This is a genomic window from Pseudarthrobacter sp. CC12, from assembly GCF_039907755.1.
Lineage (GTDB): Bacteria > Actinomycetota > Actinomycetes > Actinomycetales > Micrococcaceae > Arthrobacter > Arthrobacter niigatensis.
The window spans coordinates 1-52,035 of sequence record NZ_JARDJH010000035.1; the positions used below are offsets into that span (position 1 = coordinate 1).

Annotated in this window: 42 protein-coding genes; 27 read left to right on the forward strand and 15 right to left on the reverse strand. The window is 62.5% G+C overall.

The annotated features are described in order from the left end of the window. Positions 1-263, reverse strand: a 263-nt coding sequence (locus tag PV772_RS18785) for a hypothetical protein (RefSeq protein ID WP_347887144.1), incomplete at its 3' end; no start/stop codon positions are given. 857 nt (positions 264-1,120) lie between these two features. On the opposite strand from PV772_RS18785, the gene PV772_RS18790 reads away from it, so the two are divergent. Genes PV772_RS18790 through PV772_RS18800 form a run of 3 tightly spaced genes read left to right on the forward strand, consistent with a single transcriptional unit; the run spans position 1,121 to position 5,276 of the window. Continuing rightward, on the forward strand, positions 1,121-2,164 hold the full coding sequence (locus PV772_RS18790) for a tyrosine-type recombinase/integrase (RefSeq protein WP_347887172.1): 1,044 nt from the start codon (positions 1,121-1,123) through the stop codon (positions 2,162-2,164). Continuing rightward, positions 2,161-4,668, forward strand: a complete 2,508-nt coding sequence (locus PV772_RS18795) for a hypothetical protein (protein WP_347887145.1) — start codon at positions 2,161-2,163, stop codon at positions 4,666-4,668. Before PV772_RS18790 ends, PV772_RS18795 begins: the two co-directional genes overlap by 4 nt. Beyond that, positions 4,665-5,276 carry a DUF6262 family protein gene (locus PV772_RS18800; protein WP_141159971.1) on the forward strand — a complete coding sequence of 204 codons (612 nt, stop codon included), beginning with the start codon at positions 4,665-4,667 and terminating at the stop codon, positions 5,274-5,276. The genes PV772_RS18795 and PV772_RS18800 overlap by 4 nt, the downstream gene beginning before the upstream one ends. Here the strand turns inward: PV772_RS18800 and PV772_RS18805 are convergent. Further along, positions 5,273-5,512 carry a helix-turn-helix domain-containing protein gene (locus tag PV772_RS18805; RefSeq protein ID WP_109045392.1) on the reverse strand — a complete coding sequence of 80 codons (240 nt, stop codon included), beginning with the start codon at positions 5,510-5,512 and terminating at the stop codon, positions 5,273-5,275. The genes PV772_RS18800 and PV772_RS18805 overlap by 4 nt on opposite strands. Before the next feature lie 75 nt (positions 5,513-5,587). Next, on the reverse strand, positions 5,588-5,767 hold the full coding sequence (locus tag PV772_RS18810; RefSeq protein WP_246839651.1) for a helix-turn-helix domain-containing protein: 180 nt from the start codon (positions 5,765-5,767) through the stop codon (positions 5,588-5,590). Between the two features lie 151 nt (positions 5,768-5,918). On the opposite strand from PV772_RS18810, the gene PV772_RS18815 reads away from it, so the two are divergent. From PV772_RS18815 to PV772_RS18830, 4 genes are read left to right on the forward strand one after another with little or no spacing between them, the layout of a single operon-like run. Next, positions 5,919-6,560, forward strand: a complete 642-nt coding sequence (locus PV772_RS18815) for a hypothetical protein (protein ID WP_141159972.1) — start codon at positions 5,919-5,921, stop codon at positions 6,558-6,560. Continuing rightward, positions 6,557-7,861 carry a P-loop NTPase gene (locus PV772_RS18820; RefSeq protein WP_347887146.1) on the forward strand — a complete coding sequence of 435 codons (1,305 nt, stop codon included), beginning with the start codon at positions 6,557-6,559 and terminating at the stop codon, positions 7,859-7,861. Before PV772_RS18815 ends, PV772_RS18820 begins: the two co-directional genes overlap by 4 nt. Before the next feature lie 55 nt (positions 7,862-7,916). After that, a complete protein-coding gene (locus PV772_RS18825; RefSeq protein WP_141181922.1) occupies positions 7,917-12,770 on the forward strand; it encodes an NAD-glutamate dehydrogenase in 4,854 nt (1,617 codons plus the stop codon). A 27-nt stretch (positions 12,771-12,797) separates the two neighbouring features. After that, positions 12,798-14,264, forward strand: a complete 1,467-nt coding sequence (locus PV772_RS18830) for a PAS domain-containing sensor histidine kinase (RefSeq protein ID WP_141159975.1) — start codon at positions 12,798-12,800, stop codon at positions 14,262-14,264. A 147-nt stretch (positions 14,265-14,411) separates the two neighbouring features. Here PV772_RS18830 and PV772_RS18835 read toward each other — a convergent pair whose 3' ends face one another. Further along, a complete protein-coding gene (locus PV772_RS18835) occupies positions 14,412-14,660 on the reverse strand; it encodes a WhiB family transcriptional regulator (protein WP_003804966.1) in 249 nt (82 codons plus the stop codon). A 340-nt stretch (positions 14,661-15,000) separates the two neighbouring features. Here PV772_RS18835 and PV772_RS18840 point away from each other — a divergent pair, with 340 nt between their 5' ends. Next, the gene (locus PV772_RS18840) at positions 15,001-15,372 is read left to right on the forward strand and encodes a hypothetical protein (protein ID WP_141159976.1); all 372 of its coding nucleotides are present in this window, start codon (positions 15,001-15,003) and stop codon (positions 15,370-15,372) included. Positions 15,373-15,430: 58 nt separating this feature from the next. Here PV772_RS18840 and PV772_RS18845 read toward each other — a convergent pair whose 3' ends face one another. Beyond that, positions 15,431-19,507 carry an FtsK/SpoIIIE domain-containing protein gene (locus PV772_RS18845; protein ID WP_347887147.1) on the reverse strand — a complete coding sequence of 1,359 codons (4,077 nt, stop codon included), beginning with the start codon at positions 19,505-19,507 and terminating at the stop codon, positions 15,431-15,433. A gap of 326 nt (positions 19,508-19,833) precedes the next feature. On the opposite strand from PV772_RS18845, the gene glf reads away from it, so the two are divergent. From glf to PV772_RS18870, 5 genes are all read left to right on the forward strand, one after another. Continuing rightward, the gene (glf, locus tag PV772_RS18850) at positions 19,834-21,021 is read left to right on the forward strand and encodes a UDP-galactopyranose mutase (RefSeq protein ID WP_347887148.1); all 1,188 of its coding nucleotides are present in this window, start codon (positions 19,834-19,836) and stop codon (positions 21,019-21,021) included. After that, positions 21,018-23,042 (forward strand): glycosyltransferase, encoded by a 2,025-nt coding sequence (locus tag PV772_RS18855; protein ID WP_347887149.1) that lies wholly within the window; start codon positions 21,018-21,020, stop codon positions 23,040-23,042. The genes glf and PV772_RS18855 overlap by 4 nt, the downstream gene beginning before the upstream one ends. Next, entirely contained in the window at positions 23,039-23,920 is an 882-nt protein-coding gene (locus tag PV772_RS18860) for an ABC transporter permease (RefSeq protein WP_347887150.1), read from the forward strand. The genes PV772_RS18855 and PV772_RS18860 overlap by 4 nt, the downstream gene beginning before the upstream one ends. Continuing rightward, positions 23,921-24,646, forward strand: coding sequence for an ABC transporter ATP-binding protein (locus PV772_RS18865; RefSeq protein ID WP_347887151.1), 726 nt, complete (start codon positions 23,921-23,923; stop codon positions 24,644-24,646). Positions 24,647-24,749: 103 nt separating this feature from the next. Further along, positions 24,750-26,771: a DUF6541 family protein gene (locus PV772_RS18870; RefSeq protein WP_347887152.1), complete on the forward strand. Its 2,022-nt coding sequence runs from the start codon at positions 24,750-24,752 to the stop codon at positions 26,769-26,771. On the opposite strand, the gene PV772_RS18875 is transcribed toward PV772_RS18870, so the two are convergent. The 4 genes from PV772_RS18875 to PV772_RS18890 form a co-directional block, all read right to left on the reverse strand. Beyond that, on the reverse strand, positions 26,757-27,995 hold the full coding sequence (locus tag PV772_RS18875) for a polysaccharide biosynthesis protein (protein ID WP_347887153.1): 1,239 nt from the start codon (positions 27,993-27,995) through the stop codon (positions 26,757-26,759). The genes PV772_RS18870 and PV772_RS18875 overlap by 15 nt on opposite strands. Positions 27,996-28,131: 136 nt before the next feature. Then, entirely contained in the window at positions 28,132-29,181 is a 1,050-nt protein-coding gene (locus PV772_RS18880; RefSeq protein ID WP_347887154.1) for a glycosyltransferase, read from the reverse strand. Continuing rightward, positions 29,178-29,921, reverse strand: coding sequence for a glycosyltransferase (locus tag PV772_RS18885; RefSeq protein ID WP_347887155.1), 744 nt, complete (start codon positions 29,919-29,921; stop codon positions 29,178-29,180). Before PV772_RS18885 ends, PV772_RS18880 begins: the two co-directional genes overlap by 4 nt. Then, complete coding sequence (locus PV772_RS18890) at positions 29,918-30,847, reverse strand: glycosyltransferase (RefSeq protein ID WP_347887156.1); 930 nt, start codon at positions 30,845-30,847, stop codon at positions 29,918-29,920. Before PV772_RS18890 ends, PV772_RS18885 begins: the two co-directional genes overlap by 4 nt. Before the next feature lie 236 nt (positions 30,848-31,083). Here PV772_RS18890 and PV772_RS18895 point away from each other — a divergent pair, with 236 nt between their 5' ends. Then, entirely contained in the window at positions 31,084-31,965 is an 882-nt protein-coding gene (locus tag PV772_RS18895) for a glycosyltransferase (protein ID WP_347887157.1), read from the forward strand. Between the two features lie 62 nt (positions 31,966-32,027). Here the strand turns inward: PV772_RS18895 and PV772_RS18900 are convergent, their stop codons facing one another. The 4 genes from PV772_RS18900 to rfbB are packed head-to-tail and all read right to left on the reverse strand — an operon-like array spanning position 32,028 to position 35,604. Next, the gene (locus tag PV772_RS18900; protein ID WP_347887158.1) at positions 32,028-32,441 is read right to left on the reverse strand and encodes a DUF2304 domain-containing protein; all 414 of its coding nucleotides are present in this window, start codon (positions 32,439-32,441) and stop codon (positions 32,028-32,030) included. A gap of 8 nt (positions 32,442-32,449) precedes the next feature. Next, complete coding sequence (locus PV772_RS18905; protein WP_347887159.1) at positions 32,450-33,181, reverse strand: glycosyltransferase family 2 protein; 732 nt, start codon at positions 33,179-33,181, stop codon at positions 32,450-32,452. Further along, the gene (locus PV772_RS18910) at positions 33,178-34,602 is read right to left on the reverse strand and encodes a bifunctional dTDP-4-dehydrorhamnose 3,5-epimerase family protein/NAD(P)-dependent oxidoreductase (protein ID WP_347887160.1); all 1,425 of its coding nucleotides are present in this window, start codon (positions 34,600-34,602) and stop codon (positions 33,178-33,180) included. Before PV772_RS18910 ends, PV772_RS18905 begins: the two co-directional genes overlap by 4 nt. Positions 34,603-34,605: 3 nt before the next feature. Beyond that, the gene (gene rfbB, locus PV772_RS18915) at positions 34,606-35,604 is read right to left on the reverse strand and encodes a dTDP-glucose 4,6-dehydratase (RefSeq protein ID WP_347887161.1); all 999 of its coding nucleotides are present in this window, start codon (positions 35,602-35,604) and stop codon (positions 34,606-34,608) included. Positions 35,605-35,659: 55 nt separating this feature from the next. Between rfbB and rfbA the strand changes: the two genes are divergently transcribed. Further along, positions 35,660-36,526 carry a glucose-1-phosphate thymidylyltransferase RfbA gene (gene rfbA / locus PV772_RS18920; protein WP_347887162.1) on the forward strand — a complete coding sequence of 289 codons (867 nt, stop codon included), beginning with the start codon at positions 35,660-35,662 and terminating at the stop codon, positions 36,524-36,526. A 58-nt stretch (positions 36,527-36,584) separates the two neighbouring features. Here rfbA and PV772_RS18925 read toward each other — a convergent pair whose 3' ends face one another. Both PV772_RS18925 and PV772_RS18930 read right to left on the reverse strand, forming a co-directional pair. Continuing rightward, positions 36,585-38,735, reverse strand: coding sequence for a lysozyme (locus PV772_RS18925; RefSeq protein ID WP_347887163.1), 2,151 nt, complete (start codon positions 38,733-38,735; stop codon positions 36,585-36,587). 623 nt (positions 38,736-39,358) lie between these two features. After that, a complete protein-coding gene (locus PV772_RS18930) occupies positions 39,359-41,518 on the reverse strand; it encodes a hypothetical protein (protein WP_347887164.1) in 2,160 nt (719 codons plus the stop codon). A 595-nt stretch (positions 41,519-42,113) separates the two neighbouring features. On the opposite strand from PV772_RS18930, the gene PV772_RS18935 reads away from it, so the two are divergent. The 12 genes from PV772_RS18935 (at position 42,114) to smpB (ending at position 51,966) form a co-directional block, all read left to right on the forward strand. After that, on the forward strand, positions 42,114-43,337 hold the full coding sequence (locus PV772_RS18935) for an ATPase, T2SS/T4P/T4SS family (RefSeq protein ID WP_141159996.1): 1,224 nt from the start codon (positions 42,114-42,116) through the stop codon (positions 43,335-43,337). Continuing rightward, positions 43,334-44,191, forward strand: coding sequence for a type II secretion system F family protein (locus PV772_RS18940; RefSeq protein ID WP_347887165.1), 858 nt, complete (start codon positions 43,334-43,336; stop codon positions 44,189-44,191). The genes PV772_RS18935 and PV772_RS18940 overlap by 4 nt, the downstream gene beginning before the upstream one ends. Beyond that, complete coding sequence (locus tag PV772_RS18945; protein WP_347887166.1) at positions 44,188-45,129, forward strand: type II secretion system F family protein; 942 nt, start codon at positions 44,188-44,190, stop codon at positions 45,127-45,129. The genes PV772_RS18940 and PV772_RS18945 overlap by 4 nt, the downstream gene beginning before the upstream one ends. 73 nt (positions 45,130-45,202) lie before the next feature. Continuing rightward, the gene (locus PV772_RS18950) at positions 45,203-45,499 is read left to right on the forward strand and encodes a hypothetical protein (RefSeq protein WP_347887167.1); all 297 of its coding nucleotides are present in this window, start codon (positions 45,203-45,205) and stop codon (positions 45,497-45,499) included. Between the two features lie 3 nt (positions 45,500-45,502). Continuing rightward, complete coding sequence (locus PV772_RS18955; protein WP_347887168.1) at positions 45,503-45,919, forward strand: TadE family protein; 417 nt, start codon at positions 45,503-45,505, stop codon at positions 45,917-45,919. Positions 45,920-46,076: 157 nt separating this feature from the next. Next, positions 46,077-46,463: a hypothetical protein gene (locus PV772_RS18960; protein ID WP_347887169.1), complete on the forward strand. Its 387-nt coding sequence runs from the start codon at positions 46,077-46,079 to the stop codon at positions 46,461-46,463. After that, entirely contained in the window at positions 46,460-46,906 is a 447-nt protein-coding gene (locus PV772_RS18965; RefSeq protein ID WP_347887170.1) for a pilus assembly protein TadG-related protein, read from the forward strand. Before PV772_RS18960 ends, PV772_RS18965 begins: the two co-directional genes overlap by 4 nt. Before the next feature lie 47 nt (positions 46,907-46,953). Continuing rightward, a complete protein-coding gene (gene prfB / locus PV772_RS18970; protein WP_018760183.1) occupies positions 46,954-48,069 on the forward strand; it encodes a peptide chain release factor 2 in 1,116 nt (371 codons plus the stop codon). Between the two features lie 184 nt (positions 48,070-48,253). Then, positions 48,254-49,042 (forward strand): cell division ATP-binding protein FtsE, encoded by a 789-nt coding sequence (ftsE, locus tag PV772_RS18975; protein ID WP_347887171.1) that lies wholly within the window; start codon positions 48,254-48,256, stop codon positions 49,040-49,042. Further along, positions 49,039-49,953, forward strand: a complete 915-nt coding sequence (gene ftsX / locus PV772_RS18980; protein WP_141160004.1) for a permease-like cell division protein FtsX — start codon at positions 49,039-49,041, stop codon at positions 49,951-49,953. Before ftsE ends, ftsX begins: the two co-directional genes overlap by 4 nt. 27 nt (positions 49,954-49,980) lie before the next feature. Then, positions 49,981-51,411 (forward strand): M23 family metallopeptidase, encoded by a 1,431-nt coding sequence (locus tag PV772_RS18985; protein WP_141160005.1) that lies wholly within the window; start codon positions 49,981-49,983, stop codon positions 51,409-51,411. Positions 51,412-51,492: 81 nt separating this feature from the next. Next, on the forward strand, positions 51,493-51,966 hold the full coding sequence (gene smpB, locus PV772_RS18990) for an SsrA-binding protein SmpB (protein ID WP_141160006.1): 474 nt from the start codon (positions 51,493-51,495) through the stop codon (positions 51,964-51,966). Positions 51,967-52,035 lie beyond the last annotated feature (69 nt).

The window sequence follows — 52,035 nt, forward strand, 5'->3', positions numbered from 1 at the left end:
CTGCTGACCCCAGGCCACACCTCGACGGCGTTTTGGGTGACAGCGTCAAATCGGACCCCCGCAGATTTCTCAAAGCACTCAGTCTTACCTGGACAGTCAACCTCGAATTCCAAGTCGTCAGCGTGCCGTCCTACCGCCGAGAAATCAAGCGTGAGGATGTTCGGTTCAAGCGATGCCGAACACGACGGCGTGTAGCAGGCGGTAAGAGAAGACGTCGCCACGAGTAGAAGCGGCAGCAAAGGCAAGCGCAGGATACGAGGCACCTATTCACGATAACCCTGGAAACCAGTATTGCTATCGAATGGATTTAGTGTTTTGACTGAGGAGCTTATCGCCGACGCGGGTGCCCGACAAGGGATCCCTTAACGTGCATTCTGCGCCTGGGCTGTCATGGGTCATCTCGACGCAATGAGCCACCACTTATTGCAGCCCGACTCGGTAGCGTGCGTCAGAAACTTTGGGGATTCTGGTTCATCCGAGCATCCGGGTTAGGCTCACGGAATGAAGCTCCGGGGGCTACTTCTGATCGTGTTTGGGGTCCTGTCCGTTGTCTTGGCCCTGGTTGTATTTGTCCGGGGGGTGTCAGCACCATCTGCCCCGCGGTCGGGTACGCCTACACGGGCGACGTGGAGTTGGTGTTTGCACACGAGCCAACGTCAGTTGCGGCATGTTTCGGTGAGGATTGCACTCCGGCCTCGGTAACCAGGGACCCTGACGGCAGGTGGCTGGTGCCCCAGTCTGCGCCTTACCTGATACCGGGCGTCAGCGTCACCTCTGTCCTTGTGGACGCGGCGGGCTCTTCAGGTGTCCGTGTTGCGCGCGTGCTGCCGATAGAAACAGAGCCGACCGGGGTGTACCCTGACGGTCCCGAATGCGGCGGGCCGGTGCGGTTCAAGCCAGTACCGGTCCCGCTCGGGTGAATAAGGATGGCCCCACCGTCGCCCGACCCACCATTCGCACGGCGTTCCACTCTTTGCATCCTGACTGTTTGGTGACAGTTAATCCTCTAGTTGGATGTTGACTGTTGTTTGCCTTGATTCGTCCTCGATAGCTTCCGATTGTGCGGATTTTTCAAGCGGTGGAAGTGACGGTCGAGAAGGACGAGATCGTTTGGGCTGTGGTGGATGACCGGTTCGTCCTGAGCGAGGAATGCCGGGGTTACGCGTTGTGGTTGGCGCACTCGGGCCGTGCTATCAATACCCAAAAGGCATATCAGCTGAGGCTGGCGAGGTTTCTCTCTTGGTGCGCTGAAAGGGGGACTCCGTGGGAAGGGCTTCGCTTCCACCAGCTCGCCGCCTACAAGGCCAGTCTTGAAGGGTTGCGTGATAAGAGTGGGGACGGGTTGTCGGGGAAGACGGTCAATGCTCATGTGACGGCCGTGATGGTGTTCTTGCGCTTTGCCGTGGTCCACGGCTTGGCCACCGACCAGCTGCGGGCGACGGTGGAGGGCCGCCGCCACGCCGCTGCTTCCCTTGGTCCTGAGGGGCAGTGGAAGACGGCGCCGGCCAGGCTGGTGAAGGCCCGGGAGATCAAACGGCGGCCCGTGGTCCTGACCCCGTCACAGGTCGGCCGCGTCCTGGAGGTGGTCGAGAGGCCGCGGGACAGGCTCCTGGTGTTGCTGATGCTGCGTTGCGGGCTGCGGGCCGGCGAAGTATTAGGCCTGCGGCTGGAGGACATGCACATGCTGCCTGACTCCGGCCACCTGGGCTGCACGATTCCCGGGCCCCACGTCCATATTGAAAGGCGCAGCAACCCGAACGGGGCCTGGGCCAAGTCACCGTATGAGCGGAACGTCCCCGTGCCTGCCGATGTTTGCGAAGTTCACGCCGCCTACATGACCCAAAGATACGCATCCCTGGGAGGCAATCAGCCGGACGCCTTGTTCCTGTCCATGACGGCCAAGAACCCGGCCGCTCTGGGATACCCGGGGCTACACCGCATGCTCGTGACCGTTGGGAAGAGCACGGGATTGCCAGTCAGAGCTCATCAATTCCGGCATACCGCAGCCACGGGCTGGGCGCGGGCCAAAGTCGACCCGGATGTCATCATGGCGTTGCTGGGTCACAGGTCCCTGGCATCCACGTCCATCTACCTGCACCCCGCGCAGGAAGAGCTTCGCAGCGCGATTGAAGAGACCCTGCTCGGCAAGGAGAATCGGCCGTGACAGCCTCCGCGGAGTTCCTACGCCGGGAATCGCCGGTCCCTGAGGCTGAGTCCTATCTGGGCTTTCTGGAGACAATGCTCGAACCCCGGTGGCGGCCCGGGGAATGGGACGCCAGGCTGTGGCTGTTCGCTGCAGACCCGGAGAATCCTTTGACGGGGGTCTACCCCTGCCCGACACCCGGTTGCCCCCGCGTCGCGGCCATCACTGGCCGTCTCTGTCGTTCCTGCATCATCGGAGAACCTGGCGACGAGCCGGCCCCGGTCCGGCGCCGGGCTCCGGAGTCGGACGCTCCGCGCTGCATGGTCGGCTCGGCCGGGCGGAGCTGCCAGGCCATGGGCATGGTCAGGGGACTCTGCAACCTTCATTACTCGCGCTGGCACCACAGCTCCGACAACGGACAGCCCCGGCTGAGCATTGAGGACTTCGCCGCTGCCGACACCATCATGTATCGGCGCGGCAAGCCCTGCGCAGCCATGTGCTGCAGGGAAGAATCCAACCAGCGCGCGACCGGCCTCTGCCTCTGGCACCACGCCATGTTCCGCAAACTCACCAAGCTCGGAGTCGACCTCGACGCCTTCACCGTTGTCGAACGCCCCCTCAATTTTCGCTCCCGCCATGAGTTCTCCTTCATTGATCTGCCACCGATCCTTCGAACCGAACTGCTGCTCGTCCTGCAGGAACGGGACCGCAACGCGTTCCGGATTCTGCCGGAGACAATGCGCCGGATCGTCCGCACTGCCATGGAAACCCGTGCCCGTTCCATCCACCGGCTGCTGGACACCGAACAGGGCAGGACACGGCCCGACAAGAGCGTCATCGGGTTCCTCCGGCACGCAGGCCTGCTCACCGCCCGGTGGAGATACCGCCATTCCGGCCGGGACATGCGCTCCGAAGACGTCTGGGACGCCGCCGTCATTGGCCTGCGCAAGGACCGGACAACGCGCGCGCTCTGCTCCAAGGGCACCCTCGATTTCCGCCCCATCAGCGTCGACTGGTTACGCGAGGCCGCCAAAGACTACTCCCGGCACTTCGACCTCGCCGCCGACCAGATCCGCGACGTCATACGCACCATCCAAGTCGTCTCGGACGCCCTGGCACGCCGCCCCCACGGAGCCCGGCCCGAGCTCCTGACCCGAACAGACGCGAACGCAGTCGTGGACGCCTACCGCCACCTCACCGACACCGACGGTGAACCCCGTACGGACTCAGTGAAATATGACTACTTCAAGCTCTTCCAGCGGATCCTCCGCAACGGCGGGGACCTTGAAAGCCTGGCCCGGGTCAGCCCTAAGTTCATGTTCATCACGGCCGATTCCCTCCCAACTGCGGCGCGCGCCAGGAACCCCGGGAAGGCAATCCCGGAACACATCATCAGGATTCTCGATGCAAACCTGGAACTGCTCGCCGTGGACGAAGCTTTTGCCAATCCGGTCGGTCGAACCAGGGCCCTTCACAACCTGATGCTGCAGACCATCTACCAGTTGCTGCGGGACCTCGGCCGGCGGCCCACGGAAATCTACTCCCTGCCCCGCGACGCCCTCCGGGAAACCGACGACGGCCAGCCCTACATCATCTACAACAGCCACAAAACCGCCGAGTACGGGCTGGAACTTCCCATCCACCGCTCCACCGCCCGCATCATCCAGACCTGGCAGAACGCGCTTGGCACCGTCGAGGGCATCCACCCCGACGCCGCCAGCTACCTGTTTCCCTCGCCACGGCCCTACGGCCCCCAGTCACGCACCCACATCACACCCACTGGATTTCACACCAACTACTGGCGCTGGATCGACCGGATCCGGAAGCTGCCCGACGTCCGGGACGACCCCGCGAAACCAGCCGACTTCCTCACCAGGTCCCGGATGGGCCTCTATAACTGGCGCCATACCTATGCCCAACGGCTCAGCGACAACAGCACGCCGCCGGATGTCATTCAGGAGCTGATGAACCACAAGAGCTTCACGACCTCCACCGGATACATCAAAATCACCAGGGAACGACAGCGCCAGGCCATCGAGATCGTCAACAGCACCACGATCGACCGCCGCGGGCTGCTCCACGGACCCAAAGACTATGCAGCCTATGTCCGGGAATCCGTAGCGACCCCGCTGGGCCTCTGCACCGAGCCCAGCAACGTCAAAGCAGCCGGACAATCCTGCCCCGTCCGCAACAAATGCGGCGGATGCCAGTACTACCGGGCCAACCTCTCCCATCTACCCCAGATCGACGCCCACATCGTCGCCCTCACCGCAGACCTCGCCGCGGCCGGTGACATCGCCGAACCATGGATCCACCAGTCACTCAAAGAAGAGATCAACTCCTACAAACGAATGCGCACCGCGCTGCTGAAGGAAAAATCCAGGCTGACCCCCGAGGACAAGGCCGCCATTGATGACGCCGTCACGCTCCTGCACCAAATCCCTCCCGCAGCGCCACGCCTTGAAACCACCGGAGAACGCCGCATGCTGCCACTGACACCCGTCCGAACCACAAACCGAATATGAGCGAAAAACGGCAGGCAGCCATCGCCGCGCTAATTGGGGCCAAGAAAAAGGAAAGCAAAACCAAACAAGCCCTCGTCCGGAGAGCAATCACCCGGCTCATCAACGGCTCCGAGCTGCTAACCGTCTCCTCAGTTGCCCGGGCAGCGGGGGTCAGCCGCTGGCTGATCTATAACACCCCGGAACTGAAAACCGCGGTCACCCGCGCAGCGGCGCAGCAGCGCGCGACCTGGGCACAGGGCCATGAACAGACAGGAATGACACCCAAAGGCGCCGTGACCGAACTCCTGCGGCTCCAGGAACGACTCGCCACCGTCACCCAGCAACGCGATCACTACAAGCGCGCAGTGAACACCAACCTTGCCGAAGCCCTGGCCGGAAGAACCCCGGAACAGATGGCCAGCTACATCAGCGAACTGGAAACCCAACTCAGCACAGAACGCCAGAACACTGATAAGGCCCGCACAGCGATCTCACTACTCGAAGCCCAGGTCGAAGACCTGAACGACCAGCTGCGCGCCGCGCAGTCCATCAACAGGACCATGATGAAACAACGTAACGAGGCAGTGCCCGTCACAAAGCTCGAGGCCCGAATACCTGAAAGGGGCTAGACACCGTCCGGCACGGGCCGGCCCTCAGCAGACTGCGCACGGACATACTCGGCGGTCTTCTCATAACCCCGTGAAATGTATTCCTCTAAAAGGCGCGACTCAACCCGCCACTGCCCCCGGCCTCCAACCTGAATCGCAGGCAATTCGCCTGACCGGACCAGGGCATACGCCTGGGCTGAGGAGATATTCAGAATCTCCGAAACATCAGCCAACGCCAGAAACCGCTTCTCAGCCACAGCACATCACGCCCCAAAGACTACCCAACCGGGCCCTACGATCCTCACGAACCGCACAGAAATCAATCACCGGAATCAAGCCCTCCGGCCAACAGCTCCGGGCAGAAATGGCATCGACCCCCGTGACTGGGCAAGATAACCCCGGCCGCCCACCTGGATGGCCTTCAACTCACCGCTGCGGACCAAGGCATAAGCGGCGGGGGAGTTGATCTGGAGCTGCTCAGCGACATCCGCGAGCGTGAGGAACCTTGGCATGGATCCATTTTGCCATCATCTGGCATCATTTGTGCCTGTTTTCCACAGATGGTCACTATTTGAGTAAATGACTTTTGTTCCCCAGGCCTGGCGGTAACAATGAGGAGTCCGGCCAGAACCGGCAGGTCCATATACCTAGGGGGAGAGCGGTATGGTTCCAGATTCAAGCGCCACTGCACCACGGTTGAAGCGCCCATCCTGGAAGGATCCGCGGCTGCTGGTGGGCGTTCTTCTGGTCCTGGTGTCTGTCGCAGGCGTTACCTTCCTGGTGGGGAGTGCCGACCGCACCACAGAGGTCTTCGCTGCCAGGGACGGCATTGCTGTGGGGGAGCGGCTGACTCCGGAGAACGTTGTCCGCGCCAAAGTGCGCCTGGGTGATACGGAACAGCACTACATCACCGCAGCAGAAGGCCTGCCAAAGGATGTTGTCGCCGTGCAGCGGATTGGAAAGGACCAGTTGGTCGCCAAAGCAAGCGTTGGCGGTGCGGACCGGCTGGACCGAAAGCCCGTTGCCCTCAACATCACGCAGACTTTGCCGTCCCAGGCAACTGCCGGCGCCAGGGTTGACGTCTGGGTGGCGCAACCTGATGCCAAGAACGGATTCAGCGAGCCGAAGCTCATCCTTCCCGGAGCCGAAATTGCTGAGGTCACCACTGGCTCAACTGCCCTCGGCTCGTCCAAGACGACGGTGCTGATGGTCCTGGTGGAGGATAAGCAGATGCCGGCGCTGCTGGGTGCGCAGGCCAATGACGCGAAAATATCCGTTGTGTGGAACCCGGGCGGCGTCCGATGAGTATCCCGGTGGTGACCGTAGGCCAGCGCCAGGAGGATCTGGTGGGCGGCCTCGAAAGGCTCCACGGACCCGTTACGGTGGTTCGGAGGTGTACGGAACTTCCCGAGCTTCTTGCGGCCTGTCAAAGCGGACTGGCACGGGCTGCCGTCATTGCCGAGGGGTCCGAGGGCCTGACAGCTTCCCTCGTCGACCGCCTTGGGGCTGTCGGCGTGGCGGTCATTGCACTGACGGGCGATGCCGACGAGGCAGCCCGGCTCCGGAAGATTGGTGTGGCCTCGACCCTGGCAAGCGTGGAGGCCGCGGAGCTTTCGGAGTGCATCGCCGACGCCGTCGCCCAGCTGACCGGTGCGGCCCGGCCCGCCAACCTGAGTGCGGCCGCTGACACCGGGGCGGCCCTGGCGGCGGACCCAGTGCAGCCCGATGCCGACGCGGAGGGCCACCCCTCCGGCGAGTTGATCGTTGTATGGGGTCCTGCCGGGTCGCCCGGCCGGACCACAGTCGCCGTGAACATTGCCGGGGAGATGGCTGCCGATGGCCGGGACGTCCTGCTGGTCGACGCCGATACCTACGGGGCCAGCGTCGCCGCGGTGCTGGGACTTCTGGACGAGTCAGCCGGACTTGCCCAGGCGTGCCGGCTTGCAGACCAGGGCCTGCTGGACTCGGACGCCCTCCGGAAGGTGGCCGCCACGGTTGCCACGGCGTCCGGGACGTTCCGGGTGCTGACGGGCATAACCCGGGCCGATCGTTGGACGGAACTGAGGGCCACTGCCTTGGCGCTCGTCCTTGAACGGGCCCGGCAGATCGCGGAGGTTGTGGTGGTGGACACCGGCTTCTGCCTCGAGGCCGATGAAGAACTTAGCTTTGACACCATGGCGCCGCGGCGGAATGCGGCCACCCTGCGTCCGCTGGAGCTTGCCGACTCCGTGTACGCCATTGGCGCTGCCGATCCTGTAGGCGTACCCCGGATGGTGCGCGCCCTGGCGGAACTGGAGGGCGCCGTGCCGCAGGCGTCGCCGACTGTCGTGATGAACAAGGTGCGGGCGTCCTCCGTGGGGAGGGCGCCCGAACGCCAGTTGCGGGACGCCTGGGAACGCTACGGCCCGGCATCGGAGCTCAAGGCTTTCCTGCCCTACGATGCCGCCGCCGCAGACGCCGCACTCCTGGCGGGGTCCTTACTGCTTGAAGCTTCTCCGGACTCGGCGCTGAGACACGCGATCCGCGATCTCGTTTGTGCACCCGACCAGCGAAAATCGAGATCATCTGTATTTTCTTCCACACCACGGCGAAGGGCAAAGGACTAGGCTCGCCATAAGAGCTGCAAGGGTGCAGCTAATATCTCTAATGGAGGCGTTGTTGATGTCGTCTGGATCCAGTGTGGAGGACCAGCCCCTGTCCATTGAAGGCTTTGAAGGCTTCATGGGGGACTACTACCAGCACCTGGCTGAGGAAGATGCCCGAAGCTACCCCCGGAATGTCCTGGAGGCGCGCGCCGCTGAGCATCGCCGGGCGGCATCCATCCGGCAGCCCGGGCAGGCAAAGGTATCGATCGTCGACGAAGAAGACAGCAGCGTTGTCTTTGTTGTCACCGATGACATGCCGTTCCTTGTCGACTCCGTCAACGCCGAGCTTGTCCGCCAGCATGCCGCCATCAGGCTGGTAGTCCATCCGCTCTTTGTCGCCACCAGGAACCGGGAAAGCGGCGAACTGGTCAAGGTCAACAGGGTTCCCACGCACCTGGGCATTTCAAGTGGTGACACGGCAGCGATGCCGAACCTCTCCCACCTCATTGCGCAGGGTGAAAATGCCTCGCACATGGAGTCCTGGATCGCCGTCGAAATCCACCGCATCTCCGACGAAGCCAAGGCCGCACTGCTCGCGGGCCTGACCCGTGTCCTGAACGACGTCCGGGCGGCCGTCGAGGACTGGCCCAGGATGCGCCAAAAAGCGCTGGAGATCGCCGAGAGCCTGGACCGGGTGGCCAACTCCGCCCAAATTGCCGAACTGCGGCAGGCCAAGGACCTGCTCCGCTGGCTCGACGACGGGAACTTCACGTTCCTTGGCTACCGCGAATACGACCTGCTCAACGTTGACGGCGAAGACGTCCTCGAACTGCGCGAGGACAGCGGCCTCGGCCTGCTCCGGGCATCCGCGGATTCGCCCCACATCCAGCACCTCACCGACACCGGCCGCAAAAAGGCCCGGGAGAAGCGCGCCCTCGTGATCACCAAGGCCAACTCGCGGTCCACGGTTCACCGGTCCGCCTACCTTGATTACATTGGCATCAAGAGCTTCGACGCCGCCGGGAACGTCAACGGTGAACGCCGCTTCATCGGGCTCTTCGCGACCAGCGCCTACGCGGGTTCCGTCCGCGACATTCCCATCGTCAGGGAAAAGGTGGACGCGGTGCTGCAGAACGCAGGTTTCCCGCCTGACTCGCATTCCGGCAAGGACCTCCTGGGAATCCTGGAAACGTACCCCCGCGACGAACTCTTTCAGATCGAAATCCCCGATCTCGCCGCGACCGCCTTTGGAATCCAGAAACTGCAGGAACGACGCCGCACCCGGCTGTTCCTGAGGCCCGATATCTACGGCCGGTTCATGTCTGCCGTGGTCTACCTTCCCCGGGACAGGTACACCACCAACGTCAGGCTCCGCATCGAACAGGAACTGCGCGAAACCTTCCAGGCAGTCTCCATCGACTATGAAGCCCGCATGACTGAATCGGCACTTGCGCGGCTGTTCTTCCGGATCCGGCTGCCCAAGGATGCCGATGTAAGCCACGTCAACAGCGACGAGCTGGAGAAGCGGCTGGTCCGGGCGGCCAGGTCGTGGAGTGAAGGCATCGCGGAGGTCCTGCGCGAGGGCCGCGACGCGGCCGAGGCCAAGGAACTCGCAGCGACCTGGGCCGAGGCCTTCCCGGCCAGCTACCGGGTGGACTATGAAGTCGAGGATGCCCTCGAAGACATCGCGCGGTTCGAAAAGTACGGGGCCGCTGCAGAGCGGAACACCGGCGAGAGGCAGGACCGTCCCGGTGTGCACGTGTACCTTCCCGAAGGTGCAGGGGCAACACTTGAGGAGGATGCCCGGGTCAAGCTCTACATGCTGGAGCCCAAGAGCCTGAGCCAGATCCTGCCGTTCTTCCACAACCTTGGCCTTGAGGTCCTGGACGAGCGGCCCTTTGAAATCGAAACAGCAGACCACCGGGACTTCTTCCTCTACGACCTGGGCCTGAAGTACCCGGCGGGAGTCGATCCGCTGACTACTGGCGGCCTTCTTGCCGACTCCTTCGGCGCGGCAGTCACCGGTGCCGCGGAATCGGACAACTTCGACCGCCTGGTGCTGCGCGAAGGCCTGCACTGGCGGCAGATCACGGTCCTGCGGGCCTACGCCCGCTACATGCGCCAAATGGGCAACAGCAGCTCCTTCGGCTTCATGGCGGACACGCTCCTTGCCAACCCCGATGTCACCAGGGGGCTGACCGCGCTCTTCGCCGCCCGCTTCGACCCCTCCCTCGGTGAGACTGAGCGCGCTGAGACGCAGGCGTCCGTGCGGCAGGAACTGGCAGCGTCCATCGAAAAGGTCGCCACCCTTGATGCTGACCGGGTGCTGCGCACCTTCGTGAACCTCATCGAGGCAACCCTGAGGACCAACTTCTACCAGGACAAGCCGCACCTGAGCTTCAAGCTCGATCCGGCCCGGATCGAAGGCCTGCCGTTCCCCCGGCCCATGTTCGAAATCTGGGTTTACGCACCCCGGGTCGAGGGTGTGCACCTTCGGTTCGGCAAGGTGGCCCGCGGCGGGCTCCGCTGGTCCGACCGGCGGGAGGACTTCCGCACCGAGGTCCTGGGCCTGGTCAAGGCACAGACTGTCAAAAACGCCGTCATCGTGCCCACGGGGGCCAAGGGTGGCTTCTTCGCCAAGCAGCTCCCGGACCCTTCCACGGACAGGGCGGCGTGGATGGCGGAAGGCGTGGAAAGCTACAAGACATTCATCCGCGGGTTGCTGGACCTCACTGACAACCTCCTGACTGAAGGTGACGGCGAGCGGCTTGTGCCGCCGTCGAACGTTGTCCGGCATGACGACGACGACTCCTACCTGGTGGTCGCGGCAGACAAGGGCACGGCTACTTTCTCGGACATCGCCAACGGGCTGTCGGCGGAGTACGGCTTCTGGCTGGGGGACGCTTTTGCCTCCGGAGGTTCCGTGGGATACGACCACAAGGCCATGGGCATCACCGCCCGCGGTGCCTGGGAATCGGTGAAGCGCCACTTCAGCGAGCTGGACCTGGACACCCAGAGAGAACCCTTCACCGTCGTTGGCGTGGGGGACATGTCCGGCGACGTGTTCGGCAACGGGATGCTGCTCTCCCGGCACATCCGCCTGTTGGCGGCCTTTGACCATCGCCACATCTTCCTGGACCCCAATCCTGACGAGGAATCCTCGTTTGCGGAGCGGCAGAGGCTGTTCAACCTCCCCAGGTCCTCCTGGGACGACTACGACAAGTCGCTGATCAGTGAAGGCGGCGGTGTCTTCGCCCGCCAGGCCAAGTCCATTCCCGTGTCGCCGCAGGTCCGGGCCGCACTGGGGATCCCGGCGGAAACCGCAGAGCTTAGCCCGCCCGAGCTCCTGCGTGCCATCCTGCTGGCGCCGGCCGACCTGCTCTACAACGGCGGAATCGGGACCTACGTCAAGGCGTCGTCCGAGTCCAACGCTTCCGTGGGCGACAAAGCCAACGATGCCATCCGGGTCAATGGCCGCGACCTGCGGGTCAAGGTAGTGGGCGAAGGCGGGAACCTGGGAATGACCCAGCGCGGCCGGATTGAGGCAGCCCTGCAGGGTGTCATCCTCAATACCGACGCCATCGACAACTCCGCCGGCGTGGACTGCTCCGACCACGAGGTCAACATCAAGATCTTCGTTGACCGGATGGTCGCGGCCGGCAAGCTGCCGGCCGCGGAACGCGCAGAGTTCCTTGCCGCCATGACCGATGAAGTGGGACGCCTGGTCCTCGAAGACAACATCGACCAGAACATCCTGCTCCTGAACGACCGGACGCGCGTGGCGGAATGGAGCCCGAGCTACGAGCGGCTCATGGACTGGCTGGAGAAAAGCGCCGACCTGAAGCGCGACCTGGAGGCCTTGCCCACCACGGAGACCCTGCGGGAACGGCTCCAGCAGGGCCAGGGACTGACCTCGCCGGAGCTGTCGGTGCTGGCCGCCTACGCAAAGATCGAGCTGGCGTCGGCCCTGAGGGACAGCGACCTTGCCGATGACCCCTGGTTCCGGGACACGCTGCGTTCCTACTTCCCGCACCAGCTCCGTGAGCGTTTTGACGCCGAGCTTGACACCCATCCGCTGCGGCGCGAAATCATCGCCACGGTGGTGGCCAATGACATGATCAACCTCGGCGGCATCACCTTCGCATTCCGGGTCATGGAGGAAACGTCCGCCAGCGAGGTAGCGGTTGCCAAGGCATTCGTGGCGCTTCGCGAGGTGTACGAGCTCGACGCCATGGTGGCGGAGCTCAACAGCCTGCCGGCATCCTTCCCAACGGAGCACTGGAGCACTGTGCACCTGGACATCCGGCGGCTCCTGGACCGGGCAGTCCGCTGGCTCTTGAGCCAGGAAAGTGTCTCTCGCCCCATCGCCGAGGTTGTGGCAGAGTTCAAGCCGCTGATGGATCCAATGCGCGCCCGGCTGTTGGACTACCTCCGTGGGGACGACCGCGAGCGGGTGGCGGCATGGCTGGCCAAGGGCCGGGAGTGGGAACTCCCCGAAGGCCTTGCGCTGCGCTGGGCCGAGCTGTTCGAGAGCTTTGTGCTGCTGGACATTGCCAAGATCGCCCGCTCCCGGAAGGACCGGGTGGAGGACATTGCGGCGGTCTACTACACCGTGTTCAACCGGTTCCATGCGGACTCACTCCTTGAGCGGATCAGCAGCCTCCCACGGCAGGACCGGTGGCAGGCATTGGCGCGGGCGGCCTTGCGCGATGACCTGTACTCGACGGTGTCGGATATGACGACGGCGGTGCTGGACGCCACGTCCACGGCTGAGTCGCCGGACGCGCGGCTCAAGGACTGGGAAGCACAAAACGCCGAGCAGTTGGGCCGGGCAAAGAGCATGTTCGACGAGGTGAACGCGCTCGAGGCGGACGACATGGCCTCGCTGTCGGTAGCATTGAGGCTCTTGAGGTCAATCGTCCGGCGCTAGGTTTTCGGCGCCGCAACTGGAGGTGCAGTGGCAATCTTTACGGACCCCATCAGGGAACACGCTGATTTCGGGCCTGGCGATGCTGAGTGGCTGCACCTCCTGGTGGGGGACTGGCAGATGGTCGCGGACCTTGCGTTCGCCGACCTTGCGCTCTGGTTCCCCCACCCGGAGCTTGGCTACATTGCCCTGGCACATGTGCGTCCTTCCACCACACACACGGCATTCCACAGCGACTTCGTTGGTGAGGGCATCCGCTCGGACCTGCAGCCGCTTGTGGACAAGGCATGGAACAGCAGATCCATCGAGCGTTCCAGCGAGACAAACTGGAACAGCGAGATGGCCCTGCGGGTCGAGGCAGTCCCCATGGTGCGCAACGGCAGGACACTGGCCGTGGTGACCACCCATATGGATCTCTCCAGTTCACGGATGCCGTCGCGGCTGGAATTGACCTACCGGCAGTGCGCCTACGATCTCCTGCGGATGGGCACGCTGGGTCTGTGGCCTGACTTTGCCTCGCCCACAGGATCCCGCCGCGGCGCCCCCCGCGTCGGGGACGGGCTGATCAGGCTGGATGCCGACGGCGTGGTGCAGTACGCGAGCCCGAACGGCGTTTCAGCCTTTCGCCGCTTAGGTGACGGGGAATCCCTGGAAGGCCGTTCGCTCGCTGAAGTCACCGCTGGCCTGCTCAAGGACCGCCGGCTGGTCGACGAGACCCTGCCGCTTGTCGTTACCGGCCGCATGCCCTGGCGCAGCGAGATTGAGTCCAGGGGGGTGAGCCTGTCCCTGCGGGCCATTCCGCTCCGCGACGAGCAGCAGCGGTTCGGTGCGTTGGTCCTCTGCCGCGATGTCTCAGAGCTGCGCCGGCGTGAGATGGAGCTGGTGACCAAGGATGCGACCATCCGCGAAATCCACCACCGCGTCAAGAACAATCTGCAGACCGTGGCCGCGTTGCTGCGGATGCAGTCCCGGCGCATGGTGAGCGACGAAGCGAAGCAAGGCCTGGAGCAGGCGATGCGCCGGGTGGCCACCATTGCACTGGTCCACGAGACGTTGTCCCAGGGGCTGACTCAAAGCGTCGATTTCGACGAACTGATCGGGCGCCAGTTCCGGCTGTCCGCTGAAGTGGCTTCCCCCTCGCAGCAGGTCAGGACTGAACGCTCCGGCAGCTTCGGGGAACTCCCAAGCGATCTTGCTACTCCGCTGGCCCTGGTCATCAACGAACTGGTGACCAATGCTGTGGAGCACGGCCTGGAAGGAAGGGCCGGCACAGTGTGGCTCGTGGCCGACCGATCCGAAGGGGAAGACGGTGAGGAGCTGACGGTGACCATTGCCGACGACGGCGTGGGACTCCCGCAGACACCGCACGTGGAGGGCCTTGGCCTGCAGATTGTCCGGACCCTCGTTACCAGTGAGCTGGGCGGCACGATTATGTGGGAGCGCCGTGAGGGCGGCGGCACCGAGGTCAAGATCCGGCTGAGCCTGGCCGGCAGGTAGGGGCCCGCAGGCGCGGCGAGCTGCCGCCCTGGCCGCGGCGGGGAGTGGAACTGACAGAGGCCCCGGGACGATCCATTTCTGGATGGTCCCGGGGCCTCTGTGCGTCGGTTTCGTTGCTCCGGACGATGTTATGCCGGTGCGGGGTTCCTAGGAAGCGCGGCGTGCGCGGGCAGCGCGGCGCTTGAGGGCACGGCGCTCATCTTCGCTCATGCCGCCCCAGACGCCGGCGTCCTGGCCGGATTCGAGAGCCCACTGCAGGCAGGTGTCGACAACGGGGCACCGGCGGCAGACGCTTTTGGCTTCCTCGATCTGCAGCAGGGCCGGTCCTGTGTTCCCTACGGGGAAGAACAGTTCCGGGTCCTTGTCGAGGCACGCTGCGCGGTTACGCCAATCCATGCTGATCAGTAGCTCCATTTCTGGGAAGTGCCTTTGTGAAATTATTCACTAGTGGCTACAAAGGAAAAGGGCCCTCTGGGCCCCCTTGGTCATCTGCATCAAGCCTGTCATGTTAACGCTGTGTAAACAAGGGGTAATAACGCCTGATATCCCATGAAACCTGAGCGATGCATCACAGTGGCGGTTCCGGCCCTCACCAGTGTCCGACTATGTCCGGTAGGGTGCCAGTGTGTCAAGACCCCCGGTAAACCCAGCAGGTACTCCGTCCCCCTCCAGCGAGCCCGGCAGCCCCGGCGGGACTGGTTGGCGGAGCGGCCCTGTCCCAGGGGCTGCGACGGCGGTGGCAGCCATTGCTGGTGCCGAGGCGACGGCCCTCCTCGCGGCGGCCGGCTGGTATGCCTACGAACTTCTCAGCGGCAGCCCGGTGCTGTCCTTTTGGGGAGCTGTCTTTACCCTGGGCCTCCTGCTCGGCTTCTCGGCCTGGCTTTACGCGGTGGCAGTGTTCCTCTACCGCGGTTACCGGTGGACCAGGGCCGCCGCGCTGGTGGCCCAGTTGTTCGTCCTCACCATAGGCATGCCCACCTTAACCAGTGGCCTGGTCCCGGCAGGGTTGGCGATGCTGGTTCCTGCCGTCATTGCCATCGTCCTCCTTTTCACCAATAAGGTTGTCAGCCACGCGTCCCGCACAGGCAGCGCCCCGCCAACGCTTTGATCGCGGACATGCCGTTATTGCCATAGCAGCCGGCATCGGGGCCAACGAACGAACGCAATCACTCATCCGTCCCAGCCCACGCCACCTGGAACGGGACTGCGCGGCCGCCGGAGATCAAGACAGCCCGCCCCGGTGGGGAATTGGATTCGACATCGAACCGGACACCGAAGAGGTCGCCATCGGCCATGGAACGCGGGCCGAGCAACAGGCCGATGCCGGAAGCCCGGGCGGTCATCATCAGCGGGACGCGCTGGAGGAGCATGGGACTGTAGGCAGCAGAAACCACCAGGGAATGCCCCAAGGAATGCAGTTGACCCAAATCCCTTAGTGCCTGCGGCGCAAGTTGGTCGGCGTCGTCGACCAACCACGTTGTTTCCCGCGGGAATAACCTGTCTTCGGCCTGCCGGAGGATGCCGGCCCAAAACTCTTCTGGGGAGTGCGGTGGCCCTTGATGTGCGCGCCAGGGTTGGGATGGATTAAGCGCCTGCAGTGCCCGCAGTGTGTTGCTCTTACCGCTTCCCGGGCCGCCAAGAACGGCCACTACCGAGTTACCCGGGACGCGGACAAACGCGGCGGCAACCTCGTCTCCGGCCACCCCCAGCAACTTATCGCGCTGCACCGCATGGACGGGAGTGCTACCCGTCCCGCGGTCGCTGGCGGAGGGGCCCTGACCTGCTGGGATCTGAACTGTTGGCGGCTGTGCCACTGCCGCCAGTGCCATCGCTTCGACCTCCCGGACCGTGATCAGCGCAGGGAGAGGCTCAACCCGGATGGGAGGTACCAGATGGCCCGGATACTCCTGGCCAGTTTCGAGCGGCCACTCCGGGGCACATCGCCGATAAATCTGACAGATTGCAGGGCTGCCGCCTGAGACCGGCCCGAAGGCAACAGCCCGTCCCTCGGTGGCGGGCATCGAGGGAATTCGCGGCCACATGGCGCGGCCCTCCTCGGTGGAACCGGCAGGGAAGTAGAAACGGTTTGGTACGGCGCCGAAAAACCTGGCTGTGACAAGTTCCCGCTCCCCCGTGAGCAGAACCGTGATTCCTGCCTTGGCACCGTCACGGACAAGGTCGTGCACCAAATCTTCAGCCCAGGCCAGCGGCCCCGAACGGAAAGCCGACACCCAGGATCCCCAGCCCGAAACGACCAGGACAATACGTACCTGTCCGGGCGCTGGATGGCTCCTCCGCCGGCCCAGCTCACCGGCCAACCGCTCAAGAATCCGCACCCCCCTCCGCAGATCGTCCAGTCCGGCCCGGGCGCCCATCCGGCCTGTGCCAGCCAGCCCGAGGAAACTTCCCGCTGCGTCCAGGACATAGAAATGGGCTTCCTGGGGCCTGGTGAGCAGCTTGTGGACGGCGAGTTCCTGGGCTGCCTGCGAGCCGGACGCGGGGCTGCCGATAAACGCTGCGTGGCCGTGGTGGGCGGGATCCCACACCAGGGGTTCCACCCGTTGCTTCTCCGGCGTATCCATCAGGCCGAGGCAAACACCGGAGGCCGCGTCCACGTGTTCCGGGGCCCACAGGCCGGGGACACCAGAGGCTGGTGACGGGCGGGGAGCAGGTTCTTCCAGGTCCTCCGGCAGGGCGGGGGCAACGGGCCTCCTTGGCGCCTTCTTGCCCTCGTGGGTGCAGAGGTTCCGCACCAATGCCAGCAGGGGTTCCACTGCCTGCACGGGAGTAGACACAGGAGCCGGTGCGGTGGCCGGGCCGGCCACCTGGCAGGCCAGGAAGTCCGTCGTCCGGCGGACAGAAACGAAACCCGGACCTTGGTCCGCTGCCACCGAAGCCAGCGAAGCCCCCTGGAACTCCTCGGCGGCCTCCGTTCCACGGACAAGGAAGGCGCGGCCGGGAGCGTCAACGCTGATCTGGGCCGCGCTCCTGCAATTGATAATGTCCACCGACTCCATATCGGATTGCACGCGAAGGGCGATGCTTGTGGTCACGTTTGCGCGGATATCGGCTGTCAGCGCCCCCTGCGGCCGCTGGGTTGCCATGATCAGATGAATGCCCAAAGAGCGCCCGATTGACGCGATCCTCAGCAATTCACGGAGCACCTCCGGCAGGTCATCAACCAGCATCCTGAACTCGTCGATGACGATGACGAGGTGTGGGAGGGCAAAATCCTCCGACGCACTGGTGGAACGGTACGTGGTTATGTCCGGGACGTTGGCGTCGGCAAGGCACTTCTCCCGGAGGCGCAGTTCGGCGCGCAACGAGGTCAGCGTTCGTTCCATGTCGGAGCTGGCCAGGTCGGTCTGGAGTCCCACGCAGTGGACGAGGCCACTGAGCGGGCTGAGTCCTGAACCGCCCTTGAAATCGATGAAGAAGAAATTGACCCGCTCGGGCGGATAGCTCAGGGCGAGTGCCAGGGTGAGGCTCCGGAGCAGCTCCGACTTCCCAGAGCCGGTGGTGCCCGCCACCAACATGTGGGGCCCGTCGTACTGCAGATCAATGGTCTTGGTTCCTGATGCGCAGATGCCCAGCGGTAGGGCCAGTCCATCCTTATCCAGGCTTGACTGCCAGCGGTCAGCGGTGGCATCGGGCGTCAATGGCAGGACGTGGCCAAGGCCGCAGACAGCGGGAATGTTGCCCGGCCGGTCGTTGTCCTGCCTCCGTATGACCGCCATATGCCGGCAAAAATCAGTGAACACAGCCTCCGGGACCAGATCGGGGACGAAGGTGGTCTCGCGGTGATCCTGGGCCAGGACAGAGTCGCGTTCGGCGAGGACGACGTTGGAAGTCGGCGAAGCCCCGTCCTGGGCCTGAAACTGAAGCACTTGCCATCCCCGCCGGATCGCCGCGTCCCGTACCGAGAGGTCAGCGGCTTCTGCCGGGGTGTCTTCCTGGATCAGCAGGACACCGCGCTCGCAGCCGCGGGGATGCCCTCTGTTCACGACAGCGATGGCCGCGTGTGGCGTTGCGGCCAGGGTCACCCGGGGCAGGTACCGGGCGGCGAGGGGAAGGCTTTCCGGGTTCCCATGGACCAGAACGTGCGTGGCTCCTGCACGCGGATACCCTGCCAGTTGCATCAGGACGGACCGCATCGCGCCGTCGGTCGCGGACCGCGGACCGCTCACTGCGGTGAACTGACAGTCAGGGTCGAGGACGACCGGAACCATGCCCGCCGACGGCGCCGCCCGACCAGCACCTTGCCCCTCGATCCTGACATTGGCTGCCTGGTCTGCCTGGCCCAGCCGCAACCACACGCCGCGTGCTCCCGTGCCGGACGTCCCATCAGCCGGCTGCGCGGCCAATGCGACGAGGGACAGGGGAGGGGCGCTCCGCCGTCGGCGTTCCCGGTCTTCCGCAACAGCCGCCTTCGTGGCATGGGAGAACTCCCTTTTCTCCCGCCTGCCGGTAACAGCAGGAACTAGGACAGACACTACGGACGCCGCGGAAAAGGCGAGGAACATCCACATTCCGGTGAATATGGCCAGCAGCACCCCGATTGCCAGCGGGAGGACCGCAGCCAGGACCAGGGCTGTCCGGTTGCCGGCGTTTGCACGGCCCTGGACGACGATGGGCTCCGTCACGGACGATCCGGCGTCAGCCAGGGGCCGGCCAGGCGGCTCTGCAATAACCAGCGACAGGGTTGACTGCCCGCACGTGATGCTCGAGTCCGTGGAGATGACCGTGGTCCGGATCCTTTCGCCGTCGACATAGGTGCCGTTGGCACTGTCCAGGTCTATCAACAGGATGTCAGTGTCTGTGACCACGATCCGTGCGTGCTCACGCGACAGTTCCGGGTCCGGGATGGCTATCCGCGTTCCGCTTCTGCCGATGCTGTAGTTGCCGCGCCGTAAAGGAACGACCGTGCCCGCTGCTGGTCCGCTGTCAACGGCAAGCACCAGGGGAGGCGCCGTGCCGGGAGCCGGCCGCTGGCGGGTGCGCCCGGCGGGCAGGGAGGTACCGCCGTCGACAAGGACCGCTGCCTCTACAAGGGGAGCCACTCCGAGGACCAGGGAACGCAGGTCCTCTCCCTCGACGGCCACGATGCCCGCACGGAATTTCCGGACCAAGTGTTCATGGATTACGGAGCCTGCCGTGCCGGCCGGGGCGCTAATGGACAGTTCCACGGGTGCCTGACCCCGCGCTGATCCGGGGCCATCCACCAGCGTGCAGTTGAGCATCATGGGTCGGGATCCTTCGTGCATGTACCCAGACGCTAGCCACAGGACGCAGCCAACGTCAGGAGCTTCGCTGCCTATGTGGATAAACGTGTGGTTTCAGTGCAAAGGATCGCCGGATTGCCGTCGTGTGACGTTCCCCCGGGCTCTATCAAGTGGGGGCTGGAAAGGCAAACCAATGTCTCCGGTGACGCTCCGCCACCCCTGATGGCAACCTGTGGGCCGGTTCACAGCCCTCATTCAGATTCGACGGCCCCTGCAGTCCCTCGGGTAGGCTAGAGCAGCAGACAATGCGCATCCTTGCGCTGCCCGCATTCGAACCAGGAGATTTTGTGACCGCTGACCTTGTCATCGTAGGGTCCGGCTTTTTTGGCCTGACAATTGCAGAACAGGCCGCCACTGAGCTCGGCCTGAAGGTCGTCGTCATCGACCGCCGCCACCATATCGGCGGCAACGCGTACAGCGAAAAAGAAGAGCAGACCGGGATTGAGATCCACCGGTACGGCGCCCACCTGTTCCACACCTCCAACGAACGTGTGTGGGAGTATGTCAACAGGTTCACTACCTTCACTGACTACGTGCATAAGGTCTACGGTGTTCACAAGGGCGAGGTCTATTCCCTGCCCATCAACCTCGCCACCATTAATCAGTTCTTCCGGGCGAACCTCACGCCCGGGCAGGCCAGGGATCTCATCCAGGAGCAGGCCGGCGAACTGGCAGGAACTGACCCCCAGAACCTGAATGACAAGGGCATCCAGCTGATCGGCCGGCCGCTGTACGAGGCGTTCATCAAGCACTACACCGGCAAGCAGTGGCAGACGGATCCCAAGGACCTGCCGGCCGGTATCATCTCCCGGCTTCCCGTCCGGTACAACTACGACAACAGGTACTTCAACGACAAGTACGAGGGCCTGCCCACAAACGGCTACACCGCGTGGATCGAGAAGATGGCGGAGCACCCCAACATCGAGGTGCGGCTCAACACCGACTTCTTCGACGAGTCCCACGAGTACAGCAAGAACAAAGTGGTGGGCAACATCCCCGTCGTCTACACGGGCCCGGTCGACCGTTACTTCGACTACGCCGAAGGTGACTTGTCCTGGCGCACCATCGATTTCGAAGAAGAAGTCCTGGAGGTGGGAGACTTCCAGGGCACGTCCGTTGTGAACTACAACGACGACGACGTCCCCTACACCCGCATCATCGAACCCCGCCACTTCCACCCCGAGCGCGAATACCAGACGGAAAAGACGGTCATCATGCGCGAGTTCTCGCGGTTCGCGGAAAAGGGCGATGAGCCTTACTACCCCGTGAATACTTCCGCAGACAGGGAGCGCCTGCTCAAGTACCGGGATCTGGCGGCAGCCGAGAAGGACGTCCTCTTCGGCGGCCGGCTGGGAACGTACAAGTACCTGGACATGCACATGGCCATCGGAGCCGCGCTGAGCATGTTCGACAACAAGATCAAGCCGCACTTTGAAAGCGGCGTGAAGCTGGAAAGCGGGGGAGTCGACGCATGAGCGTCCCTACCGACAATAAGACCAAGACTTCATTGAAGACGGATTCCGGGCGTGGCCGGCAAGCATGGCAGACACTGCAGCGAGTGATTCTGCCGAGTGCCACCCAGATGGACACCGTGCCCCTATACATGGATATGGGGACTGCCACGGGCATCCAATTACCTACAGCCGGGGACAGGGACGGCAAAGCCGGTAAGGGACGGACTATCAGCAGCCCCACCAAGGAAGCACACGTCGAAGACTTCCTTTCCCGGCGTTCAACGTCTGTCCGTTCGGGTGAAAGGGTGTCATTTGGCACCTACTTCAACGCATTCCCGGCCAGCTACTGGCGTCGGTGGACCACCGTAGACAAGGTCCGGCTGCAGGTTCGCACCCAGGGCTCCGGCTCGGTCATCGTTTACAAATCAAACGCACGAGGGTCCCTCCAGCGGGTAGACACCCGCCGGGTCGACGGCTCCGCCGAGAGCACTTTCGAACTTTCGCTCGCCCCCTTCGGTGACGGCGGGTGGTATTGGTTCGATTTGCTCGCCGGGACAGAGCCGCTGATCATGCTCGACGCCGAGTGGCAGGGTGCCGCGGTTGAGGCGAAGCCGGGTTCGGTCACGCTCCAGATCACCACCCTGAACAAAACGGACTTTTGCCTGAACAACCTGAGACTGCTCGCAGAAAGCGAGGAAGCCCTCGCGCATGTTCAGGAAATCCTGATCGTGGACCAGGGCACGCAGAAACTTGCCGACGCGGACGGCTTCGAAGAAATTAAGCGCTCCCTCGGAGGCAAGCTGCGCATCATCAACCAGTCCAACCTCGGCGGGTCCGGCGGCTTTGCCCGCGGCATGTTCGAAGCTGTTGAGAACGGCAGCGATTACGCCTTGCTCATGGACGATGACGTGGTCGTCGAACCGGAGAGCATTATCCGCCTGCTGACCTTCGCGGACCGGTGCAAGACTCCCACGCTCGTGGGCGGCCACATGTTCGACCTTTATAACCGTACTGTCCTGCACACATTCGGTGAAGTCGTGAACCCCTACAGGTTCCAGCCGTCCCTGCCGAGCGAAGACATGATCCTGGGCCACGACTTCCTGTCGTCCAACCTGCGTCAGACGCCCTGGCTGCACCGGCGTTGCGATGTCGATTACAACGGCTGGTGGATGTGCCTTATCCCCACTGAAGTAATCCGTGAGATAGGGCTGTCACTTCCTCTTTTTATCAAGTGGGACGACTCGGAGTACGGGTTGCGCGCCAAAGCCGCAGGGTACCCGACCGTATCCTTGCCCGGCTCAGCTGTTTGGCACGTTTCCTGGATCGATAAGGACGACCTTGTGGGCTGGCAGGCCTATTTCCACGCCCGGAACAGGGTCGTGGCTGCGCTCCTGCACAGCCCCTACGAGTTCGGCGGCCGGGTCATCAAAGAGTCGCAGTACGCCGACGTCAAGCACCTGGTCTCGATGCAGTATGCCACGGCCCAGGGCAGGCAGTGGGCTTTGGAGGATGTGCTGAAGGGTCCCGATGCCCTGCCCGAACTCCTGTCAGCCAAGCTGCCTCAGATCCGCGAGATGATGGCCGCGCACTCCGACGCGGTTTTCCGGCCAGACCCTGAGGACTTTCCTGCGCCGAAGATGGACAAACCGCCGCGCCGTGGACATGGCCCCTCGCAGCCCGGAAAGCTGTCACTCCTTCCGTGGGCCGCGAAGACCGTTGTCCGGCAATTGGCGAGCCCTGTTAGGGGCACCAGCGCAGAGCGGCCCCAGACGACGATCGCGCACCAGGACAACAGGTGGTGGCGGATGGCCCAGTACGACAGTGCCGTGGTGTCCAATGCCGAGGGCACGGGCGCCTCCTGGTACCGGCGTGATCCCAAGCAGCTGAGGAAGATGCTGGCCGACAGTGCCAAGCTCCACTCCGCACTGCTTAAGGACTGGCCCGCCCTCAGCAAGAAGTACAAAGCCGCCGTTTCAGACCTGACTTCCATGGAGTCGTGGAGGAAGACGTTCGAGCAGCACACCCAGAACGAGATCAAGTGAGCGCTATTGCATCCGGTGAACTAACTACTCCCGGCCTGGGAGGAGGGCTTCGGGACATCAGGCAGTCCGGCTTCCTGCTCAAGCTGTTGGTCAGGAAAGAGCTCAAGGTTCGCTACCGGGGGTCTGTCCTGGGCCTTCTCTGGTCATATGTGAAGCCTGGCGTGCAGTTCATAGTTTTCTATGTGGCCTTGGGGGTCTTCCTCGGCCTGGAGCGAAGCGCGCGGAACCCGGAGGGCTTGGCGAACTACGCGGTCTACCTGTTTTCAGGCATTGTCCTGATCAACTTTTTCACGGAGGCGCTGGGCAACGCGGCACGGTCGATCGTTAACAACGGAAACCTCATCAAAAAGATCTACCTTCCGCGCGAGCTCTTTCCGGTTGCGTCCGTCTGGGTATCGGCCGTGCACTTCTTTCCCCAGCTGGTGGTCCTGGTCATCGGGTGCGTGCTCGCCGGGTGGCATCCCAACCTTGTCCAACTACTGGCTGCGGTTGCAGGTTTTGTCATAGTTGCCCTTCTCGCTACCGGCCTGGGCCTCCTTTTTGGGGCGGCCAACGTGTACTTCCGGGACTCTGAGAACCTGGTGGACATGCTCCTCATGATCGCCACGTGGGCATCTCCGGTTATGTACGCGTGGTCAATGGTTCAGGAAAAGCTTGGCGCAGGGTGGTTCGCCATCTACCAGGCCAACCCGATCACAATTGGGGTGGAACTCTTCCACTATGCGTTCTGGTTTCCCACGACAGACGGTTCCGTGGCAATGCCCCCGAATCTGTTTAGTCTTTGGCTGTTTGTCGGGCTGGGTGTGGCCCTGGCCATTCTTGTCCTGGGTCAATTCACATTCCGGCGGCTCGAGGGCCGTTTCGCGCAGGAGCTCTAAGTGGTCAAGGCAATCGAAGTCACTGACATCAGCAAGCAGTTTGTCCTCCGCCACACGCGGTCCATCAAAGAGGCCGTCGTCTGGCTCGTAAAGGGACGCAAGGGTGATCTGTCTGAGAAGTTCCACGCACTGAAGAACGTTTCCGTTGACGTCGAGGCAGGTGAAACCGTTGCCCTCCTCGGCCTGAACGGTTCAGGCAAGTCCACCCTGCTCAAGCACATTTCCGGAGTCATGCTCCCGGACACCGGATCGGTGAAGACGCGGGGCCGGGTCGCCGGACTCATCGAAGTAGGCGCAGGTTTCCACCCAGACCTGTCCGGGCGCGACAACGTGTTCCTCAACGGTGCCATCCTGGGAATGACTGAGCAGCAAATCAAGGACAGATTCGACGACATTGTCGAATTTTCCGAAATAGGCCAGTTCATCGATACAGAAGTGAAGTTCTACTCGTCGGGGATGTACCTTCGGCTGGCGTTTTCGGTCGCCGTGCATACGGATCCCGAAGTCTTCCTGATCGATGAGATCCTCGCGGTAGGGGATGAGCCTTTCCAGCGGAAATGCATCGACAAGATTCAGGAGTTGGCACACGAGGGGAAGACGCTGGTTGTGGTGAGCCACGACCTTGATCTTGTGTCCCGTATTTGTGACCGGGGGATTCTGATGGAGCACGGTAACGTGAAATTCGACGGACCTATCCTCGAGGCAGTCTCGATCCTACGGGCCTGATGACTGGTAGTCGGAGCAGGGAGTTCCCTGCATCCAGTTCGGTCTAAATATTCAGCGGTTTGAGACCGCATCGGCCCGCGTGCCCCTACTTTTCGGAGGATTCTTGTCCTGGTTTGATGCAGTACCGCAATTTCTTCTTGCAGTTGTTCTGCTGTTCATTCCAGGGCTCGCCGTAGCCGTTGCAGCTCGACTTAGCGGTCTCCGCATTTTTGCCCTGGCGCCCGGCCTCAGCGTCTCCATAATTGCCATGTCGGCTGTTGCGGCCCCATTCCTGGGGCTCTCATGGTCGTTGCTTCCGGTTCTTGGGACAACCGTGGTGGTTACCGCGGTAGCCTTCTTTGCGGCATTACTGTTGGGGCCGAAGGGCAAAGAAAAAGGGGTTCCCAGGGTAAGCAGGCCCCAGTGGAAAGTGTTTCTTGTTTCGGCCGCCTCGGTGGTTCTGGCGGCCTGGCTTGTCTCACGCCGGCTTTTCAGTGCTTTTGGCCACCCGGAGTCCTTCTCCCAGACCTTCGACAATGTATTTCACCTCAACGCCATCCGGTACATTCTCGATACGGGTTCCGGCTCGTCCCTGACCCTCAATGCTATGACGGGCGCCACGTCGTATCCTGCGGCCTGGCATGATGTTGTCTCGCTGATCGTCAGCCTCGGCGGAGGACAGATACCGGTAGCCGTAAACGCCGTCAATATTGTGGTGGCTGCATTGGTGTGGCCGCTGGGATGCATCTACTTTTCACAGACTGTATGGGGTAGCCGCCCGGCGGTATATTTCACGGCGGCCGTGTTGTCGGGAGCCTTCGGTGCGTTTCCATACTCCCTTCTCGATTTTGGCGTCTTGTACCCAAACTTCCTGGCCGTAGCGCTCCTGCCTCTGGTTGGTGGTATATCGGTGGAGGTGCTGGGGCTGTCAGCAGCACCGATCCGTTCGCGGCTTATTTCGGTGCTGGTTCTGTTGGCGGTGCTTCCGGGCGTTTCCATGGCCCACCCCAGCGCGGCCATGGCTTGGATAGCCATGATGGCCCCGCCGGCTGCATACGTTTATGCGCGGATTGTGGTGCGGTCGCTCACGTCGATGACTGTGCGCAGGCGGCTGCTGACTTCGGCCGTCTTGGCTGCCGTCCTGTTGGCCGCCGTCGTGGTTCTCCGTATTCTGTGGAACCTTGTCCGTCCTCCGGCTGAGGCTGCGTTCTGGCCGCCAGTGGAGACCACTGGACAGGCAATCGGCGAGGTGATCGCCAGCTCGGCCATTGGACGCCCCGTTGCGTGGGCCGTGCTGGCGGTGACCCTGCTTGGCATATATGCGATCCTAAGATCGGGTCGGCAGCTGTGGTTGCTTGGGACATACACGGTTGTGGCGTTTCTCTTCATGGTCGTTAGTTCGTTCCCTGCGGACGCATTCCGGACGTATTGGACCGGTATCTGGTACAACGATCCGCCGAGGCTTGCTGCTTTATTGCCTATGGTGACTATCCCGATTGCCTGCCAAGGGGCAGTTTTCGTCTGGGATCTGCTCCTACGGAGCGGTACCAGGGGCCTTGGGGCCGTTCGCCGCAAACTCCGAGTGGAGCCAGGCTCAACTGCTACCCGGGTGGCCGGCGTTCGACGGGCGGCAGGCTATACCACCCTGGCAGGCCTTCTTATGGTGCTGGCCTTGACTGCGACGACGCAGCGGGCGAATGTACGCCAGGCACAGGATGCCATGACTGGTTCCTATCGGCTGGCTGCGGACTCACCGTTGGTGTCCCAGGACGAGCTCAAATTGATTGAACGATTGCCCAATGAAGTACCAAAGGACGCCGTCCTAGTCGGCAATCCCTGGAACGGCAGCTCGCTTGCCTACGCACTCGCCGATCGTAAACTGATCCAGTTGCACATCCTCAGCGCCGTTCCAGAAGGGACGGCACCACTCCTGAACGGCCCTACTCCTGCCAAAGATGACCCTGCCGTTTGTCCAACTGTCCGGAAATTGAACATCGACTACATCCTGGATTTTGGTCACCGGGAAGTCCATGGCAGGGATAACGGGTACAGGGGGCTGGACAGCCTCATCGCCTCCGGCATGGCTACGCTTGAGGACGCCGAAGGCGAAGCCAAACTTTACAAGCTGCACCTATGCGACGCCTGACGGATCACGGTGGTTATCAGCCCTTAGGGTTCTGAGCGCGGGAAGCAGTAGTCCAAAGAAGAGAAGTGCCTCGCTGGTCGCCATTGACATGGCCACCCCGTCGATCCACCCTGCGGTTGCAGTCCACAGCATCATGCTGACACCGATGACGGCCGAAATTATCGTCCAAACCAGAATCAGCCGCTGACGGCCGCGCGGCAGCAGGAGGTTGCGGATGAACGGTGAACTTGCGGAGATGAAAAAGAAAGAAGTTCCGTAAAACACGCAGGTGGCCTGAGCCGCCTTGTTAACGGAACCAAAGAGGATCTCTGAGGCCAAGGGACCCAACGCGGTCAAGAATGCCGCTCCGGTGAGGCCCAGGGCTGTGTGGGCGGCTATCGCGGCAGCATGGCGTTTTCTGGGGCTGGTTTCCTGGGGCTCCAGCGTCCACCCTTGGAAAGTGTTGCCTAAAGCCATCACCGAGAAAAGTCCAAAGCGGTAAATGGTATCGGCCGACCCGAATCCTGCCACCACCGGGCTCGGGATGAACGCCTGAGCGATTGGAACGGGTGTTGCCGCGTAAGTTGTGCCGGAGAGGCTGATCGCTGCTGGTCCCGACTGAGTCCGAAGATGCCGGACAGTTCGATCCCAGGACGTGAACGTTTTGCCTCGCTCCGGCACAACAATTCTGTGAAACAGGACAAGGCTCACCCCCACCGCCACGAGTAGGATGACCGGGTAGAGCCAGATTTGCTTTGTGACCAAGATGGTTGGAACCGCAGCCAGGGTTGCAGCCACGCGAGGCAGCGTGTCGAAGGTCGCAAGCAAGGCCGGTTTTCCGGCCCCTATGCAAAACCAGGCAGGCGACATGCCCACCACCGCGGTGGTCAACGACATGGCGGCGCCATCAAATCGGTGCTCTGGAGCGGCCAACAGCCAAGCCAGGGCAAAGACGGCGGGAAATACCGCCGCAGACAGGACCAGTCGGGTCCGGATGCTCTCCCGGTAGACTTCCGCTCTGTATACCGGGGACGGATTCTGGGCTATCTCGACTGGACCAACGGTTGTCCATCCCCACGCGATTACGGCACCGCCAAAGGCGCCGATCGCCTGCCCGGATACGAGACTCGACCAGCCACCCTCGCCGGCGACGCGGGATAAAATCGGCAGAAGAAGGAACGGGGTTACGAGCGACAACAGGGGCAAGCCCGTGAAACCCGCAAGCCTCAACAGCACGGCTCTCATTCTTGGGCACATCCTTCCATTAGTACTGTGGCTCTCTGCGTGGGGTCCGAATCTTGCCGGCGGTGCGCGTCAAGGAGCAGGCCACAGGACAGTCCGGCAGTCGGAAGCGCCGGTCACCACACAGGGAGTGGAATGCTTAGAGGGCTGCCCGGCGAAGCTTCCTGGGCCAGGCCAGCCCCAGGAAGATCTCCATCGCCCGGATTGGTGAGACGTTTTTACGGAGCATTCCGCCCACGAGGGATCGAAGCAGCCGAAGGGCCCGTGGCTGGGCATAGGTCCCCAACGCGTCGATGAGGCCGGGGCAGGCAGATTCAACGGCTGGACCGGAACGTTCCAGCAGCGTCCGCGCCATGAGGGTCCGCCATCCTAGCCCCGTCTTGTAGATGATGCGGCCAATGCTGCGTGGCGTGGTGCTTCCTTCGTAGCGCTTCACGAAGCGCAGGGTGTTGCGGATGGAGCCCGGAAGGCTCTGGCGCGCTTCGCCCACCACGTTTCCGCTGTGCTGGATGTAGTCCTGCACCACCACGTCCTGGATACTGACGCCCCCGAAAGCGAGTGCGCAGAGTCCGATCCAATGGTCGTGGTATTGGGAGGGCGCAGCGATCGACGGGAAGGGAAGGGCCACTTCCAGTAGTTCCCGGCGGAACACGCATAAAGACCCGGTGACCTGGTTGTTGGCAATGAAGTCAGCAGCATCGACATTTCGCCTGCCGGTGACGGTGCCGCCTTCGGACCTACGGCCCGCAGTAGAGGCCTCCGGTGTCACAACGCGGGCCTGGCCGGTGACCAGCGCGGACTGATCCAGATGGGGGATCAAGGCTTCCAGCTTCTCCGGGTACCAGAAATCGTCCTGGTCGCTCAAGGCTACCCATTGGGCTGCTTCAGGGACCGCTTGGAGGGCCCGCTCGAAGTTGTGGTGGAAACCGAGCCGGCTTTCGTATCCGAGGACATGGAACCGCGTATCGTCTCCGCAGGCCCGTCGAACCATTGCTTCAACCGCTGCGTAGTCGCCGTCCACGGAGATAATGCAGACGAAGTCCTTGTGAGTCTGATCCTGAATGGATTTAAGCTGCCGAGCGAACATCGATTCGTCCGGCTGGTAGGCGGCCAGTGCCACTGCCCCGAAGGTGCCCTCGTGGCGGTCCGGAGACGGGGCTGTTTCGCCCGGCTGCTGCGCGGAGGTCACTTAGTGCGTACCTTTCTGCCCAGGGCGACAAAGAACGCTCGAAGGAGCATTAGCCGCGCCCGAAGGATGACAGCGGTTGGCCGTCTGGACTTGGGGGTCGTGTTCTCGTCGTGCAGGCGCCGGGCAACTGTGGGTGCTTCAACATGGACCATGTCCCGGCCAAGATTGGCGACGATGGCGATCCACTGATCATGCGTCTCGGTAAGGAACGCCGGAAAAGGAAGTAACTGTTTCTTCGCGGCAGCCCGGAAAGCCATGGTGCACCCGTAATACGGCCGCACTCCGATCCAGGTGGTAATGAGGTTCGCCAGCCAGCGGCCACTGTCCGCTTTCTTGAGCTGAATCTCGTGGTACCTGTTGGGCGGTCCGCCAAAGACCGTGAAGTTGCTTGCTGCGTATGTCTTGGCCTGAAGAGCGGAGACGAGGGTTTCCACGCGACCGGGGAGCCATACGTCGTCCTGGTCGGACAGCATGATGTACTCGCCCCTGCTGGCTGTTATCGCCTCTTCGAAGCTGGAGACGTAGCCCTTGTTCTCACCACGGGGCATCAGGACGATGCGGGGGTCATCCACTCGGCGGAGCACATCGACCGTGCCGTCCGTGGATGCGTCGTCAACGATGACCAGTTCGTCCCCGGGAGATAACTGCGCCAGAATGGATCCCACTTGTTCCGCCACAAAGTCCTGACCGTTGAAGGTCGCCATGCAGACCGAAACCCTGACTGGTCCGTGGGCGCTCATGAGCTGATCTTCCGCTGGAACGCAGCGTCGATCTTGCCCAGCCGTCCCAGCCATCCGTCCCGGCATCCCCGGAGGAATGCCCGGTACTGCCCTTTGCGGTTTTCCCCGTAAAGCAGCCGGAAGAAGTCGCTTTCCACTTGAAAGCGGAGCCGGCGAACCAACCACGCAGGGAACCTTGCACCGTACTGGCGCCAGAGGTAGATACTGTTCCTCGTCATGTAGTAAACGCGGAACGGGGCATGCGAATGCACATGGCGCTTGACGCCCAGCACCGTGACGTGCCAGCCGAACAGCATCATGGGTTGCGCCTGTCCCAAAGCGTGCGTCATATTGCAGTCCTTGCCGACCAGGGTGGCCAGGCCGTGGGACCTGACTCGGAGATTGAACTCCGAATCCACGCAATCGATAAACAGCCTCTCGTCAAGCATCCCGACTGTCTTGAAAGTGGAAACAGGGATGACCGCTCCGGACTGGAGGGGATCGAATGCTTCCGGGAACCGTACCCTTTTCCTGAGCAACGGTACGTTGTGGCCATTATGGGACCGTGCGCTGACCAGCCCCCCGTGGATGCCGTTGGCCTCGGCTTCGGCATAAGTGGCGAGGGCCGCTGCGACATAGCCCGCATCCAAAGCCGAATCCTGGTCAAGGGTCACAATGAAGTCGGGGGACCACGCCTCAAAGGCAGCTTGGATCCCGGCGTTCAACGCTGCTGCAATTCCGACGTTCACGGGCATCCGCAGAACAGTACAACCGAGGTCTTCCAACGCCCGCAGCACAATGTCGTTCCGGTCAAGGTCGGATCCGTCGTCGACCACGACTGTATGGACGACTTGCTCATTGAGGTCCTTCACCCTGGCGGGAAGATCCTGGGGAGGGTGGAAAGCCGAAATAACAGCCACCACACGCGGGTCACTCCGCTGCGTCACGTCTTATCGTTCCTTTTCGCTCAACCAATAGACCGTTCCTATGCGTTAGGGAACTGTCAGACCGCAGCCTCCAGTCTATCGCCGGTGCGGAGGAGCCCCATTCGCCAGTTGTGGCCAGCTGAACGCACCCCATAAAGATGCGCTACAGGGGGACACGGTAGCATTGTCGAGGTGCTCATCTCCGGGCAGACAGATCGAAACGCTCTGTATCTTCAAGAAAAGGACCTACCTGGCACATGGCCATTGATGTATTGCTTCCCTATTACGGGGACGTCGACCTGATGAAACTTGCGGCCCAAAGCGTCATGAGCCAGCAGTTCGAGGATTGGCGTCTCATCGTGGTCGACGACGGGTACCCTAGCCCGGAACCCCAGCGCTGGTTCGAATCCCTGACAGACCCCAGGGTTACTTACCAGAAGAACGAACAAAACCTCGGCGCCAATGGCAATTACCGGAAAGCACTTGAACTTGCCGAGGCTCCCATTGTCGTAGTCATGGGCGCTGACGACATAATGCTGCCCAACTATCTTGGTGTTGTCAGCCGGGCCTTCGAGGCCTACCCCGAAGCCAGCGTCGTGCAGCCAGGAGTGCAGGTCATCGATGAGCAGGGGCGCGCCTGCTCACCGCTGGTGGATATCGTCAAGAAGGTCTACGCGCCGTCGACCAAGGAGACGGTGCTGCTACAGGGCGAACGGATGGCCACGAGCCTGGTCCGCGCGGATTGGGCGTACTTCCCGTCCTTGGCGTGGCGAACGGACGTCATCCGCCGCATCGGCTTCACGGAAGGGCTCCACGTTGTGCAGGATCTCGCCTTGCTGCTTGATATCGCAGCCGAGGGGGGTTCCATGGTGGTGGATCCGACCCTGTCCTTCCTCTACCGTCGGCACTCGGCGTCCGACTCATCCGTAAAGGCCCTTGACGGACGCCGGTTCGACGAAGAGCGTGCCTTCTTTGAGAGCCAGGCCCGGCGCTTCCGGGAACTTGGATGGACTGCCACCGCTCGCGCCGCCGCTTTCCATACCACCTCGCGACTGAACGCAGCCACTTTGGTGGCCCGGTCCTTGATGATCGGCAAGACCGATTCATTGCCGAGGCTGCTGAAGCACGTGGTTTCGTAGCAGCTGGCTGAATAAAAAGCCCAGGTGGCTGGACCGGAGTACGGGCCAGCCACCTGAGTTATTTAGGGGTTTGGATCCTGCGGCAATACTTTCGGGGGAAGCTCACTGTGCTGGGCTGTGCAGGCCCCCGGTGCCCGGCCGGCATCAAGCTCCTCGATTCTGAGCCGGAGAATGCCTACCTCTTCGGCCAGGATCCGGATTTCGTCCTCAGCCTGCGACTGTTCGAAGGAGAGGTGTAGGCATACTGACACGAGCAGTACCAGGGCAATCGCGAACAGGAGATTCGACGGGACCTTGACCCCGAGAACGCTGCTGGACCAAAAGAGAAGCTGCGGAAACGCCACCAGCACCAGCATGCCGGCGCCGATGACGATCCAGATGACGGCGTACTTTTCCCGCAAGTGCCGGCGGCGGAGCATCTCGAAGATGATCAGCAAGATAGCCAGCACAAAAATGAAGCCAACGAGGGTGGCCATAAGAACTCCTAGTTGGACGACGGTTCAATCCGCTTGCGCGTCAAGGCGAAGAGGAGGGCAAATGCTGATCGACCAAGGTAAATGGCGGCCTTGACCGGATCGTGGCTCGGCGTGCCGCCTTGGCGTTCGCGCATCGAGACGCCCACCTGGCGCACGGTGCATCCCGACCGGATGGCTACGACCAATGAATCGATCGTGTCACCTAAGTACTCTGCTGGGTAGTGGTCCACGTATTGGCGGATAGCCTTGGCATTGGCTGCCCGAAAGCCCGACGTGACGTCGGTGAGCCGGGTACCGGCGATCCTGGAGATGGTCCACGCCAGGACGTTCATGGCCCACTTGCGGGGTCCACGGACCGTGTAGTTGCCTTTGTCCGCAAAGCGGGCACCAATGACGATGTCGGCGTCCCGCAGGCCGTCGAGAACAGCCTTAATGTCACGCGGATCGTGCTGCCCATCGGAATCAACCTGGATGACCTGCGTGTAGCCGTGCGTCTTGGCGTATTTGAATCCGGTCCTCATGGCACCGCCCACCCCCATGTTAAAAGGGAGCTGGACTACCAGCGCGCCTGCGTCGCGGGCCACCTGTGCAGTGTTGTCGCGTGAGCCGTCGTCCACCACCAGGACATCACAGGCGGGTCCGAATTCGAACACTTCCCGGATGGTGTTGCCGATGGACTCCGACTCGTTCCAGGCCGGCATGATCACCAGGGTGCGGTGCGTTTGGTCTGCGGAAGTCATGCTTTATCGTTTTCCGCCTTCAGGTACGCGGCCAGCCTCTCTCCGGCGTCGGGTATGTCAAAACCCGTTGACCGGGCCTTCAACAGATTCAGGCTGCTGTCCAGCGGCCGCGGGGCGGCCTCCTTGTTGCTGAAGTATTCGGCCGTGGTCACCCCGGTGACATCCGCGCGGGCTGCTCCGGATTGTTCAAATACATCTGCCGCAATGTCCGCCCAGCTTTTCACCGGGCCCTCGTTGCTGAAGTTGTAGGTGCCGTATGGAGCGTTGGAGATCAGCAGGTGCCGGATAAACGCGGCAATATCCGCTGTGAACGTCAGCCGCCCCTTTTGGTCGTTGACGACCGAGGGTTTGACGCCGTTGCGGGCCAGTTTGGCCATGGTGCGGACAAAGTTGTTGCCTTCACCGATAACCCAGCTGGTCCGGACGATGTAATGGCGCGGAACGACACTGACCACCGCGTCGCCGGCCGCCTTTGTTTGACCATAGACGCCCAGGGGAGTGAGTGGTTCGTTCTCGTCGTGGTCTTCGCGGCCTCCGTCGAAGACATAGTCCGAGGAGACGTGCACCAACGTGAGGTCTTGCTCGACGGCGGTGCGGGCCAGGTTGGCTACCGCGGTGACGTTGATGGCCCACGCCGCAGCCCGGCCTTCCTCAGATTCGGCAGCGTCCACTGCGGTGTATGCGGCGGCGTTGACGATGGTGGAGTAATTCTTCCAGTTACGGTTCGCGAAGGCGCCTGCGTTGGTGAGGTCAAACTCCCCGCGGCCAGCAAACTCAACGGTAGTGTCGCCGTCGTATTGTGCGCGCAAAGCCTTGCCCAACTGCCCATCTGCGCCGACAACCAGAATCTTCTTCGCCGGCATCGGCGCGACGTCGGCCATCCGGGGGTGGGCCCTGTCCTTGTCGGAAAGTTCGGCCCGGTCGAGCGGGATCGGCCACTTAATGGCAGCTGTCTCGTCGGCAAGGTTCAGGAAGGTGTACCGGCCCTGGGCATCGGCGGACCAGTGGTCATTCACGAGGTAGGTGTACGCCGTGTTGTCTTCCAGGGTCTGGAAGGCGTTGCCGACGCCGCGCGGGATAAAGATGGCCTGGCTGGCGTCAAGTTCAGCCGTGAACACGGCGCCAAACGAGGGCCCTTGACGAAGATCGACCCAGGCTCCAAAGATGCGGCCCGTGGCCACCGAGATGAACTTGTCCCACGGCTCGGCGTGGATACCGCGGGTGGTTCCTGCCTTCTCGTTGTAGGAAATGTTGTTCTGGACGGGCCGGAAATCCGGCAGTCCGAGGGCTACCATTTTTTCCCGCTGCCAGTTCTCCTTGAACCAGCCCCGGTTGTCGCCGTGGACCGGAAGGTCATAGAGGACGACGCCGGGAATGGGAGTTTCGTGGCCGGCAAGCTTTTTTGAGAACTCCAGAGACATGGACTACTGGCCCTGTTCCTTGTACTTGGCTTCAGTGGCAGCTTTTTGCGGGCGCCACCACTCTTCATTGTTCCGGTACCAGGCGATGGTGTCTTCGATGCCGGCGTCGAAGTTGGAGAACTGTGGCTCCCAGCCAAGTTCGTTGCGGAGCTTGGTGGAGTCGATGGCGTACCGGAGGTCGTGGCCGGGACGGTCCACCACGTGGTCGTAAGCGTCGGGGGACTGGCCCATGTGCTTGAGGATCAGTTCAACGACGTCCTTGTTGTTCTTCTCGCCGTCGGCACCGATCAGGTAGGTCTCGCCGATGGTTCCCTTCGCGATGATGGCCAGGACTGCGGAGGAGTGGTCGTTGGCGTGGATCCAGTCGCGGACATTCTCGCCCTTGCCGTACAGCTTGGGCCGGATTCCGTCGATGACGTTGGTGATCTGCCGGGGAATGAACTTTTCCACATGCTGGTACGGCCCGTAGTTGTTCGAGCAGTTGCTGATGGTGGCCTGCAGCCCGAAGGAGCGCACCCAGGCACGGACCAGCAGGTCGGAGCCGGCCTTCGTGGAGGAGTACGGGCTGGAGGGGTTGTAGGGGGTCTGCTCGGTGAACCGCTCGGGATCGTTCAGTTCCAGGTCGCCGTAAACCTCGTCGGTGGAGATGTGGTGGAAGCGCTTGTTGTGCTTGCGTGCAGCCTCGATCAGCGTGTAAGTGCCGATGATGTTGGTGTCAAGGAAGGGGCGGGGGTTATGCAGCGAGTTGTCATTGTGCGACTCGGCAGCGTAGTGGACAACGACGTCGGCGTCGGTGACCAGCCCGTCCACGATGCCGGCATCGGCAATGTCGCCCTGAACGAAGCTGAAGCGGTCCTCCGGGAGGCCCCGCAGCGACTCGAGGTTCCCCGCGTAGGTCAGCTTGTCCAGAACAGTGACATGATCTTCAGTGTTTTCGATAACGTAGTGGACAAAGTTCGAGCCGATAAAGCCGGCTCCGCCGGTCACGAGAAGTCGCTGCATAATTCCCTAGACTACCGGATTTGCTGCTGCCCTTAGCGAAGGGAAAGATGGGGGCATGCGCGGAATAATACTTGCCGGCGGAACCGGCTCCAGGCTTCATCCCATCACACTGGGTGTCAGCAAGCAGTTGGTACCGGTTTACGACAAGCCAATGATCTACTACCCGCTCTCGACGTTGATCCTTGCGGGTATCCGGGACATCCTCATCATCACCACGCCTCACGACGCGGAGCAGTTTGAACGCCTGCTGGGAGACGGTTCCCGCTTTGGCGTCTCCATCACCTACAAGCAGCAGCCTTCTCCGGATGGGTTGGCCCAGGCCTTCGTGCTCGGTGCCGACCACATTGGCGACGATAGCGTTGCATTGGTGCTGGGGGACAATATCTTCTACGGGCAGGGCATGGGAACCCAGTTGCGCCGGTTCAAGACCATCGACGGCGGGGCTGTCTTTGGTTATTGGGTCAAGGATCCGTCCGCCTACGGGGTGGTTGAGTTCGACGACAACGGCAAAGCGCTCTCACTGGAGGAGAAGCCGGCGGCTCCGAAGAGCCATTACGCCGTTCCCGGGCTCTATTTCTATGACAATGATGTAGTTGATATTGCCAAGAATCTGAAGCCTTCTGCCCGCGGGGAGCTGGAAATCACCGACGTCAACCGGGTTTACCTTGAGGCCGAAAAGCTCCAGGTGGAGATACTGCCGCGCGGAACCGCATGGCTTGATACCGGCACTTTCAACGACCTGAACGACGCATCAAATTTCATTCGGACCGTCGAGAACCGGCAGGGCCTGAAGATCGGTGCCCCGGAAGAGATCTCCTGGCGCCTCGGTTTCCTTACCGACGACGAGCTCCGGGAACGGGCCGAGCCCTTGGTCAAGAGCGGCTATGGGGCTTACCTTCTGGAGCTCCTGTCAGGCAAGTAACCCGGCCGGAGCATGAAGAGGGGGTGAAGCGACGGCTTCACCCCCTCTTCATTGTCTTCTAGTAGGTTAACGTCCGGCACCCGAGTTGGGAGTTGTACGCGGCGAAGAGAGAGACCGCAACCCCGTAGGTGCAGACTTTGTATTGTCCGCGCGCCGTGACAGGCACCGATGTCGAGTAGCCGTGGTCGCCTATAGTTTGCAGTGCACTGTTGACGTCGGGCCGCTTCAGGTTGGCGGTGAAGGCGTAGCCCCTCGTGCTTCCATCCGGGAATGTTATGTAGACATGGACAGGATTCGAGGTGCCCGGCATCGCTGGGTCCAGAGTCCATCCCTGTGTAACTACGGTTGCCTGGCCGTTGACCACCTGTACTCCAGCGCTGTCGAGGAATCCCATCGTGGGCGGCGTAGAGGTTACGGAGACGGCCTTGCAATTGAGCACGCTGGGACCGTTGGATACAGGTGCCACGCCCACGGCCTGAACGCAGACGGAGTAGGTGCCGGTCGAGCTGATGGGGACAGATGCTTGGAAACCGTGGTCTCCGACCGTGCCAAGTGCTGTATTTACGTCCGGCCTTTTCAGGCTGGCTGTCACGTTCACCGGGGTAGCACTCGCCACTGCAGTGCCGTCCTTCGTGGAAATATACACATTGACCGGAATGCTCGTCGCTGGCTGCGTCGGGTCCAGAGCCCAGCCGGTGACTTGTAGGGCGGCTGAGTTGTTCGCCTGGGTGACAGCCAGGGTGTCATAGCTTCCAATGGGTGACGGATTGGAGTCCACGTTAGTAGTCCTGCAGCCAAGCGCTGTGTTGGCGTTCTGGCCTATCGCATAGGTGCAGACCCTATAGGATCCGGCGGCAGTGACGGGGACCTGATAGTCAAAACCGTGGTTGGAGCCCAAACCCGTGGCCGTCTGCACATCTGGCCGGGAGGTGTCGGCTGTAATGCGGTAGCCGGTGGTGGTTCCGTTCGGAGCCGTCACATAGGCGTCTGCGTAGGTGGACGTGGACGGGTTGGCCTGGTCGGCGGCCCACCCCTTGAGTTGCAGCGACACCTTGTCGACGGTGCGGGTCTGCGCGAGGCTGTCAAAGCTGCCCACGGATACGCCTACCCCCGTGGCGTTGACGCTCTTACAACCAAGGGGCGTGTTGCCATATGTGCCTATCGAGTACGCGCATGCCGTGTACGTGCCCGAGCGGCTAATGGCTACAGTCCCATCGAAACCGTGGAGTGAACCGTAGCCTAGGGCCTGATCGACATCTGACCTTGGGACATTCGCTGTCCACGCATATCCGGTTGTAGTGCCGTCCGGGGAAGTCACGTAGACATGGGTTTGGTTCGACGTGGAAATGCTTGCGAGGTCGACGGACCAGCCGCGCGCACGCAATGAAAATTGGGTGCCGCTGCCTGTGACAGACAAGGAATCGAAGCTCCCGGTTGGAAGCGCAGCTCCTGCCAGTCGCTGCAGGGAGGAGTAGTCACCATTCCATACGTTGGAGTCGCCTGCGAACGGTCCTGTGCTGCTGTACTGCCAGATGCTGTATGTGCTCCAACTGCCCGTTGGGACTGCGCCGGCGTCGTTGCTGGGCGAGCCGGGATAGGCAGCCACCCACAAGGGATAGTCGCCGAAGCCTGACGGGTTGCCAAGACATTGGTTCCACCAGTTTGTGTTTGTGTAGATAGCGGGCAGCCGTCCGGTCAGGGACCGCATGGTGTTTCCAAAATCCTGAACCCATGAAGCCAGTTGCCCCGGAGACATGTTGTAGCACGTGTTTCCAAAGTAGAAGCCGTTGATGGTCCGGCCCTCGTAGGGGTTGAACTCGAAATCGAGAACAGGCGGCATCGTATAGCCGTCAGCCGACCAACCGCCACCGTTTGCTACGAAGTAGCGGGCTTGGTCAGCGCCGGAGGACCAGTTAGGGATCGCGAAGTGGTATGCGCCTCGAATCATTCCAACATTCCTGGACCCCTGGTATTGCGGGCTGAACTGGTCGTTTGTCATGTAATTGCCCTCGGAGGCCTTTACATAGGCAAACCGGGCACCCATGTTCCACTGCTGCTGCCAGTCAACGTTGGGCTGGTAGCCGCTGACGTCGAGTCCTTGAATGCCGAACGTGGGAGTCCATGAGCCCTGGGTGGTCAGCGACTCCGTACTGAACCGCTTGGGGGACGTCACGGCGGACGCCGCTACCCGGGCCGAGCGTTGGCCCATCTGCGCGCCTTGCCCCACAGCGTCCGCCATCGATTGGCCAGATGTCGTCGGAGCCGGGGATGCGCTGGATGCGGGTGATGGAGCGGCTGGGGAGGACGGGGTCGGCGAAGGCGAGGCGGTGCTCGGGGCAGTTCCCCCAGCCGTGGCCGGTGAGGGGGAAGGCGAGACGCTGGCCGGTGGTGGCGCAGTAGGCGAAGGGCTAGCGTCCACCGCCAGGGCTGCGCCGCCTACGCCGGGCCCCAGCGTCAGCGAGCAGGCAAGTACGATCAACCCTAGGGAATTCAGGGTCAGACGACGGGACTGAGACAGGTTCCGCTTCATTGTGTGCTCCGGAGATTGCGACGCCCCCCCGGAGCGCCCTTTGGATACTGCTCAGGTGATTTCCCCCAGGAAGCCCCCTGATAGTGCTATTTCGATAAATAACGCGCTCACCATAGCATCCTGTTACTACTGGGACCAGTGTTATCGGCGTTGCAGTTGTGAACATGCACGATGCTGCTCAGGGAGGCACAGGCACCCGGCTGCTGTGGGCACGGAAAGACGCCGGGGTAAGGGCGTGGTGCCCTTACCCCGGCGTCGTAGTTCATGCAATTCCTAGGCTGGCCGCGGCGGGGAAGGCCGCACTAGCCTCCGAGGAAGTAGCCGGCGACATCGCTCACCAGCTGTACCGTCCCCCCGGTTGAGCTGTTCCTGAGAGCGACCTTGCCATCGGAGCCCACGGGAACCACGGCCAGGTTGGGTACGGTCTGGTTCTTCGCGAAGTTGACGTTCGACGCGTTAGGCACGGCCTGTCCTGACGGGTATGCGGTAATGAAACCGTTGGACGCAGGTTCCGTCACCGTCAGGTTGAAGACAACGCCCGCGGCTGAGGCGGGTATACCAGCGACGCCGGCAACCTGGAAGGTTGTAGAGGTGCTGGTTGCGACCGGGCCTGTTGTTCCGCGGGTGTCGAGGAACCGGGCTGGTCCTACGGGCACGAATGCGCCGGTAGCGGTGGGTGTGCCGGCAATGTAATAGCCAAAGATGTCAGCCACGAGTTGGGTTGATCCGTTGGAGTTGTTTGCGAGGCTTACCTTGCCATCAGCACCGACAGGTACGGTTACGAGATTGGGTACTGTCTGGTTGGGCGCGTAGTTGACGTTGGAGGCATTTGGTGCACTGCCACCTGAGGGGTAGGCCGTTATGAATCCGTCGGACTGGGGCTGCGTGACCGTCAGGTTGAACACCACTGCAGAGACTTGGTCGGGAACGCCGGATACACCCCCGACCTGGAAGGACGTCGTGCCGTGGGGCGCAACAGCGGAAGAAGTCCGGGTATCCAACAACCTCTGTGGGCCGACGGGAACCAATGCACCAGGGACGGCCGGGGTACCGCCAAGGTAATACCCACTGACATCTGCAATCAGCTGGGTGCCGCCGGTGGATGAATTCTTGAGCGTTACTTTGCCGTCTTTCCCTACCGGGACGGTCACCAGGTTCGGGACGGTATCGCCCTTCCCAAAGTTTACGTTCGATGTGGCCGGAGCGTTCGTAAGGGAGGGATAGGCAGAAATAAACCCGTTCGCTTCCGGTTCCGTGACAGTCAGGTTGAAGACCACCGAGGAGACATTCGAGGGTATCCCTGAGCTACCCGCTACTTGGAAGGAAACGGTGCCGCCGGGGGTCACCTTTGATGACGTCCTTGTGTCCAGAAAGCGCTTAGGTGTGACGGGCACAAAGGTTCCGGGTGCCGTAGCCGTCTTGTTGTTGCCAACCGGTAGATCAGCGAACCAGTAGCGCTTAGCCACGTCATCGGTTGCCAGTGCCACTAGGCCGGTGGTGCTGTTGACCGGCTGCTTGCTGGTACTGACGTTGTTCATGTTGAGAGATGATCCGTCCTGGATTACCGGGGTTCCACGGCCAGGTGAGAAGACAGGATTATCCATGTCTGCTGTTTTCTCGTAAATGGCGCCCGAAACCCCCGTGTACGGGCAGCCGCTGGCTGACGTCGCAGGCCCCGTTTGGAACGCGTGCACTTTATTGTTTTCAGGATCGAGTACGATCTGTGGCCGGGTCTGGCAGTCGGCGAGCGTGGAGATGGTGGACCTTGAGAATGAACCCGTGCCCGGTTTGAAAACCAGGAGCTGCAGTTGCGGAAGCGTCATGTCAGTAGCGGTTTGATCGAGGCTTGTCTTGACAGCGGCAAATACACGGCCCGCGCTGTCGGCCTGCAGCGACTTGAGGTTGAGGTGGTCATCGGCGATACCTTTCCCTTGCACCGCTGCCTGGGCTTTCCAAGAGCCGGCTGGCTGGCCATCGGTGTGGGTAGCCCACCAAACAGAACCAGTTGACTGGTCTGACCACATCACCCCGATTTGTTTCTTGCCGAACGCCACCACGGCAGAAATATCATCAGGCGTGGGGTGGACATTGTTGACTGGAAGAACTGCTGGCGTGCCCCACTTTGTGCCATCTGCAGTGGCGCTGTTGACCATCACGGTGTTTGTGAATCCCGCGGTCGCGTCGCCGGTGACGTGTGTCCAAGTAGCCCAGACCGTCCCTGTGCTGTCCTTGTCTATCGTCATCGTCTCGCTGCTGTCGGAGGTGATGGTTGTAGGAAAGCCCGCATCCAGCGTGTACTTCCCGTTGCTGTAGCTGTAGCGGTAGAGTCTTGCCGGCTGGTTGGGCAGGGAGGCCACCGGGGCGCTCTCGGTTGACGTCGTAACCACGTGTGAGGCGACATAGAGGTGGGTGCCGTCCCAAAGTGTGTCTGCAAGAGTGTTGGTGCGGCTGTCAATGGCCACGCCGGTGTCCACCCACTTCCCGACCGAGCGGTCAAGCTTGTAGATGCGCCATCCGCTTCCAGTGGTCCACATGTCAGCCCACCAGGAGCCGTCGTTCCACCAGAGCTTGCTTTGGGGCTTTTCCGCGGTGGCCGCTTGACCAGATCCGGCGTAACTCACGCTTGGCGACCCATAGGTCGGTGGTGGAGCGACAACGGCTTCAGTAACCGCGCTGGCTGGCCCCCCCAAAGCTGTCGTCAGTCCTGAGATCGCAAGAACTGCTACCAGTCCTTGGCCCAGGGCGCGGGTCATCTGTCTCTTCACGATTCTCCTTAACAATCAGCCCCAACGCTGCTGCGTCCAGGTCCCTGAGGAAGCTGGTGCCCCCGCTGACCATTAACCCCTCCTGTAACACTTGGCGCACGCGTAGCGAGTACTCCACTTGGGAGGGCCTCCCTACGGGTTCAGGACGTTGAGGTACTCAGGGCAGGGAACTCCTGGGTTGCTCGTTTATCCACACCTTTGTCAAATGACTTGTTGCGGCCGGGGCAAGCTCTTTAAGCTGTAGCCCAGTCGCACTGCCTCCGTCGGGGGCGGCAGTTGTATGGGGGAACATATGGACGCGCTGGGAATTGTCGAGGACGAAGTCCGCGAACTCATCCGTCGCCGCGGGCTGGACCCGCTAAGGCAGGCTGGTGAGGTCCGGCGCTTGGTTGAAGCAGCAGTAACGGACTATGACGAACGGGCCCTGATGGGGCCTTTGCCGCCCATTGGCCCTCTTGACGCAGCCCGCCGGTTCCTCTTCGATGCCGTTGCAGGCTTCGGTGTGCTGCAACCACTCCTGGATGACCCTTCGATTGAGGAAATCTGGCTCAACGCACCCAACGAGATATATGTTGCGCGCAACGGCGAGTCTGAGTTGACGTCGCTGAGCCTCACGGAGCAGCAGGTACGAGACCTCGTAGAACGTATGCTCAAGAGCTCCGGCAGGAGGCTCGATATGTCCTCTCCTTTCGTCGACGCTGCCCTGCCGGACGGTTCAAGGCTGCACGTGGTTATCCCGGATGTCACCCGCCGCCATTGGGCAGTTAACATCCGCAAGTTCGTAGTCAAAGCCAGCCGCCTGGAACATCTCGTGGAGTTGGGGACGCTGACGCCGCAGGCAGCACGCTTTCTCGGCGCGGCGGTGTCCAGCGGCCTCAATATCCTGGTCTCGGGGGCAACCCAGGCCGGCAAAACCACCATGCTGAATTGTTTGGCTGCCAGCATCGGAAGCCGCGAACGTGTCATCACCGTCGAGGAAATCTTCGAACTGCAGTTTCCCCTCCGGGACGTGGTGGGGCTTCAGTGCCGTCAACCGAACCTCGAAGGTGAGGGAGAAATTCCACTCCGCCGCCTGGTGAAGGAAGCACTGCGGATGCGTCCGGACCGGCTGGTGGTGGGGGAGGTTCGCGAAGCCGAGAGCCTGGACATGCTTATCGCCCTGAACTCCGGGCTCCCTGGAATGTGTACGGTTCACGCGAATTCGGCTCATGACGCAGTCACTAAGATCTGCACCCTTCCGCTGTTGGCGGGGGAGAACATCTCAAGTGCGTTCGTTGTGCCTACAGTCGCTTCGTGCATAGATCTTGTAGTTCACTGCAGCAGGAATGCTGACGGCCGCCGGCAAGTCACTCAGATCCTGTCGCTGGGCCGCCGGGTGGAGAACGGCGTCATCGAGTCGTCTTTGGTGTTTGGCTTGGAGAACGGCGTCCTGCAGCCACGTGCCAACGCCATGCCTTCGGCGGAGAAATTCTCGCGGGCCGGTTACGACGTCGCCGCACTGCTGGACCCGCGATGATCCCGGCGTTGGTGGGAACTATGGCCGGGGTTGGGCTCTTCCTGATCTGGTGGTCCTGCTGGGAAACGCCGGACCGCGGAAACCGGCAGCGTAAACCGGGACGCCTGGCTGACCTCCTGGCCGCCGCAGGGGTAGACAAAGTATCCGTGCGCAGTCTGGTGGGGACCTGTCTTGGGCTGGGAATCTTCGTTGCGCTTGTCTTTTACGTGGTCAGCCGTTCCTGGCCGATCGCCGGATGCTTTGGACTTTTCGGCATGTGGCTGCCCATCACCATCCTCCGGTGGCGCGCAAGGAAGCGGACGGCGATGCTCCGTCAACTGTGGCCCGACGTCGTCGATCACCTCCGTTCCGCGATCCGGGCGGGGCTGCCCCTGCCAGAAGCCCTAATCCAGCTTGGAGAGAAAGGGCCAGAGGAGCTGCGGCCCATCTTCCGCGAATTTGGAGCCGACTACCGGGCCGGGGGGCAATTCGAAGGGTCCTTGAACAAGCTGAAGCAGCGGCTGGCCGACCCCGTGGCTGACCGCATTATCGAAGCGTTGCGGCTCACACGGGAAGTAGGCGGCTCCGACCTCGGAAAGCTCCTGGGCACATTGGCCGAGTTCCTGCGGGAAAGCGCCCGGACCCGCAGTGAGCTCGAGGCACGCCAATCCTGGACTATAAACGCTGCCCGGCTCGCGGTCGCCGCACCGTGGATCGTGATGATCCTTCTCGCCACCAGACCGGAAGCAATCCAGGCCTACAACACGCCGATGGGGGCCGCAGTGCTGGTCGGAGGCCTGGTGGTCTCGCTGCTTTGCTACACAGCCATGTTGAGGATCGGCGCCTTGCCGCAGGATGAAAGGGTGCTCCGGTGATTTTCCTTTCCCCTGCGGCTGTCATGTGCGGACTGGCGCTCGGCCTCGGATTATGGCTGGTGATCTTTCGGTCGCCTCCGATGCGCACCATGACCTTGGCTGACCGCATTGAACCCCAGCTGAAGTCACAGAACCTGGAATCGCGACTTCTCCGCGCCGGCGAGCAGAACCTGACACCGTTTGGACCGCTTGAACGCATCCTCCGTCCCGTCATCAGGGATTGGTTCTCCGCGCTCGGAAGGCTCAACCCCTCGCCAGGCGCCACAGCCCGGCGCCTGGCGCAAGCGGGAATCAACAAAGCGCCCATCGACTTCCGCGCGGAGCAGTTGCTGTGGGCCGCCGGCGGCTTCGTTTTGTCGCTGACGTTCATCCTCGTTGGTGCGGCAGCGGGCAGGTTCAGCCCCCTCCTCGCGGCTGTCGTGGTCATCGGCAGTGCCGCAGCGGGGTTTGTGCTGCGTGACTACTGGCTGGGCGTCCAGGTCCGCCGGCGGGAAACTCGGATGATGGCAGAATTTCCCAGCCTGGCCGAACTGATGGCCCTGGCGGTGGGAGCAGGGGAGAGCGCGACCGGCGCTCTGGACCGGGTCTGCAGGAGCGCCAAGGGTGAACTGTCCAAGGAATTCGCGAAAATCCTAGCTGAGACAAGGGCCGGCAAACCCCTGGTCATGGCCTTGCAGGAGTTCTCCGCCCGCACCGACCTGGCGCCGCTGGTCAGGTTCGTCGACGGAATCATCGTGGCAGTGGAACGGGGAACACCCCTCGCAGAAGTGCTCCGCGCCCAAGCGCAGGATGTACGCGATTCAGCGAAGCGCGACCTCATGGAAGCTGCAGGCAAGAAGGAGATTGCCATGATGGTGCCGCTTGTATTCGGAGTACTTCCCCTGACCGTGGTGTTTGCCGTCTTCCCCGGTCTCGCGGCGATCAACCTCGGATTCTGATGAAGCGGACAAGCCCCACGACCACGCCCAGCAACAGCTGGCCCCCTGAACGAGAAAAGAATAGGACGCAAAAATGAAGACCATGGGAATCCGTTTCGGGATGCTGCTTCTTGGCCTCGCGGACATGCTGCAACTTCGGATGATTCGGACGCTTCGTCCGCACCGGCTACAGGCCCGTCAGTTCGACGGCGGACCTGTTGTCCGCCCGGAACCCCCGGTAAGTCTTGGCGACAGCACTGAACGCGGGGACGTACCAGGGTGGGTAATGATCACCCTCATGTCCGCGGTGTTGGTGGCAGCCCTTCTGGCGCTTGCGGGTCCCGCACTGGAAGCCATGTTCAACCAGGCGATGGACAAGGTAGGAAACTGAACCATGGGCAGGTCCGCCCCATGGCCGCACGAGCAGCAGGGTCCGGCCCGGGCAGCCGAGCAGGGTTCAGCCGTTGTGGAATTTGTCCTGGTGGGTGGGCTGCTGACGGTGTTCTTCCTGGCGATACTCCAACTGACACTGGTCCTGCACGTCAGAAACACGCTCATCGACGCCGCCGCATCCGGGGCGAGATACGGGACACTCGCAGACCGCAATGCCAACGATGCTGAAGAACGGACACGCGGCCTCATCAGCATGGCCCTCAACCCTGGCTTCGCTGAGCAGGTCAGTACCAGGGAAGTACAGTTCCAAGGCATGCGTACCCTGGAGGTCACGGTCCGGTCCCCAATGCCTGTTATTGGCCTGATCGGACCGAGGGACATGCTGGAGGTGAAGGGGCATGCTGCCGTCCAGCCTTGAACCGGCCAGCTTCAAGAGATCGCAGGGGCCAAGCTTAAGGAGCCGCCTTGCAGAGGCACTTTGCCAGGAGATGCCCGGGGACATCATCCAGGGTCCGGAACCTGTGCGGAGGGCGGAACGTCGGGAGCCTGGCCTTGGCCGTGAACAGGGAAGCGCGGTGGTCGAGTTTACGTTCCTTGCACTCCTGCTGATGGTCCCGCTGGTGTATTTCGTAATAACTGTCGCGCAGATCCAAGGGGGATCCTTCGCCGTTGTGGGCGCCGCGGACCAGGCAGCCAAGGTCTATGTAGCCCAACCCGATGCCGGGAGCGCCCAGGCTGCTGCGGAGCAGGCGGTGGCACTTGCACTCGCCGACTTCGGCCACCAGGGGGACCGGGCCACCTTGAGCACCCTCTGCAGCCCGGCCGACTGCCAGGCCGCGGGCAGCACGGTAACGGTGACCGTCAGTCTCAGCGTGCCCCTGCCCTTCATGCCGTTTGCCGAGGGGTTGTCCGCCACGGAGGTTCAAGCCTCTTCTACCCAGCTGGTGGGCCGCTACCGATGAACCGCCGGGTACCGGACCAGGATGGCCAGCTGATGGTCATGATCCTCGGCTACGTGCTCCTCGCGCTCCTGGTGGCGACGGTCGTCATCGGCATTTCCTCCGTTTACCTGGAGCACAAACGCCTGCTGTCCCTGGCAGACGGTGCATCGCTTGCCGCTGCCGACAGCTACACCCTTGGCGAGGTCTCAACGCAAGGCGGCAGCCCCTCTGCTGTCCTCAACCCGGCACGCGTCCGGAACGTGGCGGCAGACTTCGTTGCAAGAAGTCCCGCTTCGCAGCGTTTCTCCAGCCTTGCGGTCACCGGGGCGACGGGAACGCCGGACGGTTCCACCGCCGTCGTTGTCCTCACGGCCGCCGTCCACCCGCCAGTGGTGAACTTCCTCATTCCTGACGGGATCGCCATCGAGGCAACGTCAACCGCGCGCTCGCGGTTGACCCGTTAGGACACCGGAACGGGCAGGATTCGGCGATAGCGTAGGGTTAAACCACCATGGCCAATATTGATTTTTCTGCTGAAATCCGCGCCCTCCGCGCCACCTACGAGTCCATCGAACGCGTCTCGGACGTGGATGCACTCCGTGAAGACATCGCCGAACTCAGCGAGCGGGCAGGGGAGCCGGACTTGTGGGACGACCCCGCAGCGGCGCAGAAGATCACTTCCCGTCTCTCCCACCGGCAGTCCGAGCTGGAACGCCTCACCAACCTGGCCTCGCGTATCGACGATCTCGAAGTCCTGGTGGAACTGGGCCAGGACGAGGACGACGCCGCCTCGATGGGGGAGGCCGCGGCCGAACTCGAATCCATCAAAAAGGCCCTCAAGGACCTGGAAGTGGTCACCCTGTTGTCCGGAGAATATGACGAGCGCGAAGCCGTGGTCTCCATCCGTGCGGGAGCGGGCGGTGTCGACGCGGCAGATTTCGCCGAGATGCTGATGCGCATGTACCTCCGCTGGGCCGAGCGGCACGGCTACCCGACGACGGTCATGGACACCTCGTACGCGGAGGAAGCCGGCCTGAAATCGGCCACCTTCGAGGTCAAGGCTCCCTACGCCTACGGCACCCTCAGTGTTGAAGCGGGGACCCACCGCCTGGTCCGGATCAGCCCGTTCGACAACCAAGGCCGGCGCCAGACATCGTTCGCGGCCGTGGAAGTCATCCCGCTGATCGAACAGACCGATTCCATCGACATCCCGGACAACGAAATCAGGGTTGACGTCTTCCGATCGTCCGGGCCCGGCGGCCAGTCGGTGAACACCACCGACTCCGCGGTGCGCCTCACCCACATTCCCACCGGCACCGTCGTCTCGATGCAGAACGAGAAGTCACAGCTTCAGAACCGGGCCGCCGCCATGCGCGTGCTGCAATCCCGGCTCCTCCTGCTCAAGAAGGAACAGGAAGACGCGGAGAAGAAGGCCCTGGCGGGGGACGTCAAAGCCTCCTGGGGCGACCAGATGCGCTCCTATGTCCTCAACCCCTACCAGATGGTGAAGGACCTGCGCACTGAACACGAGGTGGGCAACACGTCAGCTGTGTTCGACGGCGAGATCGACGACTTTATCGACGCCGGTATCCGCTGGCGTACTGACAACCGCAACGCAGAAAAGTAGCCGGGCGGCTCCCGGGCTCGACCGGATCGGGCGACACGCCCCCGAAAGCCCGCCCAAGCGCCGGGCATCCTGCGTATAGTCGAGGGGCCGGGGCCCTACTTCCCCCAAACGAAAACCCGTGCACCGGCTGCAGAACTGGGCTGCATCAGAACAATCAGCCATGCCCTGCAGGGTACTTAGGGCCATGATCCGATTCGAAAATGTCACCAAGGTCTACGACCAAAAAGCCCGGCCTGCGCTGGACTCCGTCAACCTTGAGATTGATCGCGGCGAATTCGCCTTCCTGGTGGGGGCCTCCGGCTCCGGAAAGTCCACCTTCCTCCGCCTGGTGCTGAAGGAGGACCGCGCAACCTCGGGCGCCGTCTACGTCGCCGGCCAAAACGTTGCCAGGATTTCGAGCTGGCGCGTGCCGCGCCTCCGCCGTGGCATCGGCGTCGTCTTCCAGGACTTCCGCCTCCTGCCCCAAAAGAACGTCTTCGCCAACGTGGCTTTCGCCATGCAGGTCATCGGCAAGAGCCGGAGCGTCATCCGCGATACCGTCCCCGAGGTCCTCAAGACCGTTGGCCTCGAAGGCAAGGAACACCGCATGCCGCACGAGCTGTCCGGCGGCGAGCAGCAGCGCGTTGCCATCGCGCGTGCCGTGGTCAACCGCCCCGGGATCCTCCTCGCAGACGAGCCGACGGGAAACCTCGATCCCACCACGTCCATGGGAATCATGGGCGTACTGGACAAGATCAACCAGAACGGAACCACCGTGGTGATGGCCACCCACGACGACGACATCGTCAACGAGATGCGCAAGCGCGTGGTCGAACTCAAGAACGGCGTGGTGATCCGCGACGAAGCCAAGGCCCTGTACACCTCGATGATTCCCGTCGTCGGACAGTCCCGGCGCCTGAAGGACGCCAGCGGCAGGGAGGCTCCCGACGCCGGCCTGCCGGGCAACGGCGCTGAAGGCGAGGCCCAGCGGTGAGGCTCGCATTCATTCTCTCCGAGATTGGCAGCGGCCTGCGCCGTAACCTGTCCATGGTGGTATCGGTCATCCTAGTGACCTTCGTGTCCCTGACGTTCGTGGGCGCGGCGGGCATGCTGCAAATGCAGATCAACCAGATGAAGGGCTACTGGTACGACAAGGTCCAGGTGGCCATCTTCCTCTGCAGCGACGGGTCGACCGCGCCCGGGTGCGCGTCCGGACCCGTGACCCCTGAACAGCAGCAGGGCCTGAACGCACTCCTGGAATCCCCGGCTGTGGCGCAGTACATCAACGACTTCCAGTTCGAGTCCAAGGATGAGGCCTACAAGCACTTCAAGGACCAGTTCTCCAATTCGCCCATCGTGGATTCCGTGACCCCGGACCAGCTGCCGGCTTCCTTCCGGATCAACATGAAGGATCCGGAGAAGTACCAAATCATCAGCGAGACGTTCTCCTCCCAGCCCGGCGTGGAGACGGTCATCGACCAGCGGCAGCTGCTGGAACGTCTTTTCTCGGTGATGAATGGGGCATCCCTGGTGGCAGTGGGCATCGCAGGAGTCATGATCGTCTGCGCGATCCTGCTCATCGCCACGACGATCAGGCTCTCCGCCTTCAGCCGGCGCCGGGAGACCGGCATCATGAGGCTCGTGGGGGCGTCCAAAACCGTCATCCAGCTGCCATTCATCCTCGAAGGCGTCATCGCGGCCGTCATCGGCGCAGCCCTGGCCTCGGGCACCCTGTGGGCCGTAGCGCAGTTCTTCCTGGGTGACTACATGTCCCGCCAATACCCTGATACGGCCTTCATTTCGGCAGGCCAGACCCTCATCCTCGCGCCGGCGCTGCTGGTCCTTGGCGGATCCTTGGCAGGAATTTCGTCCCTCTTGACCCTTCGCAGATATTTGCGCGTTTAGGCTGTGCACACCGACCAAGGAATGCCAATGAACGTTACTGCTCAAACCGCGCCCCGCGCCCAGCGAAGCCGGGGACGGTCCGCTGCCCGCCGTTGGGGACTCGTGAGCGGCCTGCTCACCGTCATCCTGTCCGCAGGCATGGCCGTAGCCACCCCCGTGGCTTTCGCAGACGACCTCGAAGACCGGAAAGCCGCGCTCGAGGCCGAAGCTGCCCGCGTCCAGGCGTCGCTTGAATTTGTCGATTCCCGAATCGCAAAGGCCGCCGGCGACCTTGTGATCTACCAGGGCCAGCTACCGGGGGCACAGCAAGCACTGCTTGACGCGCAGGGCCGTGTTGCCAGCGCAGTCAAAGAATCGGAAGCACTGGCTGCACGTGTCGACATGGCCCAGCAAAACAAAGCCAAGATCACCCAGCAGCTGGAAACCGACAAGCAAAAAATTGCCGATACCAAGAAGCTGATCGGCCAGATTGCGACCCAGGCCTACAAGTCCGGCGGAGTCCCCTCCAACCTGTCGCTCTTTTTCGGTTCCAACGGCGGGGGCAGCCTCACCGACACCATGGACTTGGCGGACCAGGCCATGCGGAGCCAGAACGCCGCCATGGACAAGCTGAGCCAGCAGAACGCCACCAACGTGAACTCGGAAGCCCGGCTCCAGGCCGTGGAAGCGGAAATCAAGGACCTCAAGGCCAAAGCCGACGCCGCGCTTGAACGCGAGAAGGCGGCACGCGACGAGGCGGCCGCCAAAAAGGCCCAGGTGGACCAGCTGATTGCCGACACCACCCGCCTCGACGCCGAACTCCAGGCTGCCAAGCCCGGAATCCAGGCGCAACTGGCGGGCGTCCAGGCCAACCAAAACCAAGTGGCCAACGAAATTGCCGAACGAGACCGCAAGGCCCGCGAGGCATGGGAAGCGGAGCAGCGCCGTCAGGCTGCAGCGGCCGCTGCTGCTGCCGCCGCCGCAGCCGCGGCAGCGAACCGCCCCGCCCCGCCCGCCCAGCCTTACGTTCCGCCGGCCGCCGGTTCGCCGTCGGCCTTTGGCCTCCGCCACCCCTTCGACGGCAGCATCCCCATCACCTCCGGCTTTGGCTACCGCACCACTCCGCCGGGAACCATCGACTTCTACGGCACGGGCGGGTACATGCACACCGGCATCGACTTCGGTGCAGCCTGCGGAACGCCCGTGTACGCGGCCGCAGCCGGGGAAGTCTTCAGCTCAGGATGGAACTCCGCCGACGGCGGTGGGTGGCGTGTCAAGATCGATCACGGCATGGTGCAGGGCAACACCCTCACCACCATCTACTACCACAACTCCAGCATCGTGGTCTCGAACGGCCAAAAGGTCTCGCAGGGGCAACTCATTGCATACTCGGGCAGTACCGGTAACTCCACGGGCTGCCACGCCCACTTCGAGACTTGGCTCAACGGCCGAGCCGTCGACCCCATGGGGCTGCTGTAGGCAGTAACCGCCTGCCGTAGACTGGTATAGCTCCGGCGCCACTGGCCCGGACCGTCCAACCTGAACCTGAGGAGTTTTCCCGTGCCGAAAGAAAGTGGCCGTAAGGTGGTGGCCACCAACCGCAAGGCCCGGCATGACTACCACGTGCTGGACACGTACGAGGCCGGCATCGCGCTGATGGGCACCGAAGTGAAGTCCCTGCGCGAGGGGCATGCCTCCATGGTGGACGGATTCTGCACCTTTTATAACGACGAACTGTGGATGGAAGCGATTCACATCCCCGAATACAACCAGGGAAGCTGGACCAACCATGCCGCCAGGCGGCGGCGCAAGCTGCTGCTGCACCGCGAGGAACTCATCAAGATCTCCCGCAAAGTCCAGGAGGCCGGGTACACCGTCGTTCCGCTGCAGCTCTACTTCGTCGACGGCCGGGCCAAGGTGGAAATCGCGGTTGCCCGGGGCAAGCGGGAGTACGACAAGCGGCAGACCCTGCGCGAGCAGCAGGACAACCGTGAGGCGCAGCGCGAGATGCGGGAGCGCAACCGGCGCCGCTAGGTGTAATTCCCACTGAGGTTGTGAACGCGGCTGATGGGGGTTTTGCCTCCGATGCCGGTATGGGTTCTG

Excerpts from the sequence above, each read along its gene's own strand:
- PV772_RS18800 (WP_141159971.1), top strand. The coding sequence starts at position 4,665 with ATGAGCGAAAAACGGCAGGCAGCCATCGCCGCGCTAATTGGGGCCAAG.
- prfB (WP_018760183.1), top strand. The coding sequence starts at position 46,954 with ATGGCCAATATTGATTTTTCTGCTGAAATCCGCGCCCTCCGCGCCACC.
- PV772_RS18815 (WP_141159972.1), top strand. The coding sequence starts at position 5,919 with ATGGTTCCAGATTCAAGCGCCACTGCACCACGGTTGAAGCGCCCATCC.
- PV772_RS18855 (WP_347887149.1), top strand. The coding sequence starts at position 21,018 with ATGAGCGTCCCTACCGACAATAAGACCAAGACTTCATTGAAGACGGAT.
- PV772_RS18965 (WP_347887170.1), top strand. The coding sequence starts at position 46,460 with ATGAACCGCCGGGTACCGGACCAGGATGGCCAGCTGATGGTCATGATC.
- rfbA (WP_347887162.1), top strand. The coding sequence starts at position 35,660 with ATGCGCGGAATAATACTTGCCGGCGGAACCGGCTCCAGGCTTCATCCC.
- rfbB (WP_347887161.1), bottom strand. The coding sequence starts at position 35,604 with ATGCAGCGACTTCTCGTGACCGGCGGAGCCGGCTTTATCGGCTCGAAC.
- PV772_RS18900 (WP_347887158.1), bottom strand. The coding sequence starts at position 32,441 with ATGGCCACCCTCGTTGGCTTCATTTTTGTGCTGGCTATCTTGCTGATC.
- PV772_RS18985 (WP_141160005.1), top strand. The coding sequence starts at position 49,981 with ATGAACGTTACTGCTCAAACCGCGCCCCGCGCCCAGCGAAGCCGGGGA.
- PV772_RS18940 (WP_347887165.1), top strand. The coding sequence starts at position 43,334 with ATGATCCCGGCGTTGGTGGGAACTATGGCCGGGGTTGGGCTCTTCCTG.
- PV772_RS18845 (WP_347887147.1), bottom strand. The coding sequence starts at position 19,507 with ATGATGCTCAACTGCACGCTGGTGGATGGCCCCGGATCAGCGCGGGGT.
- ftsE (WP_347887171.1), top strand. The coding sequence starts at position 48,254 with ATGATCCGATTCGAAAATGTCACCAAGGTCTACGACCAAAAAGCCCGG.
- PV772_RS18910 (WP_347887160.1), bottom strand. The coding sequence starts at position 34,602 with ATGTCTCTGGAGTTCTCAAAAAAGCTTGCCGGCCACGAAACTCCCATT.
- PV772_RS18950 (WP_347887167.1), top strand. The coding sequence starts at position 45,203 with ATGAAGACCATGGGAATCCGTTTCGGGATGCTGCTTCTTGGCCTCGCG.
- PV772_RS18820 (WP_347887146.1), top strand. The coding sequence starts at position 6,557 with ATGAGTATCCCGGTGGTGACCGTAGGCCAGCGCCAGGAGGATCTGGTG.
- PV772_RS18885 (WP_347887155.1), bottom strand. The coding sequence starts at position 29,921 with ATGAGCGCCCACGGACCAGTCAGGGTTTCGGTCTGCATGGCGACCTTC.
- PV772_RS18825 (WP_141181922.1), top strand. The coding sequence starts at position 7,917 with ATGTCGTCTGGATCCAGTGTGGAGGACCAGCCCCTGTCCATTGAAGGC.
- PV772_RS18895 (WP_347887157.1), top strand. The coding sequence starts at position 31,084 with ATGGCCATTGATGTATTGCTTCCCTATTACGGGGACGTCGACCTGATG.
- PV772_RS18925 (WP_347887163.1), bottom strand. The coding sequence starts at position 38,735 with ATGGGCCAACGCTCGGCCCGGGTAGCGGCGTCCGCCGTGACGTCCCCC.
- PV772_RS18810 (WP_246839651.1), bottom strand. The coding sequence starts at position 5,767 with ATGCCAAGGTTCCTCACGCTCGCGGATGTCGCTGAGCAGCTCCAGATC.
- PV772_RS18955 (WP_347887168.1), top strand. The coding sequence starts at position 45,503 with ATGGGCAGGTCCGCCCCATGGCCGCACGAGCAGCAGGGTCCGGCCCGG.
- PV772_RS18935 (WP_141159996.1), top strand. The coding sequence starts at position 42,114 with ATGGACGCGCTGGGAATTGTCGAGGACGAAGTCCGCGAACTCATCCGT.
- PV772_RS18905 (WP_347887159.1), bottom strand. The coding sequence starts at position 33,181 with ATGACTTCCGCAGACCAAACGCACCGCACCCTGGTGATCATGCCGGCC.
- PV772_RS18875 (WP_347887153.1), bottom strand. The coding sequence starts at position 27,995 with ATGAGAGCCGTGCTGTTGAGGCTTGCGGGTTTCACGGGCTTGCCCCTG.
- PV772_RS18835 (WP_003804966.1), bottom strand. The coding sequence starts at position 14,660 with ATGGATTGGCGTAACCGCGCAGCGTGCCTCGACAAGGACCCGGAACTG.